Source organism: Chelonobacter oris (assembly GCF_000772535.1).
GTDB lineage: Bacteria > Pseudomonadota > Gammaproteobacteria > Enterobacterales > Pasteurellaceae > Chelonobacter > Chelonobacter oris.
Window position 1 is genome coordinate 1 of the sequence record NZ_JSUM01000005.1, and the last position, 57671, is coordinate 57671.

51 protein-coding genes and 1 riboswitch (1 of these 52 running past the window's edge) are annotated in these 57671 nt (G+C 47.7%); of the genes, 16 read left to right on the plus strand and 35 right to left on the minus strand.

Going from position 1 to position 57671, the window contains the following annotated elements; genetic code table 11:
- The 8 genes from OA57_RS03675 to OA57_RS03710 form a co-directional block, all read right to left on the minus strand.
- A partial coding sequence (locus tag OA57_RS03675) for a hypothetical protein (protein ID WP_034613740.1) occupies nucleotides 1–243 on the minus strand: 243 nt, incomplete at its 3' end.
- Nucleotides 244–440: 197 nt separating this feature from the next.
- Nucleotides 441–2270, minus strand: a complete 1830-nt coding sequence (gene uvrC / locus OA57_RS03680; protein WP_034613743.1) for an excinuclease ABC subunit UvrC — start codon at nucleotides 2268–2270, stop codon at nucleotides 441–443.
- Between the two features lie 85 nt (nucleotides 2271–2355).
- A complete protein-coding gene (locus OA57_RS03685; protein ID WP_034613746.1) occupies nucleotides 2356–2772 on the minus strand; it encodes a YidB family protein in 417 nt (138 codons plus the stop codon).
- A gap of 15 nt (nucleotides 2773–2787) precedes the next feature.
- On the minus strand, nucleotides 2788–3567 hold the full coding sequence (gene kdsB, locus OA57_RS03690; RefSeq protein WP_034613748.1) for a 3-deoxy-manno-octulosonate cytidylyltransferase: 780 nt from the start codon (nucleotides 3565–3567) through the stop codon (nucleotides 2788–2790).
- A gap of 2 nt (nucleotides 3568–3569) precedes the next feature.
- Nucleotides 3570–3752 (minus strand): Trm112 family protein, encoded by a 183-nt coding sequence (locus OA57_RS03695; RefSeq protein ID WP_034613751.1) that lies wholly within the window; start codon nucleotides 3750–3752, stop codon nucleotides 3570–3572.
- The gene (gene lpxK, locus OA57_RS03700; RefSeq protein ID WP_034613753.1) at nucleotides 3742–4734 is read right to left on the minus strand and encodes a tetraacyldisaccharide 4'-kinase; all 993 of its coding nucleotides are present in this window, start codon (nucleotides 4732–4734) and stop codon (nucleotides 3742–3744) included. The genes OA57_RS03695 and lpxK overlap by 11 nt, the downstream gene beginning before the upstream one ends.
- 19 nt (nucleotides 4735–4753) lie before the next feature.
- Complete coding sequence (msbA, locus tag OA57_RS03705) at nucleotides 4754–6502, minus strand: lipid A ABC transporter ATP-binding protein/permease MsbA (RefSeq protein ID WP_034613755.1); 1749 nt, start codon at nucleotides 6500–6502, stop codon at nucleotides 4754–4756.
- 50 nt (nucleotides 6503–6552) lie between these two features.
- Nucleotides 6553–9000 carry a DNA internalization-related competence protein ComEC/Rec2 gene (locus OA57_RS03710; protein ID WP_052122359.1) on the minus strand — a complete coding sequence of 816 codons (2448 nt, stop codon included), beginning with the start codon at nucleotides 8998–9000 and terminating at the stop codon, nucleotides 6553–6555.
- Between the two features lie 236 nt (nucleotides 9001–9236).
- Between OA57_RS03710 and dksA the strand changes: the two genes are divergently transcribed.
- Nucleotides 9237–9686 carry an RNA polymerase-binding protein DksA gene (gene dksA / locus OA57_RS03715; RefSeq protein WP_034613756.1) on the plus strand — a complete coding sequence of 150 codons (450 nt, stop codon included), beginning with the start codon at nucleotides 9237–9239 and terminating at the stop codon, nucleotides 9684–9686.
- 298 nt (nucleotides 9687–9984) lie between these two features.
- Here dksA and OA57_RS03720 read toward each other — a convergent pair whose 3' ends face one another.
- Nucleotides 9985–11271 carry a citrate synthase gene (locus OA57_RS03720; RefSeq protein WP_034613759.1) on the minus strand — a complete coding sequence of 429 codons (1287 nt, stop codon included), beginning with the start codon at nucleotides 11269–11271 and terminating at the stop codon, nucleotides 9985–9987.
- A 380-nt stretch (nucleotides 11272–11651) separates the two neighbouring features.
- Between OA57_RS03720 and sucA the strand changes: the two genes are divergently transcribed.
- The 4 genes from sucA to sucD all read left to right on the plus strand — a co-directional run bounded on the left by sucA (nucleotide 11652) and on the right by sucD (nucleotide 17855).
- On the plus strand, nucleotides 11652–14462 hold the full coding sequence (gene sucA, locus OA57_RS03725) for a 2-oxoglutarate dehydrogenase E1 component (protein ID WP_034613761.1): 2811 nt from the start codon (nucleotides 11652–11654) through the stop codon (nucleotides 14460–14462).
- 63 nt (nucleotides 14463–14525) lie between these two features.
- The gene (gene odhB / locus OA57_RS03730; protein WP_034613765.1) at nucleotides 14526–15743 is read left to right on the plus strand and encodes a 2-oxoglutarate dehydrogenase complex dihydrolipoyllysine-residue succinyltransferase; all 1218 of its coding nucleotides are present in this window, start codon (nucleotides 14526–14528) and stop codon (nucleotides 15741–15743) included.
- Between the two features lie 76 nt (nucleotides 15744–15819).
- A complete protein-coding gene (sucC, locus tag OA57_RS03735) occupies nucleotides 15820–16986 on the plus strand; it encodes an ADP-forming succinate--CoA ligase subunit beta (RefSeq protein WP_034613767.1) in 1167 nt (388 codons plus the stop codon).
- Nucleotides 16986–17855: a succinate--CoA ligase subunit alpha gene (sucD, locus tag OA57_RS03740; RefSeq protein WP_034613768.1), complete on the plus strand. Its 870-nt coding sequence runs from the start codon at nucleotides 16986–16988 to the stop codon at nucleotides 17853–17855. The genes sucC and sucD overlap by 1 nt, the downstream gene beginning before the upstream one ends.
- Before the next feature lie 114 nt (nucleotides 17856–17969).
- On the opposite strand, the gene OA57_RS03745 is transcribed toward sucD, so the two are convergent.
- From OA57_RS03745 to serC, 6 genes are all read right to left on the minus strand, one after another.
- Nucleotides 17970–19898: an ABC transporter ATP-binding protein gene (locus OA57_RS03745; RefSeq protein WP_034613771.1), complete on the minus strand. Its 1929-nt coding sequence runs from the start codon at nucleotides 19896–19898 to the stop codon at nucleotides 17970–17972.
- A gap of 140 nt (nucleotides 19899–20038) precedes the next feature.
- Nucleotides 20039–21376, minus strand: a complete 1338-nt coding sequence (gene argG, locus OA57_RS03750) for an argininosuccinate synthase (protein WP_034613772.1) — start codon at nucleotides 21374–21376, stop codon at nucleotides 20039–20041.
- A 166-nt stretch (nucleotides 21377–21542) separates the two neighbouring features.
- Complete coding sequence (locus OA57_RS03755) at nucleotides 21543–22904, minus strand: patatin-like phospholipase family protein (protein WP_034613773.1); 1362 nt, start codon at nucleotides 22902–22904, stop codon at nucleotides 21543–21545.
- 57 nt (nucleotides 22905–22961) lie between these two features.
- The gene (aroA, locus tag OA57_RS03760) at nucleotides 22962–24269 is read right to left on the minus strand and encodes a 3-phosphoshikimate 1-carboxyvinyltransferase (protein WP_034613775.1); all 1308 of its coding nucleotides are present in this window, start codon (nucleotides 24267–24269) and stop codon (nucleotides 22962–22964) included.
- A 138-nt stretch (nucleotides 24270–24407) separates the two neighbouring features.
- The gene (gene hisC / locus OA57_RS03765; RefSeq protein ID WP_034613777.1) at nucleotides 24408–25505 is read right to left on the minus strand and encodes a histidinol-phosphate transaminase; all 1098 of its coding nucleotides are present in this window, start codon (nucleotides 25503–25505) and stop codon (nucleotides 24408–24410) included.
- Between the two features lie 187 nt (nucleotides 25506–25692).
- Entirely contained in the window at nucleotides 25693–26775 is a 1083-nt protein-coding gene (gene serC / locus OA57_RS03770) for a 3-phosphoserine/phosphohydroxythreonine transaminase (RefSeq protein WP_034613778.1), read from the minus strand.
- 198 nt (nucleotides 26776–26973) lie between these two features.
- Here serC and OA57_RS03775 point away from each other — a divergent pair, with 198 nt between their 5' ends.
- The gene (locus OA57_RS03775; protein ID WP_034613780.1) at nucleotides 26974–27303 is read left to right on the plus strand and encodes a DUF496 family protein; all 330 of its coding nucleotides are present in this window, start codon (nucleotides 26974–26976) and stop codon (nucleotides 27301–27303) included.
- A 111-nt stretch (nucleotides 27304–27414) separates the two neighbouring features.
- Here the strand turns inward: OA57_RS03775 and OA57_RS03780 are convergent, their stop codons facing one another.
- A complete protein-coding gene (locus tag OA57_RS03780; protein ID WP_034613782.1) occupies nucleotides 27415–28314 on the minus strand; it encodes a mechanosensitive ion channel family protein in 900 nt (299 codons plus the stop codon).
- 175 nt (nucleotides 28315–28489) lie between these two features.
- Between OA57_RS03780 and tehB the strand changes: the two genes are divergently transcribed.
- On the plus strand, nucleotides 28490–29353 hold the full coding sequence (gene tehB, locus OA57_RS03785; RefSeq protein ID WP_034613783.1) for an SAM-dependent methyltransferase TehB: 864 nt from the start codon (nucleotides 28490–28492) through the stop codon (nucleotides 29351–29353).
- Between the two features lie 54 nt (nucleotides 29354–29407).
- On the opposite strand, the gene pyrD is transcribed toward tehB, so the two are convergent.
- Together pyrD and pepN are read right to left on the minus strand one after the other, a co-directional pair.
- Nucleotides 29408–30427: a quinone-dependent dihydroorotate dehydrogenase gene (gene pyrD, locus OA57_RS03790; protein WP_034613785.1), complete on the minus strand. Its 1020-nt coding sequence runs from the start codon at nucleotides 30425–30427 to the stop codon at nucleotides 29408–29410.
- Nucleotides 30428–30535: 108 nt separating this feature from the next.
- Nucleotides 30536–33145, minus strand: coding sequence for an aminopeptidase N (gene pepN, locus OA57_RS03795; protein ID WP_034613786.1), 2610 nt, complete (start codon nucleotides 33143–33145; stop codon nucleotides 30536–30538).
- Nucleotides 33146–33351: 206 nt separating this feature from the next.
- Between pepN and purE the strand changes: the two genes are divergently transcribed.
- From purE to OA57_RS03835, 8 genes are all read left to right on the plus strand, one after another.
- A complete protein-coding gene (gene purE, locus OA57_RS03800) occupies nucleotides 33352–33843 on the plus strand; it encodes a 5-(carboxyamino)imidazole ribonucleotide mutase (RefSeq protein WP_034613788.1) in 492 nt (163 codons plus the stop codon).
- 25 nt (nucleotides 33844–33868) lie between these two features.
- Nucleotides 33869–34951 (plus strand): 5-(carboxyamino)imidazole ribonucleotide synthase, encoded by a 1083-nt coding sequence (gene purK / locus OA57_RS03805; RefSeq protein ID WP_034613790.1) that lies wholly within the window; start codon nucleotides 33869–33871, stop codon nucleotides 34949–34951.
- A 97-nt stretch (nucleotides 34952–35048) separates the two neighbouring features.
- Nucleotides 35049–36239, plus strand: a complete 1191-nt coding sequence (locus OA57_RS03810; RefSeq protein ID WP_034613791.1) for an amino acid aminotransferase — start codon at nucleotides 35049–35051, stop codon at nucleotides 36237–36239.
- Nucleotides 36240–36426: 187 nt separating this feature from the next.
- The gene (cls, locus tag OA57_RS03815) at nucleotides 36427–37854 is read left to right on the plus strand and encodes a cardiolipin synthase (protein WP_034613792.1); all 1428 of its coding nucleotides are present in this window, start codon (nucleotides 36427–36429) and stop codon (nucleotides 37852–37854) included.
- A 115-nt stretch (nucleotides 37855–37969) separates the two neighbouring features.
- Nucleotides 37970–38734: an ABC transporter ATP-binding protein gene (locus OA57_RS03820; protein WP_034613795.1), complete on the plus strand. Its 765-nt coding sequence runs from the start codon at nucleotides 37970–37972 to the stop codon at nucleotides 38732–38734.
- A 7-nt stretch (nucleotides 38735–38741) separates the two neighbouring features.
- A complete protein-coding gene (locus OA57_RS03825) occupies nucleotides 38742–39626 on the plus strand; it encodes an iron-siderophore ABC transporter substrate-binding protein (protein WP_034613797.1) in 885 nt (294 codons plus the stop codon).
- Nucleotides 39620–41584 carry a Fe(3+)-hydroxamate ABC transporter permease FhuB gene (gene fhuB / locus OA57_RS03830; protein ID WP_034613799.1) on the plus strand — a complete coding sequence of 655 codons (1965 nt, stop codon included), beginning with the start codon at nucleotides 39620–39622 and terminating at the stop codon, nucleotides 41582–41584. The genes OA57_RS03825 and fhuB overlap by 7 nt, the downstream gene beginning before the upstream one ends.
- 36 nt (nucleotides 41585–41620) lie before the next feature.
- Complete coding sequence (locus tag OA57_RS03835; RefSeq protein ID WP_034613802.1) at nucleotides 41621–43651, plus strand: TonB-dependent siderophore receptor; 2031 nt, start codon at nucleotides 41621–41623, stop codon at nucleotides 43649–43651.
- Between the two features lie 84 nt (nucleotides 43652–43735).
- Here the strand turns inward: OA57_RS03835 and OA57_RS03840 are convergent, their stop codons facing one another.
- From OA57_RS03840 to moaA, 8 genes are all read right to left on the minus strand, one after another.
- A complete protein-coding gene (locus OA57_RS03840) occupies nucleotides 43736–44887 on the minus strand; it encodes a Gfo/Idh/MocA family protein (RefSeq protein ID WP_034613804.1) in 1152 nt (383 codons plus the stop codon).
- A 10-nt stretch (nucleotides 44888–44897) separates the two neighbouring features.
- Nucleotides 44898–46007: a sugar phosphate isomerase/epimerase family protein gene (locus tag OA57_RS03845; RefSeq protein ID WP_235424625.1), complete on the minus strand. Its 1110-nt coding sequence runs from the start codon at nucleotides 46005–46007 to the stop codon at nucleotides 44898–44900.
- Entirely contained in the window at nucleotides 45955–47181 is a 1227-nt protein-coding gene (locus OA57_RS03850; RefSeq protein ID WP_034613809.1) for an MFS transporter, read from the minus strand. Before OA57_RS03850 ends, OA57_RS03845 begins: the two co-directional genes overlap by 53 nt.
- 114 nt (nucleotides 47182–47295) lie before the next feature.
- A complete protein-coding gene (locus OA57_RS03855) occupies nucleotides 47296–48279 on the minus strand; it encodes a LacI family DNA-binding transcriptional regulator (protein ID WP_034613812.1) in 984 nt (327 codons plus the stop codon).
- Between the two features lie 74 nt (nucleotides 48280–48353).
- On the minus strand, nucleotides 48354–48809 hold the full coding sequence (gene moaE / locus OA57_RS03860) for a molybdopterin synthase catalytic subunit MoaE (protein WP_034613816.1): 456 nt from the start codon (nucleotides 48807–48809) through the stop codon (nucleotides 48354–48356).
- Nucleotides 48810–49055, minus strand: a complete 246-nt coding sequence (moaD, locus tag OA57_RS03865; protein ID WP_034613920.1) for a molybdopterin synthase sulfur carrier subunit — start codon at nucleotides 49053–49055, stop codon at nucleotides 48810–48812.
- Nucleotides 49055–49540, minus strand: coding sequence for a cyclic pyranopterin monophosphate synthase MoaC (gene moaC, locus OA57_RS03870; RefSeq protein ID WP_034613819.1), 486 nt, complete (start codon nucleotides 49538–49540; stop codon nucleotides 49055–49057). The genes moaD and moaC overlap by 1 nt, the downstream gene beginning before the upstream one ends.
- 14 nt (nucleotides 49541–49554) lie before the next feature.
- The gene (moaA, locus tag OA57_RS03875) at nucleotides 49555–50574 is read right to left on the minus strand and encodes a GTP 3',8-cyclase MoaA (RefSeq protein ID WP_034613821.1); all 1020 of its coding nucleotides are present in this window, start codon (nucleotides 50572–50574) and stop codon (nucleotides 49555–49557) included.
- A riboswitch (molybdenum cofactor riboswitch) is annotated at nucleotides 50563–50709 on the minus strand. It overlaps the preceding gene by 12 nt.
- 165 nt (nucleotides 50710–50874) lie before the next feature.
- Between moaA and OA57_RS03880 the strand changes: the two genes are divergently transcribed.
- Complete coding sequence (locus tag OA57_RS03880; RefSeq protein ID WP_034613823.1) at nucleotides 50875–51795, plus strand: gluconeogenesis factor YvcK family protein; 921 nt, start codon at nucleotides 50875–50877, stop codon at nucleotides 51793–51795.
- Between the two features lie 93 nt (nucleotides 51796–51888).
- Here the strand turns inward: OA57_RS03880 and iscX are convergent, their stop codons facing one another.
- The 9 genes from iscX to trmJ all read right to left on the minus strand — a co-directional run.
- Complete coding sequence (gene iscX, locus OA57_RS03885; protein ID WP_034613824.1) at nucleotides 51889–52086, minus strand: Fe-S cluster assembly protein IscX; 198 nt, start codon at nucleotides 52084–52086, stop codon at nucleotides 51889–51891.
- A 22-nt stretch (nucleotides 52087–52108) separates the two neighbouring features.
- Nucleotides 52109–52447 (minus strand): ISC system 2Fe-2S type ferredoxin, encoded by a 339-nt coding sequence (gene fdx, locus OA57_RS03890; RefSeq protein ID WP_034613826.1) that lies wholly within the window; start codon nucleotides 52445–52447, stop codon nucleotides 52109–52111.
- Between the two features lie 22 nt (nucleotides 52448–52469).
- Complete coding sequence (gene hscA, locus OA57_RS03895; RefSeq protein WP_034613827.1) at nucleotides 52470–54329, minus strand: Fe-S protein assembly chaperone HscA; 1860 nt, start codon at nucleotides 54327–54329, stop codon at nucleotides 52470–52472.
- An 88-nt stretch (nucleotides 54330–54417) separates the two neighbouring features.
- On the minus strand, nucleotides 54418–54933 hold the full coding sequence (gene hscB / locus OA57_RS03900) for a Fe-S protein assembly co-chaperone HscB (protein WP_034613829.1): 516 nt from the start codon (nucleotides 54931–54933) through the stop codon (nucleotides 54418–54420).
- A gap of 24 nt (nucleotides 54934–54957) precedes the next feature.
- A complete protein-coding gene (iscA, locus tag OA57_RS03905) occupies nucleotides 54958–55281 on the minus strand; it encodes an iron-sulfur cluster assembly protein IscA (RefSeq protein WP_034613830.1) in 324 nt (107 codons plus the stop codon).
- A gap of 91 nt (nucleotides 55282–55372) precedes the next feature.
- Nucleotides 55373–55756, minus strand: a complete 384-nt coding sequence (gene iscU / locus OA57_RS03910) for a Fe-S cluster assembly scaffold IscU (RefSeq protein WP_034613831.1) — start codon at nucleotides 55754–55756, stop codon at nucleotides 55373–55375.
- A 21-nt stretch (nucleotides 55757–55777) separates the two neighbouring features.
- Nucleotides 55778–56992, minus strand: a complete 1215-nt coding sequence (locus OA57_RS03915; RefSeq protein WP_034613833.1) for an IscS subfamily cysteine desulfurase — start codon at nucleotides 56990–56992, stop codon at nucleotides 55778–55780.
- 46 nt (nucleotides 56993–57038) lie between these two features.
- Nucleotides 57039–57515 (minus strand): Fe-S cluster assembly transcriptional regulator IscR, encoded by a 477-nt coding sequence (gene iscR, locus OA57_RS03920; RefSeq protein WP_034613835.1) that lies wholly within the window; start codon nucleotides 57513–57515, stop codon nucleotides 57039–57041.
- A gap of 125 nt (nucleotides 57516–57640) precedes the next feature.
- Nucleotides 57641–57671, minus strand: partial view of a tRNA (cytosine(32)/uridine(32)-2'-O)-methyltransferase TrmJ gene (gene trmJ / locus OA57_RS03925; protein WP_034613837.1) — the 3' portion only. The gene runs 692 nt beyond the window's last position; 31 of the gene's 723 nt are visible here — the last part of the coding sequence; its start codon lies beyond the right edge, outside the window; its stop codon occupies nucleotides 57641–57643.

Consider the following 57671-nt stretch of genomic DNA (forward strand, 5'->3'; position numbering starts at 1 on the left):
GGTGGTGTCAAACCGCACTTCCGGCGTATTCACCTGTTGCTGTCGTATCGCCGAAACCCGCTCCGTTTGACGTTTTTGCTGCCGTGCATCCGTTGCGATTTGCGCTTGGTTTTGCGCCGCCTGTTGCGGGGGCGCCGCCTGAGAGATTAACGGTAATGCATAATATCCTAACCCCAATGCAATAAAAGAAAAACGCATTAATCGGAACATAATCGCCTGCTTGTCGAACAATGAAAATTTCATTGCGATTCTACGCTTATTGCAAACTGTGTAAAGCTTCTGTCATTTGAAAAATGACAATATTTTGAAGCAGATCAAATAAAATACCGCACTTTACTATCAAACCGGCACATTGCTATACAATCTCGTCGCATAGTAATGTCACACAACACAGCTTTCGGAATTCTCCGCTTGTATATTTTGCCGGCGCTATTATTCTCTCAAGAGAATTTCAGCCGCTCGAATACCGTTTCCGCCATTTTGCGCGAGATACCGGGGACGGTTGCCAGCTCTTCGACGGTTGCGGATTTTACGCCCTGCATACCGCCCAGATATTTCAACAACGCTTGGCGGCGCTTACTGCCGATACCTTCGATCGATTCCAACCCGCTTCGGGCAAAGGCTTTTTGCCGCTTTTTACGGTGGCCGCCGATGGCATGGCGGTGGGATTCGTCACGGATATGTTGGATTAAATGCAGCGCCGGACTATCCGCCGGCAAATGCAGCTCGCGATCCTGTTTGCTGATAATCAACGTTTCCAAGCCGGCTTTTCGCTCCACACCTTTGGCAACGCCGATCAATAACGGCTGTGTTTTATCCCACTCCACATTCAAGCCGGCAAAGACCGCCAAGGCTCGGTTCAGCTGCCCTTTACCGCCGTCAATAAAAATAATATCAGGGATTTTGTCGGCTTCCAGCGGTTTGTTATAGCGTTTCAGCAGGGCTTTCTCCATTGCCGCATAGTCATCGCCCGGTGTAATGCCGTCAATATTGAAACGACGATAATCGGCTTTATACGGCCCGTCCCGATTGAAAACGACACAAGAAGCCACAGTTTGTTCGCCCATTGTGTGGCTGATGTCGAAACACTCCATGCGCCGAATCGACGTCAGCCCCAGCAATTCGCTCAACGCCTGATAGCGTTTTTTGATTCTGCCGCTTTGCTTCAGCTGATCGGTCAGGGCAATATCGGCATTGATTTGCGCCAGCTGCAAAAATTTGGACTGTTTGCCTTTTGCGTTGTCCTGAATCGTGACATGACAGCCCGCCTGTTCGCCCAACAGGGTTTCAAGTGCGGTTTTTTGTTGCAGTTGACGATTGGTGATGATTTTTTTCGGCATAGTGCGTCCTTGTCCGGCTTGCAGGTAAAATTGACCGAAAAAGGTTTCACTGACTTCGTCAAGTGCGGTATGGCTCGGTATTTTCGGAAAATAGCTACGACTGCCGAGCACTTTGCCTTGCCGGATAAACATCACATGAATACAGGCGATGCCGTGTTGGTAGGCAATGGCGATAATATCCAGATCTTCGGTGTCTTGATTGGAGATCATTTGCTTTTCGGTCACGGCACGCACCGCCTGAATTTGATCACGGTATGCCGCCGCTTTTTCAAAATCCCATTGGGCGCTTGCCTGTTCCATTTGTGTAACCAAGTGCTGCAACACTTGCTGATCCTTGCCCTGCAAAAACAGACGCACATAACCCACTTGCCGTTGATATTCCTCGTCGCTGACATAGCCGCTGACACAAGGTGCGCAACAACGCCCGATTTGATATTGCAGGCAAGGGCGAGAGCGGTTGCGGTATGTCGTATCTTCACATTGCCGTACCGGAAAAAGCTTTTGGATCAGCGACAAGGTTTCGCGCACAGCACCGGCATTGGGATAAGGGCCGAAATAATCGCCTGTAATTTTGTGGCTGCCGCGAAAAGCCGTCAGGCGCGGATGCCGTTCTTTCGTCAGCAAAATAAACGGATAAGACTTGTCGTCCCGTAGTAAGACATTGTATTTCGGCTGATATTTTTTGATGTAGTTGTGTTCGAGCAACAGCGCTTCAGTTTCCGAACGAGTAACGGTGACGTCAATTTGTGCAATCTGCGCCACCAGCGCTTCCGTTTTTTTGCCGGACACGTTTTTACGAAAATAACTGGAAAGACGCTTTTTCAGATCTTTCGCCTTACCGACATAGATGACGGTGTTTTTATCATCATACATTCGGTACACCCCTGGTTCAGAGGTCACTTCGGCAAGAAATCGTTTGGCATCGAACATCGGACGGCGCTCTATCTTAGAAAGGAATCGACGGGAAAAATCGGTGGGTTACGCAGGGCTTCGCCCACCTTAATAGAAAAATCAATTATTTCAAAAAGCTGTTCAGTACCGACTGAATGCCTTTCGACAATAAATCCCCGTCGGCATTGTTATCCAGTGCGCCGTTCGGGCTTAATTTGTCTACAATTTGTGGCAAAAATTGGGAAAGCAGATCCGACGCTTCCGCTTCGTCTTTAACACCGGCTTGCTGTGCCGCTTGCTGCAACTCCTGTTTACCGAACACATCTTCGACCTGTGTCGGCGAAATACTTTTGTTTTCTCCCGTTCCCAGCCAAGACTGCAACAAATCGTCCAGCCCGCCTTGTTGGAATTTTGCCAAAATGCCCTGAATCCCGCCTTGGGAAGACAGCAATGCATTAATTATCGCCATCGCCTGACTTTGTTTGCCGGCTTCCCCGCCCAACACACCTGAAACCACCGAACCTAAAATTTTATCTAACATAGTTTGTTCCTGAAATTACTGAGTTAAAATTTGACGAACTTTTTCCAGATCATCAAACGTATCCACACCGACCGCCGGCACTTCTTTTGCCAACGCCAGATGAATTTTCTCGCCGTACCACAACACCCGCAATTGTTCCAGTGATTCAACCTGTTCAAGTGCGGTCGGCTGCCATTCGACATATTGTTGAATAAAGCCGGCACGATAAGCATATAAGCCGATATGGCGCAAATAACCGATTTTTGCCAAATCCAGTTCCGTTTCACGGATGTCGCCTTTTTTCAGCGCTGCAAATTGATCGCGATCCCAAGGGATCGCCGCTCTTGAGAAATACAGTACAAATCCTTGCCGATCGGTCAACACTTTGACGACATTCGGGTTGAATAGTTCGTCCGCTTCTTCGATTTTCACCGCCAATGTTGCCATTTTGACCGGGTTGTTTGCCAGATTTTCCGCAACCTGACGAATAATCGCAGGCGGAATCAACGGTTCGTCGCCCTGTACGTTCACGATAATTTCATCGTCCGCCATGCCTGTTTTGGCGACGACTTCCGCCAAACGTTCGGTTCCCGAATTATGCTCGGCCGCCGTCATGCACACCTCTGCGCCAAACGCTTGGGCAACGGCGGCCACTTCATCATGATCGGTGGCGACGATAATCCGTTTTGCCCCTGATTTTTTCGCTTGTTCCCAAACATGCCGAATCATCGGTTTTCCGGCGATATCCGCCAACGGCTTGCCCGGCAAACGGGAAGATGCATAACGGGCGGGAATAATCACGCTGAATGTTACCATATTTATGACTCCTTCTGATTGTCGTTCAACGCGACACCGCTCTCCGGCAGCAACACCGGAATACCGTTTCGGATCGGATATGACAAATGCTCATATTCGCAAATTAAACGCTGATTTTCTTTGTCATACTGTAACTTGGCATGACAGCGGGGACAGGCGATAACCTGTAAAATCTTATTGTTCACCGTTCACCTCTTGCATAATTTTTTCGATTAACCCGTTGATTGTCGGCTGAAGTTGCGCTTCTACCGGCACATACCACCAGTTTGCCCGCGCAAAGCGGCTGCATTTTACCGCATCTTTTTCAGTCATAAACAACGGTTGCCGTGCGGTTGCCAGCGCCGCCAGTTTTTCTTCGGAAAACTGAGCATGATCGACAAACGCTTTCTGTTTGACCACGTTAAACTGCTTTTTTTTCAACATATTAAAAAAGCGCTGCGGATTCCCGATGGCTGCCATCGCTACAATCGGTTGTGCAATAAATTCGCTTAACGGGCGTTCTTCCTGAGTTAACAGATTTACCGCTACTTCCGCTTGCAGGCGCATTTCAATTTCCCCTGCCTGTGCGTTATCACCGTTGCAAACCACCGCGTCTACCCCTTTCAAACGGTTCGGCAATTCACGCAGCGGCCCTGCCGGCAGTAAAAAACCGTTGCCGAAGCGCCGCTGCCCGTCGATCACCGCCACTTCAATATCACGCTGTAATGCATAATGCTGCAAGCCGTCGTCACTGAGGATCACATCAATATGATAGGCCTTATTCAACAATGAGATGCTCTGGCGGCGATCGGGAGAGATGGCAATCCCGGCACCGGTGCGGCGTGCGATTAGTACCGGCTCGTCACCGACTTCCGCCGGATCGGAATCGGCACTGACCAGCAGCGGATACTGCTTTGCCCGATCGCTGCCGGGTGCGTAACCACGGGAAATAATCCCGACTTTCAGCCCGCGTTGCTGTAATTGGCGCGCCAACCAAATGGTAAACGGCGTTTTACCGTTGCCGCCGACCGACAAATTCCCGATAACCACTACCGGCACGGGCGCTTTCCAAGATTTAAACAGCCCGATACGGTAAGCGAAACGGCGAAGTGCGGTTACGCCCCAAAACAGTAATGCCAGTGGGGAAAGCAACCAAGCCGGAATACCTTTTTGATACCAAAAATTCATCTTTGCGTCCTTTCGCTGCTTATTGGCTGAACTGCAATTTGTGCAATTGCGAATAGGCATTACCGTCCGCCAATAATTGGTTATGCGTACCTCGTTCGATAACCTGCCCGTGATCAACCACCAAAATTTCATCGGCATTTTCAATGGTGGATAAACGGTGGGCAATCACAATAATGGTGCGATTGTTGCGCAACTCGTCAATTGCCGCTTGAATGGCACGCTCCGACTCGGTATCCAGTGCCGACGTCGCCTCATCGAGGATCAATACCGTCGCATTGCGTAACAGTGCTCTGGCAATGGCCAAACGCTGCCGTTGTCCGCCCGACAACATCACACCGTTTTCGCCGATTTCAGTATCCATGCCTTGCGGCAGACTTTCGATAAACTCCAGTGCGTGCGCCGCCCTTGCCGCTTCGACAATCTGTTCGCGGCTGTATTTTTCGGTTGCCGCATAGGCAATATTATTGGCAACGGTATCATTAAACAGATGCACCTGCTGCGACACCACGGCACAGTGAGTGCGCAAATTCGCTAAGGTATAATGTTTGATATTCACATTGTCCAACAAAATCTCGCCTTGCTCGACATCATAAAAACGGGTTAACAGATTGGCAATCGTCGATTTACCCGAACCCGAACGCCCGACCAGCGCCACCGTGCTGCCGGCCTTGACCTCAAACGAAACGTCTTGCAATACATTTTGTTCTTTGCCCTGATAATGGAAAGAGACATTGTTAAAACACACATTGCCGTCCACTTTATCTTTTTCCAATGTACCTTGATCGTTTTCCGTCGGTAAATCCATAATCGAAAACAGGGTTTGACAGGCGGCCATTCCCCGTTGAAATTGGGCATTGACATTGGTCAGCGATTTTAGCGGTTTCATCATCGCCAACATGGAAGAGAACACCACCGTAAATGCCCCCGCCGTCAAGTTTTGGCTCATAATGCTCGGCATGGTCGCCAAATACAGCACGATTGCCAAGGCAAACGAGGCGATAATCTGCACCACCGGATCGGAAATCGCCGATGCCATCATCATTTTCATACCTTTGCGGCGCATATCGTTACTGACATGGTTAAAGCGCTGTTCTTCCACTTTTTGCCCGCCGAACGACAACACGACTTTATGCCCCTTCAGCATTTGTTCGGCTGATGAAGTCAGTTCCCCCATTGAGGTTTGCATATTTTTGCTTAGACGGCGGAAATGTTTGGAAACGATTCGAATCAACACCGCAATGATCGGGCCGATAACAAACAGCACGACCGACAGCTGCCAACTGGTATAAATCATCACGCCCAACAACGAAAGCAGATACGCACCTTCACGCACAATGGTCACCAACGCACCGGACGCCGAAGACGCCACCTGTTCGGAATCATATGTGATCCGAGACAGCAGTTTGCCGGAAGAATTATTGTCGAAAAACGTCACCGGCATATACATCATGTGCTTAAATAAACGGCGGCGCATCGTCATGATGACTTTGCCCGAAACCCACGCCAAACAATAAGTTGACACAAAATTGCTCAAGCCGCGGAAGAAAATCAGCACGACCACCAACACCGCCATCAGCTTCAAGAAATCGGTATCGGCTTTTCCGAAACCGTCATCCAGTAACGGCTTCAACATTGAAATCAGACCCGCATCGGTCAACGCATTGATAATCAGGGCAATCGCCGCCACAATTAATCCGGATTTGAACGGCAAAATCATCGGCCAAAGGCGTTTAAATGTTTTGGCTGTTGAGAAATCTTTATCTTCCATTAATCATAGTCCATCGCTCTGTCGAACGGTAATGAAAACGCTAAATGGGCTTATTCTAACTGTATTTCCTTTTCTAAGCCAATAATTATCTGATACCAAGGGCTTAAGCGGTTTCGCGCCGTTGAAATTCGCCAACGGCCGTTGCGCACATCAATACTGATTTGCCCGTCAAGTGCGGTATTGTAGACCGCACTTGATGTCTGTTTCAGCCGTTGGATCACCTCGTTATGCGGAAATCCCCATTGATTATGCAGACTGCTGGAAATCAGTGCCGCCGTCGGCTGCAATTTTGCCAGCCAAAGCCAACCGGTCGAACCGTTACTGCCGTGATGGCCGACTTGCAACCAGTCTATTTTGCCGATATCCGCCGCAATCCGGTTCTCTACGTGAATATCAATATCACCGCTCAATACAAAGCGGAGATGATCCCGACTGACCAGTAAAACACAGGAATCTCGATTTTTTGCCACATCGGAAATCGTCTGCGGTGCCAATGCCCGAAACTGAAATCCTTGCCATTGCCAATATTCGCCCTGTCGGCAATATCGGGAATGTGTCGCACCGTATCCACGATTCGAGGCGCGCACCAACAGCGCATTTGGAAACGCACGGCGTAAATCCGCAACACCGCCGGCATGATCGTTGTCATCGTGGCTGACAATCAATTGCTCGAGCTGTAATCCGTTGCGCCGCAAATAGGGTAAAATTTCTGCTTCCGCCATACTGCCGCCCTGCCACGACTGCCCGCTGTCGAACAAGACCGCTTTATTTCCACGGATAATCAGGGTCGCCAGCCCTTGTCCGACATCCAACATCACCAGCCGCCAGTCCGGTTTCTGCCGCGTTTGCGCTACCGACAATATCAAACCGACACTCAAGATCAGTCCGCATAATGCCGTACGATAGCCGTTGCTTTGTGTCGTCGACACTTTTTCTTTATCTCGTCGTAAAGTGCGGTACGCCGATAATAACAATAATACCGCCGCACAACCGCCCGACACGATCCACTGCTGTTGATATGACAGCGCTAAATAGTGATTCGGCAACCATTGCAAAACGGTAAAACTCTGCACAAGGATAAAATCAATCGGCTCCCAGCCAAAACCGATCCCAAACAGCTGTAACAAAATTAACGGCACCAAAACCATACCGAAAAGCGGGACTAAAACCAAATTACTGAGAAATGTACCGAGCGGAACCGCCTGAAAAATCAGCACTTGTAACGGGGTAAATAGCAACAGCAAGCCGAATTGCAAATGAACCAATGCCGCCAAGCGATAAACGAAAGCAGGTAAGACCTGTTTTAATGAACGCCCCTGCCACTGTAAACGAGTGAGCGGGAAAAAACGATAATAAAAACAAAGCACGGCAACCGCTCCACACGACAGCCAAAAACTTTCATTTAAAACACTTAACGGATCAAGCCAACTTAGCCAAGCAACCAGCAGCAACAGCAATTTCCACGGCGGCAGGTAAATACGGCAAAACATCAGCAGCAACCAAAAACCATAACCCCACAATGCCCGTTGGGTCGGAATTAAAAAATCAGCCAGATACGCATAGAAAACTGCCGCCGCCAGCGCCGCCAAGTGCGGTAAATGATAAGAGAGGTAACGAGACGGCAGCACGATCTGACAAAGGCGAACCAGCCCCCATGCTAATCCTGCGACCAAACCGATATGTAAGCCGGAAATAGCGATTAAATGCGCAGTGCCGCTTTCACGGAAATCTCGCCAGTCCTCATCGTTAAGCCACGCCCGTTCGCCGAAAGCCAGCGCCAAAATCACGCCCTGATAACGCAGCTTGTCCGTTTGGGCAATCACCTGTTGCAGTTTTTGTTGCCGCCAATCCGACTTCCGCTGTTGCCACTCCCCTTGCTTAAGGGTTGCCGAGGCCAAAACCGATTGCGACAATAACCAGCGCTGGCGGTTAAAGCCGCCTTCGTTCAGGCGTGAACTGAGAGGGCGCAACGACAGCTTCACCCGCCAAATATCACCCAAGTGCGGTTCTTGCGGCAATTGCCAATTCAGCTGAATTTTTACCCTGCCTAACTGATATTCGGTTAAATCGACCCTAGCCACGACTTGTGGATTCTCTTTTATCCGCCGCAGCCCGATAACCTCAAGCTCAGTATCAATAACAGTCCGGCGCAACTCGGCTATTTTTTCCGCATCGCGTAATACTGCGACGAGCTGCCCTTGCAAATAACCGCTAAACAGCAGCAAACTACACAACCACCATAACCAAGTGCGGTATCGGCGGGAAAAAACGGTTGTCGCCAATACAAATACTGAAGCGCCCATCAATACCGGCTGGTAATCAAGCCAATCTGCCGGCATAAAGAAGATTTGACTCAGGCTTAACAGCCAGCAAATAGCCAGATGGTTCAATTTCATCAATCCGCTCGCCTCAAGTGGAATACCGGAAATGATTGTGAAACAAACATTGCCGCCACCATAACCCGCCTGATTATTTTTGCGATCCGGATCGCAAAACATGGATTTTTTTTACCTTTTTAACCATTTGTTTTTTAATGTCTTTATTCGAATGGCTAAAAATCATACCGCCGCAACCTGCTTTTTATTTGCCAAAAGAATTAACATCTGCTATTTATATCGCCTTTAAAATCGTCTCAATTTTTAACAATCTAACTTTTTTACTTTTTCGACTAAAACAATCGGGTAATTTTCACGTTGTTGATGCAGTATGAAATTATCTTGTAGGGGAGAACATCATGAGTGCAGTAGCTCCAAAAACATCTTTGAGTCTGTTGGCTTTGGCCGGTGTCGATGCTTATCAGGAGCAGGACGGTGAAGAATATATGAATGAAAAACAACTTCTTCATTTCAGAAAAATCTTGACCGCATGGCGTGAACAAATTGTCAACGAAGCCGGTAAAACCGTGGCGCAAATGCAAGACGAAGCGGCAAATTTCCCTGATCCGGCCGACCGCGCCACACAAGAAGAAGAGTTCAGTCTGGTATTGAGAAACCGCGATCGCGAGCGTAAATTGCTGAAAAAAATCGATCACACGCTGGCGAAACTGGACACCGGCGATTTCGGCTATTGTGAATCCTGCGGTGTGGAAATCGGTATCCGCCGTCTGGAAGCACGACCGACAGCCGATTTGTGCATCGATTGTAAAACCTTGGCTGAAATCCGCGAGAAACAAACCTCAAAATAATACATGACAGACTACTTATTCTGAATCATCAGAAAAGCCTGTAAAACCGGAGTGGCGCTTGTTTTATCGATATTCAAGCGCCGTTTTTCAATTGTTTTCTCTGTTGAATGTCCAACTATCTCCCTATCCCCGATAATAATAATTCCAGTCTTATGACCGTGAATAAAATCGAAAATCAAACAATAGCCGCATAAAAAAACCGCACTTGTCGGTTCAAATCCTAAAGTGCGGTTGTGTTTTTTCTCAATGCCGTCTACGTATCAGGTCAATCCGTTAACAGCCATGCCGAGCATAGCAATTATGATTTGTCCATTGCCTCAAAATCACGTTGCGGATGGCCGACATACAACTGGCGAGGACGAACGATTTTAATTGCCCCTTGATTGTACATCTCTTTCCAGTGAGCTATCCAGCCGACGGTTCTTGCCAAAGCGAACATAACGGTAAACATAGAAACCGGAATCCCGATCGCTTTCAGAATAATGCCGGAATAAAAATCCACATTCGGGTACAATTTGTGATCGACAAAATACGGATCGCTCAACGCAATGCGCTCCAACTCCAGCGCCACATCCAATAACGGATTTTGAACATCCAGCTCTTTCAGCACCTCATGGCAGGTTTGGCGCATCACTTTGGCGCGCGGATCATAATTTTTATAGACCCGATGTCCAAAGCCCATCAAGCGGAACGGATCGTCTTTATCTTTGGCTTTCTCGATATATTCAGGAATGCGATCAACGCTGCCGATCTCTTCCAACATATTGATACAGGCCTCATTGGCGCCGCCATGCGCCGGCCCCCATAAAGAAGCGATACCCGCCGCAATGCAGGCAAACGGATTCGCACCGGAAGATGCCGCGGTACGGACTGTTGATGTCGAGGCGTTTTGCTCGTGATCGGCATGTAAAATAAAGATCTTATCCATCGCTTTTTCCAGCACCGGATTGACCATATAAGGCTCACACGGCGTGGCGAACATCATGTATAGGAAGTTGCCTGAAAATGATAAATGACGCTGAGGATACATAAACGGTTGACCGATTGAGTATTTATAGCACATTGCAGCCAATGTCGGCATTTTGGCCAATAGCCGATAGGCAGTCAATTCACGGTGATAAATATTGTTGACATCGATAGAGTCGTGATAAAACGCCGCCAACGCCCCGCTGACACCGCACATTATCGCCATCGGATGGGAATCTCGGCGAAAGCCGTGGAAGAAACGGGAAATCTGTTCATGTACCAACGTATGTTTTTTCACCCGTGCTTCAAAAGCTTTGTATTGCTCTTTATTCGGGCGCTCGCCGAACAGCAACAAATAAGAGACTTCCAGATAATCGGCATTTTCCGCCAGTTGCTCGATCGGATACCCACGGTGTAACAAAACACCTTCGTCACCGTCAATATAGGTAATTGCAGATTGGCACGATGCGGTCGACATGAAGCCCGGATCATAGGTAAACAGATGATTTTTCACCAATGACTGAACATCGATCGCATCATACCCCAAGACGGCACGGTGCACGTCCACTTCAAGCTCGCGCCCGTCACTTATCGATAATGTTGCTTTTAACTCTGTCATGCTCACTCCCTTTTCATGTTAAAAATTTGTTAATATTAAATATCTTTTTATACCCGGAACTACTGAGACGATGCTCTTTTATTAGCACAAATAAAAGGCTAATGTAAAATGGATTTTCAACAATTTAGTCTTTTCGCCGCCAAATTTAAAGCAGCTTTCGCACAAAATGTTATTTTTTTGTAAAAAATTCTAGGCAGGTCACATTATGGGAAAAAAATATTCAGTATAATTGACCAAGTAAATATAAATCGTCGGTTGATTGCGCTAACAATATTTTTTATTTGGTTATTCGCAATAACATGTTAAATTTATTCATAAAATCCATTATTAATCTTACTGAACATTTAATTTTATCGTTATCTTAAAAAGGTCAGGTAGTTATGCGACAAAACGGTAGTATGCAGGATTGGCTGGACTCCAGCGCACTAGGCGGATCCAACCAGACATATGTAGAACAAGTCTATGAAGACTATCTTAAAGATCCGCAACGTGTTGATGCCAGCTGGAAACAAATTTTCGACCATTGGCCGAAAGCGGTCGCTGCCGAGCAGGCGCATACGCCGGTTCGGGAATATTTTCGTGAGCTAGCCAAGGAAAACACCAACAAAACCGGTACGCATACCATTATCGATCCCAGCGCCAGCCGCCGCTTAGTGCGCGCGCTGCAATATATCAATGCTTTCCGCTATCGCGGACACCTGCGTGCGGATCTGGATCCGCTGAAAATGTGGAACCGTCTTTCAGTGCCGAATCTGGACTATCAGTTCTACGGGCTGGAAGATAAAAATTTAGATGAAGAGTTCAATATCGGTAAATACGTTTACGATCGGGAAAACATTACCCTGCGCGAACTGTCCGAAAAATTGCATGAAACCTATTGCAGCACTATCGGACTTGAATTTATGCATATCCATAATGTTGAAGTGCGCGACTGGCTGCAACAAAAAATGGAAGCGCGCCTGAACAAACCGCTCTTTAGTGCCGAAGAAAAGAAAACCTATCTGCAAGAGTTGACCGCAGCCGAAGGGCTTGAACGTTATCTGGGCGCAAAATTTCCGGGCGCCAAACGCTTTTCGCTGGAAGGCAGTGATGCCTTTATCCCGTTAATGAAAGAAATCATTCGCCATGCCGGTAAATTCGGCGCCAAAGATATTGTCATGGGCATGGCACACCGCGGCCGCCTGAACATGCTGGTGAATGTCTTAGGGAAAAAACCGGCGGAGCTGTTCGATGAGTTTGCCGGAAAACACAGTCAGGACAGAACCGGCGATGTGAAATACCATCAAGGATTTTCCTCCAATTTTATGACGGAAAACGGCTCGGTTCATTTATCACTGGCATTCAATCCGTCACATTTGGAAATCGTCAGTCCGGTGGTGATCGGTTCGGTGCGCTCGCGGCAAACCCGATTGCAGGATCATGAGCGCATCAAGGTGCTGGGCATTACCGTCCACGGCGATTCTGCGGTCACCGGACAGGGCATTATCCAAGAAACGTTAAATATGTCTGCAACCCGCGGATATACCATTGGCGGCACCATTCGGGTCGTGATCAATAACCGTATCGGTTTCACTACTTCCTACACCGGCGATACCCGTTCCACAGAATATTGTACCGATATTGCCAAAATGATTGATGCGCCGGTCATTCACGTTAACGGTGACGATCCGGAGGCGGTTGTCTATGCCGCCCGCATGGCGGTGGAATATCGCGCCAAATTCAAAAACGATATCTTTATCGATTTGGTTTCCTATCGCCGCCACGGTCATAATGAAGCCGACGAACCGTCGGCAACCCAGCCGATGATGTATAAACAGATCAAAAAACACCCGACACCACGTAAAGTTTATGCCGATCGGCTGATTGCCGAAGAAGTGTTAAGCGATGATCTGACATTCGAAATGATGAATAATTATCGTGATGCGCTCGATAACGGCGAACGGGTCGTCAAAGAGTGGCGTGAGCTGGACCGCACTTCACTGGAATGGATCAACTACCTTGATCATGACTGGACGACCCATTACGAAAGCCAGTTCCCGCAAGAGCGGTTTGTTGCGTTGGCTAAAAAAGTCTGCCTCTATCCCGAATCACACAAACTGCATAACCGTGTCAAAAAAATCTATCAGGATCGCGAATTGATGGCGAACGGGGAAAAACCGTTTGATTGGGGAATGGCTGAAATCATGGCATACGCCACATTGTTGGATGACGGCAATGCAATCCGCCTTTCCGGTGAGGATTCGGGGCGCGGTACTTTTTTCCACCGCCATGCCGTACTACACAACCAAGAAGACGGAACCTATTATATCCCATTGGCAAATCTACATAATCAGCAAGGGCGGTTGGAAATTTGGGATTCGGTCTTGTCGGAAGAAGCCGTTTTGGCTTATGAATACGGTTACGCCACATCCGATCCGAAAACACTGGTAATCTGGGAAGCGCAATTCGGCGATTTCGCCAACGTTGCCCAAGTGGTTATCGATCAATTTATCAGCTCCGGCGAACAAAAATGGGGCAGAATGTGCGGGCTGACAATGTTGTTGCCGCACGGTTATGAAGGTCAAGGCCCCGAACACTCCTCTGCCCGTTTGGAGCGTTATTTACAGCTCTGTGCCGAACAAAATATTCAGGTCTGCGTACCGTCGACCCCGGCACAGGTTTACCATATGCTGCGCCGCCAAATGATTCGCCCGATGCGCCGTCCGTTAATCGCACTGACGCCGAAATCGCTGCTTCGCCATCCGTTGGCCATATCCGATATGTCCGAATTACTGGACGGCACTTTCCAACCGGTGCTGCCTGAGTTCGATACGCTGGATCCGACGGCGGTAGAGCGTGTCGTACTCTGTTCCGGAAAGGTTTACTACGATCTCTTGGAAAGACGCCGTGAAAAACAACAAACTAATGTCGCGCTAATCCGTATCGAACAGCTGTATCCGTATCCGAGCGAAGACATGCTGAGCGTACTGGAACCGTATCGGCATGTAAAAGATTTCGTCTGGTGTCAGGAAGAGCCGTTAAACCAAGGCGCATGGTATTGCAGCCAGCATAATTTCCGAACTTCACTGCCGACCGGCGCAACCTTAAATTATGTCGGCAGACCGGCTTCGGCTTCACCGGCGACCGGTTTTGCTTCACTGCACAACACACAACAAAAAGCCTTAGTGGAAGATGCGTTATTGGTTGAATAGTGGAATAAATGACAGCCAACAGAATTTCATCGTATAAAATTGACTAATTGAAAGGATCTAAACATGAGCAGTATTGATATTTTAACCCCTGTTTTACCCGAATCCGTTGCAGATGCGACTGTTGCGACTTGGCATAAAAAAGTCGGCGACAGCGTTGCCCGTGATGAAGTTATCGTCGAAATTGAAACCGATAAAGTGGTTCTGGAAGTGCCGGCTTCCGCAGACGGTGTTTTAGAATCGATCCTGCAAGAAGAAGGCGCTACCGTGGTCAGTAATGACTTATTGGGCAAATTGCAGCCGGCCTCTGCCGCCGGCACCATAACCAAAGACACGGTGAATGAACCGGCAGCAACCCCCGCTGAACGTCAAAGTGCGGTTTTAAGCACCGAAGAAAACCACTCCAATGACAATCTAAGCCCGTCGGTACGCCGTTTATTAGCCGAAAACAACATCGACTCTTCCGATATTCAAGGTTCAGGCGTCGGCGGCCGAATTACCCGTGAAGATATTGATGCCTATCTTGCCAAACAAGCCGCCGAAATCCATAAAGAAGGCACCGACAGTTCGGTGGCATTGGCAAACCGCAGTGAAAAACGCGTACCAATGACCCGCTTGCGCAAACGTGTTGCCGAGCGCCTGCTGGAAGCCAAAAACAGTACCGCCATGTTAACCACTTTTAACGAAGTCGATATGTCGCCGATTATGCAACTGCGCAAAACCTACGGTGAGAAATTTGAAAAACGCAACAATGTACGCCTAGGTTTTATGTCCTTTTATATCAAAGCCGTGGTCGAAGCCCTGAAACGCTATCCCGAAGTCAATGCCTCCATTGACGGCGAAGACATTGTTTACCATAACTATTTTGACATCAGTATTGCAGTTTCCACCCCGCGCGGCCTAGTCACGCCGGTATTAAAAGACTGCGACAAACTGACCATGGCCGAAATCGAGCAACAAATCAAAGAATTGGCTGAAAAAGGGCGAGACGGAAAATTAACCGTTGACGATTTGACCGGTGGGAATTTCACCATTACCAACGGCGGTGTATTCGGTTCACTCATGTCCACCCCGATTATCAACCCGCCGCAAAGTGCGATTTTAGGTATGCACGCAATTAAAGAACGCCCGATTGCCTTAGACGGACAAGTGGTGATTCGCCCGATGATGTATCTTGCCCTCTCGTATGATCACCGCTTGATTGACGGGCGGGAATCCGTCGGTTTCTTGGTCACTATCAAAGAACTGCTGGAAGATCCGACACGAATCTTATTGGAAATCTAGACTGTTTCTGATTTATAAAGCGGACGGGCGATACAACCGCCCCTCCAATATTCGACTGCGCTGACAAGGATAAAAAATGAATCTGCATGAATACCAAAGCAAACAAATCTTTGCCGACTACCATATTCCCGTTCCGCTCGGCTACGCCTGCCAAAATACACAGCAGTTGCTTGAAGCGGCAAAAAAACTCGAGGGCGACACTTGGGTAGCCAAATGCCAGGTTCACGCCGGCGGCCGCGGCAAAGCCGGTGGGGTAAAACTGGTAAAAAGTGAAGCGGAAATCAATGCCTTTGCCGATCAATGGTTCGGCAAGCGCCTGATCACCTTCCAAACCGACAAAAACGGACAACCGGTCAATACGATTTATCTGGAACAATGTTCTGCGATCAAAAAAGAGCTCTACTTAAGTGCGGTACTGGATCGCAGTTCGCAAACCATTGTCGTGATGGCGTCCACCGAAGGCGGCATGAATATTGAAGAAGTCGCCGAACAAACACCTGAGCTGCTGCACAAAATCAGCCTTGATCCATTATTGGGCGGGATGCCGTATCAAGGGCGCCAACTTGCGTTTAAACTGGGATTAAAAGCGGCACAAATCAAACAGTTCAGCCATATTTTCACGCAGCTGGCAAAATTGTTTATTGAAAAAGATTTAGCTTTAGTCGAAATCAATCCATTGGTCATTTTAGACAATGATCAACTGCTCTGTCTCGATGCAAAAATCGTTACCGACAGTAACGCCACTTATCGCCACCCCGATTTACAGGCCATGCACGATGCCAGTCAGGAAGATCCGCGCGAAGCGTTGGCGGAAAAGTGGCAGCTGAACTATGTTGCGCTCGACGGCAATATCGGCTGTATGGTCAACGGCGCCGGTCTGGCAATGGGCACGATGGATATCATCAAACTGCACGGCGGACAACCGGCCAACTTTCTGGATGTCGGCGGCGGCGCAACCAAAGAGCGGGTTGCCGAAGCCTTTAAAATTATTCTGTCCGACACGGCGGTCAAAGCCGTACTGGTGAATATTTTCGGCGGTATCGTGCGTTGCGATTTAATTGCCAACGGGATTATCGACGCCGTCAACGAAGTCGGCGTAACCATTCCGGTGGTGGTGCGTCTGGAAGGCAACAATGCCCCATTAGGTCGTGAAATTTTAGCGGATAGCGGTTTGAATATCATCGCCGCCGATAGTTTGACCGATGCGGCTAAATCAGTGGTTAGTGCTGCGGAGGAGAAATAATGTCTATTTTAATTGATAAAAACACCAAAGTCATTTGTCAAGGCTTCACCGGCGGACAAGGTACTTTCCACTCCGAACAAGCGTTAGCCTACGGCACACAATTGGTCGGCGGTACTTCACCGGGCAAAGGCGGCAGCGTACATTTGGGCTTGCCTGTGTTTGATACCGTTGCCGATGCCGTACAAGCCACCGGCGCCACAGCCAGTGTCATTTACGTGCCTGCGCCGGGCTGCAAAGATGCGATTCTCGAAGCCATTGATGCCGGTATCGACTTGATCATCTGTATTACCGAAGGCATTCCGACACTGGATATGCTGGCGGTCAAACAAAAATTGAATCAAACCGGCGTTCGTATGATAGGGCCTAACTGCCCCGGCGTCATTACACCGGACGAATGCAAAATCGGCATTATGCCGGGTAATATTCACCAAAAAGGCAAAATCGGTATCGTTTCCCGTTCCGGTACGCTCACTTATGAAGCGGTCAAACAAACGACCGATTGCGGTCTGGGGCAATCCAGTTGTGTCGGCATCGGCGGCGATCCGATTCCCGGCTCCAGTTTTATCGATATTCTCGCCCTGTTCGAACAAGATCCGGAAACCGAAGCGATTGTGATGATTGGTGAAATCGGCGGTTCGGCGGAGGAAGAAGCGGCAGCCTATATCAAACGCCATGTCAGCAAACCCGTGGTCTCCTATATTGCCGGCGTTACCGCCCCGAAAGGCAAGCGCATGGGGCATGCCGGCGCTATCATCAGCGGCGGCAAAGGCACGGCAGATGAAAAATTCGCCGCACTCGAAGCCGCCGGCGTCACCACCGTGCGCAGCTTGGCGGAGATCGGTGAAGCGTTGCTGAGAGTGATAAAATAAGGTTGCGGATCAAGCGGTTTTAGCAAAATAAAACCGCTCTTTAATCAGAAGTCATCATCAGTGCGGCAAAATTCTGCGACATCGTAGACAAAGTGCGGTTTAACCGCACTTTGTCTAAACATTGCCGTTACTCCTCTTTTCCAACGTTTCCCAACGTTCCAGATGTTGTTCCAATTCCAGTTCTTTCTCCGCCAAACGTTGCAGGGTTTCACTGGTGTATTGGTGATCTTTTTGGAAAAATTCAGCGCTGCCGACTTCGGTTTGTAACGCCTCGATTTCCGCTTCCAGCGCCTCCAACAGTTGAGGCATTTGCTCCAACTCACGTTGTTCTTTAAAGCTTAATTTGACTTTACGTTCCGCGGTTTTCGACTTTATTTTTTTTTCGTCTTCCGCCTGAACCGCACTTTGCGCCGCTTCAGCCGTTTTCTGCCGTAACGTCGCAAAGTAATTTTGCTGTTGCTGTTTCGCATCGCTATAGCCGCCGACATAATGGTTCAACACGCCGTTACCCTCAAAGAAATAACATTCGGTGGCGGTATTGTCAATAAACTGGCGGTCATGGCTGACGATAATCAGTGTGCCTTGATATTCACTTAAAATATCTTCCAGCAGCTCCAACGTTTCCACGTCTAAATCATTGGTCGGTTCGTCCAGAATCAGTAAGTTATTCGGTTTCAATAGCAATTTTGCCAACAGCAAACGGTTGCGTTCGCCGCCCGACAACGCTTTCACCGGACTCATCGCCCGTTTCGGCGGGAACAGAAAATCTTGCAGATAACCCAATACATGGCGCTTATGCCCGTTGACTTCCACATCTTGCTTACCGTCCGCCACGTTATCCATCACGCTTTTTTCCGGATCGAGATCGGCTCGGTATTGATCAAAATAGGCAATATCCAGCTTGGTTCCCGACCGTACTTTGCCGGCTGTCGGTTGTAATTGCTGCAATAACAGTTTAATAAACGTGGTTTTTCCGCAGCCGTTCGGGCCGACCAGTGCAATCTTATCACCACGCATAATATTATCGCTAAACTGTTGTAACAACATTTTGTCGCCAATCCGATAGCCCAGATTCTCAATCTCAAAGACGATTTTGCCGGAACGATTCGACTGATCAAGCTGAATTTTTGCCGTTCCCAACACCTCATGTCGCTGACGGCGCTCTTCACGCAAGGCTTTCAATGCGCGCACCCTGCCTTCATTACGGGTACGGCGTGCTTTAATCCCCTGACGAATCCACACTTCTTCCTGCGCTAATTTTTTATCAAATAATGCGTTTTGCAACTCTTCTACCCGCAGGTTTTCTTCTTTGGCGGTCAAATACAGATCGTAATTGCCCGGATAAGAGACCAGTTTTCCGCGATCCAAATCAACAATTCGGGTTGCCATTTTGCGGATAAAAGCACGGTCATGGGAAATAAATACAATACTGCCGGTAAATTCCAACAAAAAATCTTCCAGCCAGTCGATTGCATCAATATCCAGATGGTTGGTCGGCTCGTCCAGTAACAAAATGGTCGGGTTACTGACCAGTGCGCGCGCCAATGCCGCCTTGCGTTGCCAACCGCCCGATAATGCCGACAACAAGGTGTCAGGCTCCAGTTCCAACCGTTTCAATACGTCCTGAATTCGGGTTTCCACTTGCCAACCGTCGGCGTGATCCAATTCATTTTGTACTTCCGCCAATTGCTGTAACAATTCATCGGAATAATCAACCGTCAGTTGATGCGACAAACGGTGATACTGCTTGAGCAAATCCGCCAAATCGGCAATCCCTTCGGCAACGTAATCAAACACGTTATCTTCAATATGGCGCGGCGGATCTTGCTCCAATCGGGAAATCACCACGCCGCTTTCCAGCTGTAACGTACCGTCATCAAGGGTTTGTTCACCTGCCAAGATCTTCATCAAGGTCGATTTGCCGGCGCCGTTGCGCCCGACCAGACAAACCCGCTCGCCGGGTTCAATATGCAAATCCGCATGATCCAATAACGGATGATCGCTAAACGATAAATAAGCATTGGTTAAATTCAGTAATGCCAAAACAGATCCTTAATTATAAGTCAGAAATTGTGAGGGATTTTAACAGCTTTATGCCTGATTTTATATAACGGCAATAAAAACGACAAACCGCACTTTGATCACTCAAAAGTGCGGTCGGAACAGATCGATCGAGGAATCAATTACTCTTTTTTACTCAATTGCGGCAATACCGAATCTTTACCCGCAAGCAGTAAGCCGGTTTGCGTATAAATGCCCAATTTTTCACGAGTATCCACGATATCCAGATTACGCATCGTTAACTGTCCGATACGATCCGCCGGACTAAACGGCGCATTCTCGACTTTCTCCATGCTCAGGCGCTCCGCTTGGTAAGTCAGATTCGGCGAAACGGTGTTTAAAATCGAGTAATCGTTGCCGCGGCGTAATTCCAATGTAACCTCACCGCTGATCGCACGCGCCACCCAACGTTGTGCGGTTTCACGCAGCATCAGTGCCTGCGGATCAAACCAGCGGCCTTGGTACAACAAACGCCCCAAACGCAGGCCGTTGATACGGTATTGCTCGATGGTGTCTTCATTGTGAATACCGGTAAGCAAACGCTCGTAAGCGATATGCAACAATGCCATGCCCGGTGCTTCATAAATACCACGGCTTTTCGCTTCGATGATACGGTTTTCAATTTGATCGCTCATGCCTAACCCGTGGCGACCGCCGATACGGTTGGCTTCTAAAAACAGTTCGACAGGATCGGTAAATTCTTTGCCGTTCAGCGCAACCGGCACGCCCTCTTCAAAACGAACCGTCACCTCTTCCGCTTTGACGTCGACATTTTCATCCCAAAACGCCACGCCCATAATCGGTTTGACGATACGAATTCCGGTATTCAGGAATTCCAAATCTTTTGCCTCGTGGGTCGCCCCCAGCATGTTGGAATCGGTGGAATAGGCTTTTTCAACCGACATTTTGTAGTTAAAGCCGTTGGCAATCAGGAATTCGGACATTTCGTGACGACCGCCTAATTCATCAATAAACTGCTGATCCAACCACGGTTTATAAATTTTCAAGTTCGGATTGGTCAGCAAACCGTAACGGTAAAAACGCTCAATATCATTTCCCTTAAAGGTGCTGCCGTCGCCCCAAATATTCACATCGTCTTCTTTCATCGCCGCAACCAGCATCGTGCCGGTCACCGCACGTCCCAACGGTGTGGTGTTGAAATAGGTGACGCCGCCGGTAGAAATATGGAATGCACCGCACTGAATTGCGGCAATTCCTTCATGGGCAAGCTGGGTGCGGCAATCGATCAAGCGTGCGTCTTCGGCCCCGTACTCTTTGGCTTTACGCGGAATCGCATTGTAATCCTCTTCATCAGGCTGCCCCAAATTGGCGGTATAGGCATAAGGAACGGCGCCTTTTTGGCGCATCCATAGCAAAGCGGCGCTGGTATCCAAACCGCCGGAAAAAGCAATACCGACTTTTTGACCGGACGGAAGCGTTTCAAGAATTGTCGCAGACATAATAATTCCTATTATTGAGAGAGATCGAATTGAACGTATAAAATCTATTTTGCGGTTGAATATTATGCGTCAAATCATTTTTAAAGTCTATATTTAAATAAAAACTCACTTTTATGAATAAAAATTCACTTACTGCCGTAAAAACCACACGTTGGGAAAATGCCGTCTAATTTGCCAACACTTGTAAAGCCTGTCGATACTCTTCCGATTGTTGCAGCAGCATCTTTGCCGCCTGCTTCAACTGATTGACATTTTTCGGCGGCAGATAGAAAGACGTGCTGATATTCAGCACCTCGTCGCGCAGTGCCGACTGCGGCAGATCTTTCAGATTCAGGCTGACAAAATGCAATGTCACCCGTTTATCATGGTTGCGCTTGCCCAATTTTTCGTTCCAATCGTCGGTAAATATGCGAAAACGGCGTAATGATTCCAGCGAATATTGATCTATCGGCACATTGATGACCGCATTGACCACATCACCAATCCCCGGCACATCCGCTGTTTTATCGATATCACTGCTGATTTGATTCTGTGCGTTGACGTTAATCACGACAATATTGCGAATATCGCCCTCCGTCACTTTTTTATACAACAGATCCTGTCCGTAAATATCCCCCATATCCAGCAAACTGCGTAAGCCCAGATTGTCGGTTAAACCACCGTCAATCAAATGGACAAACGGACGTTCCCGACTGTTCTGATAATCGGAAATCATCTGCTTGTACTCTTCACGGGTTTTGTCGCGCATTCCCGCCCCCGATTCCTGCTCCATTGCTTGACGCATATCCGGCGGCATTTGGAAATGGCAATTGCCGCCATTGTTATTCAGTGTCAGCGGTGCAAAAACCAGCGGAACCGCACTTGACGCCGCCACCGCTCTTGCAATCTGCAAATTCCCCAGATCCAAACACATGATGTCAAAAAATTCTTGCGTAAAATTCAGCCGTTGCCCAATCGTCATATCGGTGGCGCTGATCACCGCAAAAGGCCCTTTCCGCCGCTTTTCCAGATCGGAAAACGTGGCTTCCTTAAACAAGGTCTGATTCAACTGCTCTTGCAATAAATCCCCACGCCCGAATTGGGGCGAAGTCAAGCGCGGGAGATTGGAGAATGAAAAAACCTGTTTGATGATTTGGTTTTGGAAGTCCAGACGTAAAAATTTCCTTTCAAAGTCAGGAATCGTCTGTTTACCGTACAGCGCAAAATATGCCGCCAATACCGAACCACCGGAAACCCCGTAAACCATATCAATGTTATCCAGCAAGCTTTCGCCGCGATCATCGCCTTTGATTTTGGTTTGCGCCAGCTGTTCCAACACGCCGTACCCCAACGCCGCAGCACGCGTGCCGCCGCCGGAGAGCATTAAAATAATAAAATTTTCACTGCCGCTCGGGCGACTAATCTGTTGCAGCATTCGATAACCTTGTTCGGGTTTCACTTGCCCGATCGTTTTGACCGGTTGGTAATTCACCAGACTGCAAGCACTCAGCAGGCAAACGGAAAAGAGAGAAAGAGAACGCATGATCATTCGGCTATCCTTTTTATAAAAAAGGCATATCACCATGATATGCCTGTTGCCCCTGCATTAAGCGGCTATTGCCAAAAATTCATTGAAAAAGGTCGGAAATGTTTTGGCGGTACAATTCGGATCTAAAATTGTTACGGCGCTATCCGACAGCGCAATCAAAGCAAAACACATTGCCATACGATGATCATTATACGTTTCAATTTCCGCATGTTTGAATTGCGCGGCTTTCAGCGGTTGAATCCGAATATAATCTTCGCCCTCCTCCACATCGGCGCCGACTTTGCGCAATTCTGTCGCCATTGCGCTTAAACGATCCGTCTCTTTCACCCGCCAGTTATAAATATTGCGGATCACCGTTTCACCCTCGGCAAAAAGTGCGGTGGTGGCAATTGTCATCGCCGCATCGGGGATATGGTTCATATCCATATCAATACCGTGCAATTCCCCTTTTTCCGCTTCGACAAACGTTTCGCCCCAAGTGATTTTCGCCCCCATTTTTGCCAGCACATCGGCAAACAGACGATCGCCCTGAATGCTGTTTTTGCCGATTCCGCTCACCCGCACTTTTCCTTTAATCGCACCCGCCGCCAGAAAATAAGATGCCGATGAGGCATCGCCTTCTACCAGATAATTCCCCGGTGACTGATATTGTTGGGGCGCTTTGATATGGAAGCGGCGGTAATCCTGATTCTCCACCCGCACCCCGAAAACCGCCATCATGTTCAACGTAATATCAATATAAGGTTTGGAAACCAGCTCACCGATAATTTCAATTTCAATATCCGACTCCGCCAACGGTGCCGCCATTAAAAGTGCGGTCAAAAACTGACTGGAAACCGAGCCGTCGATCCGCACGTTGCCGCCTTTCAAACCACGGTTGCGAATCGCAATCGGCGGATAGCCGTCGTTTTCCAAATAGTCAATTTCAGCGCCGGCTTGACGCAGCGCATCGACCAAATGCCGAATCGGGCGTTCTTTCATGCGCGGCTCGCCGGTCAGTACGATTTCACCGGTTTCTGCATTGGTATTACGCAAACACAACGCCGCTGCCAACGGGCGCATTGCAGTGCCGGCATTACCCAAAAATAGTGACAATCCCGATTGCCATTGAAAAGCCTTTCCCAACCCTGTCACATTACATTCTGTTTTATCTTCAGACAAGTAATAGCTGACACCAAGCTGCTTCAATGCATTTAACATGTGACGCACATCATCACTGTCTAATAGATTTGTGACATGGGTTGTGCCGTTTGCCAACGCCGCCAACAATAAAGCACGATTGGACAAACTTTTCGAACCGGGCAGATTAATCGTGCCTTCCATATGAGAAATCGGGTTCAGCGTAATTGAGGTGGGCTGCATAATATGTTCCGTAAAACCGCACGTTATCTGTCAAAACGTAAAGTGCGGTGCAATGATTGATGAAAAACCCCTTCGCCTGCGTTCGGAAAAGCGTGCTTACCGCTTAAGTAAAAACGGTATTAAGGGGAAGACGACCTTAAATTATAAATCCAAAATCAAACTCAGCGCATCCATAAAGCGCTGATTTTCTTCCGGCAAACCGATACTGATCCGTAAATGATTCGGCAGACCGTAACCGGCAATCGGGCGGACTATCACACCGTTTTCCAACAATTTTTGATAAATCGGTGCCGCCGGCCGTTTTAAATCTAAGGTAATAAAATTGCCTTTGGAAGGAATATAATCCAGCCCTTTTGCGTTAAAAAACATTTCTAGCTGTAATAATCCTTGACGGTTATTGTCAGCCACTTTTTCAATAAACGCATCATCATTCACCACTGCCACGGCGGCGCTTAATGCCAAACTGTTGCAGTTAAACGGTTGCCGCACTCGATTGCACAAATCCGCAATTTCCGGTGAAGAAACCATATACCCGATTCGCAGTCCCGCCAGTCCATAAGCTTTGGATAATGTGCGACAAACCACCAGATTCGGATATTTTTGCAGCAACACAAATGACGGAACCCGTTCGCTGACGGTGGTAAACTCGGTATAGGCTTCGTCCAGAACCACCAAAATATGCGGCGGCACTTCCGCCAAAAAAGCATCGATTTGTTCGGCGGTTAAAAATGTGCCGGTCGGGTTGTTCGGGTTGGCAAGATAAATCACTTTGGTTTTGTCGGTGATTGCCGCCAGAAAGCCATTCAGATCATGCCCGTAATCTTTGGCGGGCACGACGACGGCTTTGGCGTTAATTGCTTGTGAAACCAACGGATAAACGATAAAGGTATATTGCGAGAAAATCACTTCGTCATCACGGTTTAAAAAAGTATGCGCAGTAATTTCCAACAGATCGTTAGAACCGTTGCCTAATGTGATCTGTTCCGGTTGCAATCCGAATTTTTGTGAAATCGCCTGTTTTAGTTCGAAACCGTTGGCATCGGGATAACGGGTCAACTCGTTGAGCTGCTTGCTAATCGCCTCTTTGGCACTTTGCGGAAACCCGAACGGGTTTTCATTCGAAGCCAGTTTGACAATATTGGAAATCCCCAATTCCCGCTCCAATTCCTCAATCGGCTTTCCCGCCTGATAAGGGGACAATCGGCGTACACCCGGGTTGGCAATGTCGATAAATTTCATGTTTTTCTCTCTTATTTTTACTCAATCGTATGGTCAATACGCTACCAATTTTCATCAATAATATTCAGGGTTCGCAGCATGAATAGTGAAAATGTTTGACCGCACTTTCATCAAGCGTTTTATTTTCTTTAATCAAATCAAATAAATAATAAATCGCACCTTGATGGTTCAACATATCCATAGTGAATCAGCCATTTTCCCGCTCAAATTTTTGCATAAACGCAATTAACGCCTGTACGCCGTCAATCGGCATGGCATTGTAAATCGAAGCGCGCATACCGCCCAACACTTTATGCCCTTTTAAGGCTTGTAAGCCGTTTTCCAGCGCTTCCGCCACAAATTTAGCATTAAGCCCTTCATCACCGGTGGTGAAAGTCACATTCATCAAAGAGCGGTTTTGTTTCGCTACCGTATTGCGATACAGTTTGCTTTGATCCAGATAATCATACAGCAGCGCCGCTTTTTCACGGTTGCGCCGTTCCATTGCCTGAATGCCGCCTTGTGCCAATAAATGCTTGAACACCAACGAACAGAGATACCAGGCAAACGTCGGCGGGGTGTTAATCATCGAATCGCTTTTGCTTTGTACTTCGTAATTCCAGATTGACGGTGTTTCCTTACGGGCATGACCGATCAGATCTTCCCGCACTATTACGATGGTAATCCCCGCCGGCCCGAGATTTTTCTGGGCGCCGGCGTAAATCAAGCCGAATTTACTGACGTCAATTTCACGCGAGAGGATATTTGACGACATATCCGCCACCAAAACCGCATTACCGACATTCGGTAAGTCAAAGATTTCTACGCCGCTGATGGTTTCGTTCGGGCAATAATGTACATAATCGTACTGATCGGCAATCTCGCTAAAATCCAGTTTGCCGACACGCGATTCATCACTTTGCTCCAGAATATTGATTTCATCGATTTCGGCAAACAGCCGCGCCTCTTTCGCAGCGGTAGCCGACCAATGACCGCCGGTCAAATAAAGGGCTTTGCCCTTTTCGCCGATTAAATTCATCGGAATCGCTGCAAATTGACCACGCGCACCGCCTTGTAAAAACAGGATTTGGTAGTTTGCCGGAATACGGTACAATTCGCGAAAATCCGCCACTGATTCCCCGACCAACTGCATAAATAATTTACCACGATGGCTGACTTCCATCACGGAGGTTTGTTGGTCTTGCCAGTTCACGAATTCTTGTTGGGCTTGTTCCAGCACCGCCTTCGGCATCATCGCCGGACCGGCGCTGAAATTGAACACTTGTGACATTTTCAATCCTTAACTAAAAAAATAACAACCCGAATAGTTTTATCACTCTGCCTTGCGCTTATCAATCTATTTTTATCTGTTCCGGCTTGATATTTCGCAATTTTTATTGATAAAAACGTGATCGAATACTTTGACGAACAAGATTAAACAGGATAAATTAAAGTCATTGTGTCAAATCAAAAAAGTGAGTGTTAAAAAATGGAACCGGTAAACAAACAATGCTTTCAAGATGTATTGGAGTACGTGAGTATGCATCGTCTGAAAAACAAACTTAAACGCGATATGATTGATATCGAACGCAAAATCCGTGATAACCAAAAGCGTGTTTTGTTGTTGGATAATCTGAACCAATACATCACCGATGAAATGAGCGTTGCCGATATTCGCACGATTATCGCCACAATGCGTGACGATTATGAAGATCGGATCGATGATTATGTGATCCGCAATGCGGAACATTCCAAACAACGCCGCGAAATCAGCAAAAAAATGGCGGAACAAAGCAAAGCCCGCCAAGCCAAAAAATAATTTTTTGCCAACTTGATCTTAACGTGCGGTTACCATTTAAAACCGCACTTTGAGGATAAAAAATAGCGACGGATATCAAATCCGCCGTTGTCGTATTGCTCTGCACCCACGCTATTTTTCTACATTATCCGCATCAAAATGTACACTCAGCTGATTAAACGGAATTTCAATCCCTTCACGATCAAACGCCAATTTCACATCTTCGGTAATCGCATAATAAACGCCCCAATAATCGGCGGTTTTCACCCACGGTCGCACAACCAGCTGTACGCTACTGGCTTCCAGCGATCCCACGGCAATAGTCGGTGCGGGATTACTCAGCACCCTAGATTCCTGTGTCAGGCAATCCGCCACTATCTGTTTGGCCTTGGCAATATCGCTGTTATAAGCAATATCAAAGATAAAATCTACTCGACGGGTCTCATTGGCGGAATAATTGGTGATACTGTCGCCGAACACTTTGCCGTTCGGCACCAATACGGTTTTATTATCGCCGGTACGCAACTCGACCACCAATAATCCGATTTGCGTAACCGAACCGCTCACGCCGCCCGCTTCAACAAAATCCCCTTTTTTAAACGGTTTGAAAATCAAAATCATCACGCCGGCAGCAAAATTTTGTAGTGAATTCTGCAATGCCAGACCGATTGCCAAACCGGCAGCCCCGATTAATGCAACCAATGACGTGGTGTTGATGCCCAGTTGCGACAATGCAGCAATCACCACGATCAATAAAAAGAGAAAATAGCTGATCGAGGTGACAAAGCCCTGCAACATTTCGTCTTTGCCGGAACGCAATGCCGCCTTGCCCAATATACCGCTTAACAATTTGGCAATGGATTTCCCGATAACATAAATCGCAATCGCCAATAGTATCTTGCTGCCATACGGAATAATCCATTGGCTTAACACAGTATCAAAATCCATTTTCTGCACTTTATCGATAAATTCTACTGTCTGTGCCTGCACATCGAATGTGGAAGGTTCGGCAGCGGCCGTTTCTGTCGTCATACAAACTCCTGTTTATAACATGTTAATATTACGACTATTCTAGCATAAGATACATCGGCAATGTGATCAGCCTGTATAAACTTGACTAAATCTGTCGGAAATAATTGCCTCACAGGCAAATTTTCTTTAAAATTCATAAAATAATATTTTAAATATATCTTTAAGGACACGCTCTATGTATTCACAATTAATTTGCTACAAAAAAATGCCGATCTGGACCAAAGACACCTTACCGCAAATGTTTCAGGAAATGCACAATACTAAAATCGGCACTTGGGCAAAAGTGACTGTACTTGCCGGCTCGCTGAAATATTTTGAACTGGACGAATTCGGTAATGTATTGAACACGCACATTTTTGATGTGGAAAACCAAGCGCCTTTTGTCGAACCACAGCAATGGCATCGTGTTTTGCCGTTGTCCGACGATTTGCAATGCTATCTGGAATTTTATTGCCGTCCGCAAGATTATGTCGCCAAGAAATACAATATGACCGCCACTCACTCCGAAGTGATCAACGCCATACAATACCTCAAGCCCGGCAAAGCATTGGATCTCGGCTGCGGACAAGGCAGAAACAGCGTCTTTTTAGGCGTTCAAGGGTTCGAAGTCGATGCTTGGGATCAGAATGAAAACAGTATCGCTTTTTTAAATTCCGTGATTGACAAAGAAAAGCTCGACAAGGTGAAAACCGCACTTTATGACATTAATCAGGCGGCAATTCAGGATAATTATGATCTGATTCTCTCCACTGTGGTGTTGATGTTCCTACAACGGGATCGCATTCCCGCCATTATCGCCAATATGCAGCAGCATACCAATGTCGGCGGTTATAATCTGATCGTTGCCGCCATGTCGACCGATGATATGCCTTGCCCAATGCCGTTCTCTTTCACCTTTGCCGAAAATGAACTGAAAAATTACTATGCCGGTTGGGAATTGCTCAAATACTGCGAAGAGCCGGGCGAATTGCATAAAACCGATGCCGACGGTAATCGGATCAAACTGAAATTTGTGACAATGTTGGCGAAGAAAATATAATATTTGTCAATAAAATCGGGCTTCTCATCAAATTAAGAAGCCCGATTCTCCGACTTAACGAATCCCTGCCACCAGCGCTTTTACCAATTGTGGGCCGTGGTAGATCAAGCCTGAATAAAGTTGCAACAGTTCTGCACCGGCGGCAATTTTGCACTGCCCGTCGGTCAGCGAATCAATGCCGCCGCTGCCGATAATCGGAATATCACCTTTCAGCTCCTGATGTAAGCGGCGAATAATTTGCGTACTGAGCGGCTGCAAAGGCTTGCCGCTTAACCCCCCCTGCTGCTCCGCATTCGGCAAGCCGCTAACGCTGTCACGGGATATTGTAGTATTGGTCGCTATCACACCGTCCATTTTATGCCGGCGCAAGGTGTCGGCGATTTGTACCAATTCCGCTTCGGTTTGATCCGGTGCGATCTTGACCGTAATCGGTACATATTTATTGTAGTAATCCGCCAGCTCCGTTTGACGGGCTTTGAGCGCTTGCAATAAATCGTCCAATGCTTCCCCATATTGCAGGCTACGCAAGCCCGGCGAATTCGGTGAAGAAATATTAATCGTGATATAACCGGCATGGTTATACACTTTGTTAAGGCAATAAATATAATCGGCTTTACCGTTTTCTACCGATGTCGTCGTATTTTTGCCGATATTAATTCCGATAACCCCGTCATAGCGGGCTTTTTTAACATTTTCAACCAGATAATCGACACCGAAATTGTTAAAACCGTTACGGTTGATAATGCCTTCCGCCGCTTGCAAGCGGAATTGACGCGGTTTAGGGTTGCCGTCCTGTGCCAGCGGCGTCACCGTGCCGACTTCAATAAAACCGAATCCCAAAGCGCCAAATCCGTCAATCGCATCTCCGTTTTTATCCGCGCCGGCAGCCAAACCGATTGGATTTTTAAAACGAATGCCCATGCAAACTTTCTCTGTCCCCGGCGGGCAGCAAAGTGCGGTTTGCAGCACGTATTTAGCCGGCGTTTTCCCGATAATCCCCAGTGTTTTTACCGTAAAATCATGCGCCCGCTCGGCGTCCAGTGAAAATAACCCTTTTTTAACGAATGAATACATATGCCCAGCCTATTATTACGCTATATGGTGTAACGAAAAATCCCTTTCACACTGCCGACAAACAAAAAGGAAATCCGAAGATTTCCTCAATTGTACCCTTTATTATGATTAATCCAACGCTTTCTCAATTTTTTCGAAAAGATCTTTCGATAAGTTTTCTATTTTTGCCAAGCGCTCAAGTCCCCGTTTCATCAATGTTTGACGTTGGGCATCGTAACGCCCCAAACGGATCAACGGTTCGATTAAGCGTGATGCGATTTGCGGATTGCTGCTGTTGACCTTGATCAACACCTCTACCAAGAAGCGGTAGCCTGATCCGTCCACGGCATGGAACGCATTCGGATTCTGGTTGACAAAACTGCCGACCAGCGCCCGTAAGCGGTTCGGGTTGTTGAAAGCAAAACTCGGATGATCCATCAGTTTAATCACATTTTGCAGCACATCTTCGTCCGGACGGGTCGCCTGCAAGGCAAACCATTTGTCCATCACCAGTCCGTCATGCGCCCATTTTTGCTCAAAATCCGCCAGCAAAGCGTCACGGCAAGGCAATGCCGCCAACGTTGCCGCCGATAACGCAGCCAACGTATCGGTCATATTGTTGGCATGCAGATAGTGGGTATTGACCAGCGCATTACCAAACTCCGTGACCGCCAAATAGCTCAGGCACACATTACGCAAACTGCGCTGGGCAATATCCTGCCGCTCCGGTCGGTACTGCGGCAAATCGATACGATGATAAACTTTCAGCAGCATGGTTTTTAAATATTCGGCGATATTTTTTTGCAAGAATTGACGCACCGCATGAATTCCGCTCGGATCAATCACGTTGAACCGTTCGGCAAATTCCGTCTCTTTCGGCAACGTCAACATCAGCGCTGTCAGTTCGATATCCTGCTGATAGTCTTCCAGAATAGCGCCGAATGTATCCAGCAATAATGGGCTGATCAGCATCTCTTCGCCGTTTTGCTGACGTTGTAAATTGCGGCGCAATTCGTTTGCCAATAACGTTTGTGCCGCATCCCAGCGCACAAAATCGTTTTCAGCATGTTTTAACAACAACAATAATTGCTCATCGCTGTAGTCATAATCCAGTTTCACCGGTGCGGAAAAATCGCACAATAGTGCCGGAATCGGACGAGCATACACATGATGGAATTCAAATACTTGATTATCTTGCAAAATATTCAACACATTGCTGACCGGGCCGTGTTCATCTTGTAAATCCAATTGATGCCCCTGCCCGTCATATAATTCAATTTTCAACGGAATGTGCAGATTGATTTTATCCAATTGATCATGTGTCGGCGGTGTAGCTTGCGACACGCTTAACCGGTAAATCTTGTTGCGTTCGTCATATTCGTCATTCACCGTTAATTCCGGCGTCCCCGACTGACTGTACCAGCGCCGAAAAACCGTCAAATCGACAGCGGAAGCCCGTTCCATTGCGGAAATAAAGTCTTCACAGGTCGCCGCTTTGCCGTCATTTTCAGCAATATACAATTGCATGCCCTGTTGAAACCGCACTTCGCCCAATAACGTGTGCAGCATTCGAATCACTTCCGCTCCTTTTTCATAAACGGTAACCGTATAGAAATTGTTCATTTCGATCACCTTTTCCGGACGGATCGGATGCGCCATCGGGCCGGCGTCTTCGGCAAACTGTACCGTTCTGAGCAGCTTCACATTGTTAATCCGCTGTACCGCACGCGAGCCGGTATCCGATGAAAACTCCTGATCCCGAAACACCGTCAAGCCCTCTTTCAGGCTCAATTGGAACCAATCACGACACGTTACCCGATTGCCCGTCCAGTTATGGAAATATTCATGTGCAATCACCGCTTCCACATTGTGATAATCCTCATCGGTTGCGGTAGCCGGATTGGCAAGCACAAATTTGGAGTTGAACACGTTCAAGCCCTTGTTTTCCATCGCACCCATGTTGAAGAAATCCACAGCAACGATCATATAAATATCCAGATCGTATTCCAGCCCGAACCGCTCTTCGTCCCATTTCATCGATTTTTTCAGGCTTTGCATTGCCCAATCGGCACGATCAAGACTGCCTTTATCAACATACAATTCCAAAGCCACTTCCCGACCGCTCTTGGTCACAAAACGGTCTTGCAGCAAATCAAAATCACCGGCGACCAGTGCAAACAAATAGCTCGGTTTCGGGAACGGATCCTGCCATTCCACCCAATGCCGCCCGTTGTCCAGCTCACCGCCGGCAATGCGGTTGCCGTTCGACAACAAATACGGATATGCGCTTTTATCCGCCGTAATCCGAGTGGTATAACGCGCCAACACGTCCGGACGATCGAGCATATAGGTAATTTGACGGAAGCCTTCCGCCTCACACTGTGTACAAAACGCACTGCCCGATTGATACAGCCCTTGCAATGAGGTATTTTCCGCCGGTTTGAGCAGCGTAACGATTTCCAATTCGAACCGCTCCTGATTCAGCCCGCTCAAATCCAGCGACAATGATTCCGCATCTTGCCGATACGCGCTAAAAGGCTCGCCGTTTACCTCAATCGAGGCAAATTGAAAACCGTGTCCGTCCAGCCGCAGCTGCTGCGCCTCAGGATTCAGGCGTTGAACGGCGGTTTTAGCGGTGACTTGCGTCTGTTGCGGATCAAGTTGAAAATCAAGAAAAATATCCGTCACGGTATAATCCGGTTTCTTGTAATCCTTCCTGTATTTGGCTTTCGCTGGCATTCTCTGCTCCATCTTATTCTCATGCTTATTCAACCGATAAGCATAGAATTTTCTCCGTAAACTTGCAATCAAATCACCGTTATCCGGCTAAAAAATATAAAATATTTTCACAAGCACGACCACAGAGATTAATTTCTTATAAAATCATGTTATCCTAACCGCACTTTTGATTTATTCATTTAACATTAAAGGGAACCGCTGAATTTATGTCTGCAAAAATCGCCATTGTGATGGGATCGCAAAGTGACTGGCCGACCATGATCGAAGCCGCCAATGTGCTGGATCAACTACAAGTGCCTTACCATGTCGAAATCGTTTCCGCCCACCGTACTCCGGATAAATTATTCAGCTTTGCCGAAACCGCACTTGAGTGCGGGTTTGAAGTGATTATCGCCGGCGCAGGCGGCGCAGCGCATTTGCCCGGCATGATCGCCGCCAAAACCGTGGTTCCGGTACTGGGCGTACCGGTAAAAAGTTCGATTCTAAGCGGGATCGACAGCCTGTATTCCATCGTACAAATGCCGAAAGGCATTCCGGTCGGCACACTGGCGATCGGTGCCGCCGGTGCGGCAAATGCCGGTTTGTTGGCCGCACAAATGCTGGCAAGCCGTGATCCGCACTTGCTGACGCGTTTATTGCAATTCAGAGCGGAACAAACCCAAACCGTCTTGGATAACCCCGATCCTCGCCTGCTTTAACATTGCTTTAAATAAGGACTTAACCATGCCAAAAAGTGCCATTTATCCCCCGGTTTATGTCTTGGGCAACGGACAATTGGGGCGAATGCTGCGCTATGCCGGCGCTCCGTTGGACATCGATGTCCAACCGCTCGATTTCGATGCTCCGCTGCTTGACATTGAAAGTAACGCCGTGATTACCGCCGAAATCGAACGTTGGCCGACAACCGAACTCACCACCGCACTTTCCGCCCATCCGAATTTTATCAATCGCAATGTCTTTGGCTTACTGGCCGATCGTTATTCACAAAAATCGCTGCTAGACGAACTGAATTTACCCACTTCGCCTTGGCAACGCTTGGATTGTGCGCAACAATGGCGGCAACTCTTTCTAGATATCGGCAACAAAGTGGTGGTCAAACGCCGTACCGGCGGTTATGACGGACGCGGGCAATGGATTGTCGATTCGAGTAATCATGGCATCATCACTGCCGATTTATTCGGTGAGGTAATTGCCGAAGCCTTTATTCCGTTTGACGGGGAAATATCCCTTGTCGGCGCCCGTTTTCAAGACGGCAGTACCCGTTTTTACCCGATTACCCATAATTTGCAGCAAAACGGCATTTTGCGCTACAGTGTCCAGCCTGCAATACCGAACCGCACTTTACAAACACAGGCGGAACAGATGCTGAGTGCGATTATGCACAAGCTCGATTATGTCGGCGTGATGGCAATGGAATGTTTTGTAATCGGCGACAACCTGCTGATCAACGAACTGGCGCCGCGTGTTCACAACAGCGGACACTGGACGCAACTCGGGTGTAACGTCAGCCAGTTTGAACTTCATTTGCGTGCATTGCTGAATCTGCCGACACCGCTATTGCAAACGCTGATGCCGAGCGTAATGGTCAATCTAATCGGCACCGAACATCAACCGCAATGGCTCGGCATTCCGTTCAGCCAGCTGCACTGGTACGGCAAGGAAGTGCGGTCGGGGCGTAAAGTCGGGCATATCAATTTATCACACCCTGATAAAGCGGTACTTATCGAGAGTTTGCGCAGATTGGCGCCGTTATTGCCGGCTGATTACCTTTCCGGTCTGAGCTGGGCAGTCGGCAAATTATCATGATTTTTGCGTTTTGGGATTGTTATCCGAGCCGGAAATCAGTATAAATGAGAAAGCTATTTTTAAAACACAACATCATATGCTAAAAAGGTAACTCACTATGTTTGAAAAAATCCAAGCCGCTCCCGCCGATCCGATTCTGGGGTTGGGCGAAGCCTTTAAATCCGAAACTCGTGAAAACAAAATCAATCTGGGTATCGGGGTCTATAAAGATGCCGACGGGCAAACCCCGATTGTCAAAGCCGTGAAAACCGCAGAAAAACGCTTGTTGGAAACCGAAAACAGCAAAAACTACCTGACGATTGACGGCGTGGCGGCATACAACCAATTTACCCAAGCATTATTATTCGGCGCCGACAGCGAGATTGTAACAAGCAAACGCGCTAAAACCGCACAAAGTTTAGGCGGAACCGGCGCCTTACGCGTGGCGGCGGAATTTATCAAACGCCAAACCCATGCACAAAACGTCTGGATCAGTTCACCGACTTGGCCGAATCACAATGCAATTTTCAATGCGGTCGGCATCACAATCCGTAACTACCGTTACTACAATGAAGACACACATGCGCTGGATTGGGACAATATGTTGGCCGACTTGAGCCATGCCGGCGAAGGCGATGTCGTATTACTGCACGGCTGCTGCCACAACCCGACCGGAATCGATCCGACTCCGTCACAATGGCAACAATTGGCGGACTTATCGCTGCAAAACGGCTGGCTGCCGCTGTTTGACTTTGCCTATCAAGGCTTGGCAAACGGTTTGGAAGAAGATGCGCAGGGTCTGCGCGCTTTTGCCGCCAACCATAAAGAACTGCTGGTTGCCAGCTCCTATTCCAAAAATTTCGGTTTGTATAATGAACGTGTCGGCGCATTTACCTTGGTTGCTGCCGATCAACAAACTGCCGAAACCGCGTTTAGTCAAGTCAAATCGATTATCCGCACGCTGTATTCCAACCCGTCCTCACATGGCGCCAATGCGGTTGCGCTGGTGCTGGCGGATACCGGACTGAAAGCGGATTGGATCGCCGAATTGGCAGGTATGCGTGACCGCATCAAACAGATGCGTCAAAAATTCGTTGAATTGTTAAAAGAATATGGCGCACAACAAGATTTCTCATTTATTATCGAACAAAACGGCATGTTTTCGTTCAGCGGTCTGACACCGGAACAAGTGGATCGCTTGAAAGACGAATTTGCGATTTATGCCGTCCGCTCCGGCCGAATCAACGTTGCCGGCATCACTGAAGCCAATATCCGCTATCTATGCGAGAGTATTGTTAAAGTGCTTTAATACGTCATTAAAGGGAGCGAAAGCTCCCTTATTTATGTGTTGAATATTGAAAAGATAAGCCTCATACTTTATGTGACAATACGTTATTGAAACTCAAGACGGAGGAAAACTCGGTTCTTACTCATATTTTCACCGCCGGCATACTGTTGCACGCCACAGGAATCATGTTACCGATTACGGAATCACTATGTTACTACTTATCTTACATATCGCTCTGGTTACAGTTTTTTCAATCCGAATTCTGGTGCGCAATGATTTGGAAGCTAGCGGGCGGCTGGCATGGTTGGTGATTTTGTTGCTTTTCCCCTATTTGGGCGTTGTGATTTATTGGCTATTCGGTGAAAACAATATCGGTCGGCAGACAACGGCGAAGTATCAGACGATTTTTACCCAAATGCGCCATGATTATCCGCAACTGATCAGCCACGGACAACAAAACGAACAGCAAATAGAATTACCCTACCGCCCGGCTTTTGCGTATGCGGCTTCAATCAACGGCTTCCATACCCAATCCAATAATCAGGCGGAATTGATGGCAAGTGCCGCACAAGCCCGCGAACGTTTACTCGCCGATCTTGAACGGGCACAACATTGTATCAATATTCTGTATTATATCTGGTTGGCGGATCACACCGGTATCAATGTTGCAAAAGCGCTTATTCGTGCGGCACAACGTGGCGTTACCTGTCGGGTACTGGTCGACGGATTGGGATCGCGCCGGTTTGTCAATTCCGACTATTGGCAACGGATGAAAAGTGCAGGCGTACAATTGGCGGTTACCTTCCCGATTAACCGCCCGATAAAAACGATCCTCACCAGCCGGCTGGATTTGCGCAATCATCGCAAAATCACACTGATTGATAACAACGTGCTTTACTGCGGCAGCCAAAACTGTGCCGATCCCGAATTCAGAATTAAAGCGCGATTTGCTCCTTGGGTAGATATTCTGCTGCGTTTCGAAGGGGCTGTCGTTTCGCAAATGCAGCTTCTCTTTGCCAGTGACTGGCTGATTGCCGGTGGTCAACCGATCAATGAAAATCTTCCCTCACAGCCTGTCACATTATCCGGATTTGCCGCACAAGTCGTCGCAGACGGACCGACCGAACGCAAAGATTCCAGTCCGCAACTTTTTGTGAGCCTTTTCAATTGCGCTCGGCGAAGTATTACCCTTTCAACGCCTTATTTTGTACCTGATCATACAACAATTGAGGCATTGTGTGCGGCTGCTTGGCGCGGAATAAAAGTCACACTGATTTTCCCGCAACGAAATGATTCTTGGATTGTATCCGCAGCCAGTCGTAGCCACTACGCCAATCTGCTCAAGGCCGGGGTACAAATTTATGAGTTCCGCCATGGCCTATTACATGCCAAAACCCTGACTATTGATGAAAAAATCAGTTATATCGGTTCAACAAATTTGGATCTGCGCAGTTTTAACCTGAATTATGAAAATAATATTTTACTTCAGGACAGCGACACAACCGCAGCCATTTACCAACGTCAACAAGATTATATTTCACAATCAAAGCCGATCGATTTGGAACACATCACGCACTGGTCTTTATTGCGCCGCATCTGGCAGAATGTTATCGCCACTATAGGCCCTATTCTGTGATGTTCCCTCTCAAAAAAGGGCGATAGATACATATCTGCCGCCATCTATTGAAATAAAAATAGTTTTCAATTAAAATTCTGCCCTATTTTAATTTACGCTAGATTACAGGCAGGTTATGTTTCAACTTGAACAAGTATGTTACCGGATTCCGAACCGCACTTTACTGCACCCGATTGATTTGACATTTGAAGTCGGTAAAGTTTACGGATTGATCGGACATAATGGTTCGGGTAAATCGACATTAATCAAACTCCTTGCCAACCAGCAAGCTTGCAGCAGCGGCAAAGTGCGGTTAAAACAGCGTGAACTCAGCACATGGGGCAGTCGGGAATTTGCCCGTGAGGTTGCCTACCTGCCGCAACATTTGCCCAATGCGACCAACCTGAATGCGCGTGAATTGATTCAAATGGGGCGTTATGCCTGGAACGGTTTATTCGGCCGCAACAAACAACAAGACCAACAGGCGGTGGAAAAAGCCTTGTCCTTAACCCAGACGGAACCCTTCGCCGATCAACCGGTTGACACGCTGTCCGGCGGCGAACGTTCCCGCATTTGGCTGGCAATGCTCTTAGCGCAGCAAAGCGGTTTCTTGCTGCTGGACGAACCGTTGGCGGCACTGGATATTGCGCACCAAGTTGAAGTGATGCAGCTGATTCAACAGCTTTCTCGCCAATTGCATATCGGCGTGATCATCGTGATTCACGACGTCAACCTCGCCGCCCGTTTTTGCGATCAGCTGATTGCCCTGCACAGCGGCAAGCTGTTAATGCAGGGTTCGCCGCATGAATTGATGACACAAACCAATCTGAATGCTATTTACGGCATTACGCTACAAGTCATTCCGCACCCGAATTCCGGGGTGCCGGTCGCTTTTTATTAGGCTGATTATGTTGCGCTATTTTTTCTTATTATTGATTTGCTTGAGCTGTAACGTGCAAGCTATCGATTTAACCGATCAAAAATCCACAGTGAAAATTGCCACGCTGGATTGGACGGTCGCCGAAACCCTGTTGGCACTCGGGCAGCCGCCTGTTGCCATTGGCGATGCCGAAAGCTACCGCACTTGGGTTGCCGTGCCGCAATTACCGAAAAATACCCTTGATCTCGGCTCACGTCTGCAACCGAACGCTGAACGTTTAGCGCAAATACAGCCCGATCTTTTTATCAACAGTGCTATGTTCCGTAATCTGGAACCACTGTTACAGCGTTATGTCGCCGATCCGCAACAGATCAAAAGCGTTAATTTCTATCAAGCGGGCAATCTCTGGCAGAATCAGCTGGCGGCAACACGCCGACTGGCACAATGGATCGGAAAACCGCAAGCGGCAGAAGCCCTGATTCAGCAAAGCGAACAACTGTTTGCCGATTTAAATACCGAATTACAGCCTTTTCAATCCCGTCCGCTGCTGCTGGTACAATTTATTGATAGTCGCCATCTTCGGGTTTATGGTGAAAACAGCCTGTTTGGCGAAACCATCCGGCAAATGGGCTTTCGCAATGCTTGGACGCATGAAGTCACCGTTTGGGGGGCTGCCAATATCAGCATCAATCAACTGGCGGATTTTCACGACAATCCACGGTTGGTTGTCATTAAACCCTATCCGCTCAACGTGCCGACCGCACTTCAGCATAATACCTTATGGCAGCATTTGTCGCTGTCGCAAGATCCGCTCGTCCTGCCCGCCATCTGGACCTTCGGTGCTTTGCCGTCGGCACAACGTTTTGCCTTGGCATTACGCAATGCGCTGCAACAAGGAGGGGAAGCATGGTAAATCGTGCCGTCTTCACGCTGAATTTACTGCTGATGACAGCAAGTGCGGTTTTAATCGGCTGGTTACTCAAGCTGCAATTGCCTGAAAGCTATTCATGGCTTGACCTGTTCACAGCCCGCCCGGACAACTTGGATTTACTGCTGGTACAAAACTATACGCTGCCGCGCCTCAGCATGGCGATTCTCGCCGGTACCGCACTTGGGCTTGCAAGCCTGCTGTTACAACAGGTGGTCAGCAATCCGTTGGCGTCAGATAATACCTTGGCTGTCAGCAGCGGCGCACAATTTTTATTGTTCACCGCCACGCTGTTCTTTCCGTCAATTCTGAATGCCGGCACCACACTTATCGCTTTTCTGGGCGCACTCGGCGCACTGGCGTTGGTTTTCCTGTTGGCATGGCGCAAAGCGCTGTCGCCGTTAATTATGATTCTGGCCGGATTGGTGGTAAATCTCTATCTCGGCTCCCTCTCCGCCACTCTGATGCTGTTCTATCCAGAGGAGTCTCGCGGCTTAATGATTTGGGGAGCCGGTTCGCTGGTACAGGAAAGCTGGTTCGACGGCATACAGCTGTTCTGGCTGTTGTTGCCTGCGTTGTGTCTGTTAATTGTATTGCAGCGCCCGTTTACCATTCTGGCGCTGAACGACAACAACGCCAAAAGCTTGGGCGTGCCGGTGCAATGGATTCGTCTTGCCGGTTTGCTGCTGTCGGCTTATTTGGTTGCCATCGTCATCAGCCGCGTCGGTATGCTCGGTTTTATCGGACTCGCCGCCGCCACAATCAGCCGTCAATTGGGGATCCGCCGTTTCAAAGCACAACTGCTGCAAACCGCACTTTTAGCCGCCGCAATGTTATTGATTACCGATTTAGCGCTGCAATTGTTAACCCATTATTACCGCCTGCAACTGCCGACCGGCGCCGTTACCGCCGTCTTGGGTACACCGTTATTATTATGGCTGATGTTTAAAAATCTCCCGCAAAGCGGTCGGCTGCAAAGCCAAAGCGGCTTTTTGACGCATGGCAAATCATACGGCAACCGCACTTGGCTGCTGCTGGTGCTGCTGTTTCTCCTGACCGCACTTTGCGCCTTGCTTATCGGTAAGGGGGCTGACGGCTGGTCATCAGGTTTCGATCGGATATTGCTTGAATTACGCTATCCCCGCCTGCTTTATGCGCTGGCTGCCGGCATCATGCTGGCCGTCGCAGGCACTTTGCTGCAACGCCTTAGTTTTAATCCGATGGCCAGTCCGGAATTATTGGGAATCACCTCCGGCGTCAGCTTTGGCGTCTTGCTGGTTATTTTCGGTTTGACGCAGGTTTCCACACAAAATTTCTGGCTTGCCGGCGTATTGGGCGCATGCAGTGTCTTATTGATTATCATGGCGATTAACCATCGCAGCGGTATGTTGCCGGAACGGATTTTGCTGACCGGCATCAGTCTCGCTGCGCTGTTTGATGCAGTACAGCGTATTTTGATGGCAAGCGGCGATTTTCGTATGCAGCAACTGCTGAGTTGGACGGCAGGTTCAACCTATTATGCTGAAAATCAGGTGGCAATCCTGCTGACTCTGACCGCACTCGGCTTGTTGGCGCTCAGTCTGCTGTTCAGCCGCTGGCTGGACTTACTCAGTCTGCAAGCGGTTATGGCAAAAGCACTGGGCTTAAATTTAACCCAAGTCCGCTGGCTGTTGATTCTGTTAAGTGCGGTATTGACTGCTTGCGCCACTCTGGTGGTCGGCCCGCTCAGTTTTATCGGGCTACTTGCACCGCACTTGGCACACTATCTCGGTTTTCACAAACCAAAATCACAACTGATCGCCGCCGCCTTACTCGGCGCCACCGTGATGATCGCCGCCGACTGGCTTGGTCGGCAAATCCTGTTTCCGTATGAAATCCCTGCCGGCCTGGTCGCTACGCTACTCGGCGGCAGCTATTTCTTATTAATTATGCGCAGAGTGTAATGCTCTGCTTTTATGACGATAACTTAAGGACATATTATGCAAAAAACCTTTCAATACTCCGCACTGGCAACCGCACTTTTGCTTTGCTTCAATCCTGCCATCGCCGAAACGGACAGCGAAGAACTGGACGTAATCGATGTGGTCGGTTCGGTCGCAAAAATTGGTACGCTTTCCTATGATCAACCGCAATCGTCTGTTGTCGTCAGCGCGCAGCAAATTGCCGAAAGCGGTGCGAAAAAGATCGATCAAGCCCTGAATTATCAAGCCGGTATTCAGGGGGCGTCATTCGGGAACGACAATAAATCCGAATGGTTTAAAATTCGCGGATTTGATGCGTCTACCACACTGGACGGAACCCAAACGTCCCCGAATGGATTCTTCGTCTGGTTGCCGGAAATCTACGGTGTTGAAAATATTGAAGTGGTCAAAGGCGCCAACTCCCTACTTTACGGCGCCTCCCAAGCCGGCGGTGTAATCAATTTGGTCAGCAAACGTCCGACGGCAACCCCAAAAGGGGAAGTTAACGTTGGCTTCGGCAACAATCACCAACGCACCGTTAACGGCGATTACAGCGGTTATGCCAATGAATCCGGCAGTGTGCGTTATCGTTTAGTAGCACAATTTCGCAAAGAAGACGGCACGCAAGATTACACCGGCATGAAGCACTATTATTTTGCCCCGAGTCTGACTTGGGATATCAGCGACAAAACCCGCTTGACGCTGCTTGCCGGCTATCAGCGCGAACACGGCCGTCCGACCAACGGTTTTCTGCCCGCTTACGCTTCGCTGCTGCCGTCTACCTTTGGCAACATTGCCCGTAATACCTATTTCGGTGAGCCGGATCGCGATAATATGGAGCGTGAACAACTTTCCGCCGGTTATGAATTTCAGCACGAATTCAATAACGGCTGGATTTTCTCACAAAACTACCGTTTCAACCATTTGGATATGGATTTGTTAGGCGTATTTGCCTGGTCTGCGGACAATAACCGTACGGCTTATCGCGGCTACAGCTACAGCAAAGGCACATCGGCAACTCATAGCGTCGATAACCGTATCAGCAAAACATGGACCTTTGATAACGGCATTGAAAATACCTTATTGTTAGGCAGTGATTATTTGCATGCCAAAACCAAAGGCAATAATAACGGTTTCGGCTTTGTACCGGGCATTGATCTGTTCGCGCCGGTTTACGGCGCACCATTCAGCGTAACGTCGACACCATACCACATCAAAAACAGTCAATGGGGCTTCTACGTACAAGACCAATTACGGATTAACAATGACTGGATTTTTGATTTAGGCCTCCGCCACGATAAAGCAAAAAGCAACAGTTTTGTCGACAATACCGACACCTCTTACAATATTAGTCATAACACGGTTTCAGGCGGTGCGATGTATGTGTTTGAAAACGGTTTGGCCCCTTATCTCAGCTATGCCGAATCATTCCGTCCGACCACCGGTGTCGACGGTTACGGGCGCGTATATAAGCCTTATGAAAGTAAACAATATGAGGCCGGCATCAAATATGCGCCAAGCTTTATCGATGGCACCGTCTCTATTGCTTATTTTGATTTAACTGAGAAAAATGCGTTGGTTTCCGACAGTTCCAATATTTCCGTACAAGCCGGTGAACGCCGCAACAAAGGGATCGAAGTACAGGCGGATTTGAATTTGACGGATAATTGGTCAATGAGTGCGGCTTATACGCATAACCATTCACGTCAGGATCTGTCCACAACGACAACCATTCGCACCCCAATGGTCGCAAAACATACGGCATCATTGTGGACTTCATATCGTTTGCAGGGCATTTTGGACGGTTTAACGGTCGGCACCGGCGTTCGCTATGTCGGCTCGACAACAGACGATCAATACTATGCCGGTTATAACGTCCCGTCTTATACCGTGTGGGATGCCATGGCACAATATCAATTTGATTCCAACTGGCAATTGCAAGTCAACGCTACCAATTTGACCAATAAAAAATACCTGAGCGGTTGTAGTTTCTACTGCTACTATGGTGCGGAACGTTTGGTCAACGCCACACTTTCCTACAAATGGTAAATATGCGTTTATCCGATAAAAAAGGCTGCCGAACGGCAGCCTTTTTAACAATATTATGTTCTATTATGCCAAACAAGATTATGCCTATTTCAGCGTGATCCATTTCCCTTGTTCAAAACTGGTCATAATGGCATCTACAATATGTACAATTTGTGCGCCGTCGCTGAATGTAGCAAATTTTACCGGCGTATTTTCGGGTGCTTTATTCTCTAAAATAAACGAATAAAATGCCAACATCATATTTTTAAAAGCATCCGGCCAGCCTTCAATATGTCCTCCGGGGAAATGGTTATATGCAGAGACGGATTTATTGACTAACGTTGGATCATCACACAATATTTGGTTTGGTTTTTGGCGATAACCGATTGTTAAATACTGCGGCGTTTCCTGCTCCCAATGCAATGATTTCAGACTGCCGCTGATATCAAACATCAAATCGTTCTTATGTCCGGCACTGACTTGAGATACGGTAAACGAGCCTTTGGAGCCGTCTTCAAAGCGAATTAATACCGATGCATAATCTTCCGTTTCGACCGACTTGGATTCATACTCCGCCCCTGCCGAATCCGAGCCGAAGGTTTCTTCGTTTTTACCGGCCTTACGAATAGAATGAACAATACTCACATCAGCAAAAACCGCTTTAATTTTTTTACCGGTTACGAACTGCACAGTATCGCACCAATGCGACCCTATATCCGCTACCGTGCGGGATTTTCCGCCTATTGCAGGATCAACACGCCAGTTATAATCCGTATCCCACAGCATCCAATCTTGTAAATAATGTCCGTTTACTGCAAAAACCCGCCCGATATCTTGCGACTTAACCATTTCAGCCGCTTGTTGAACCATCGCAAAATTACGGTAAACAAACCCCACACCGGTGATAACCCGATGTTTTATTGCCAACGCCACAAGTTCATCCGCTTGCGGTGAGGTTAAACAAAGCGGCTTTTCCGAAAACACATGTTTACCGGCCAAAATAATTTTTTTATTTACATCAAAATGAATATGATTCGGCGTGCAATTATGCACAACTTGAATATCTTTATTCGACAGTAATTCGTCTATGGAATCATAAGCTATGGGAATATTCAACGCCGCTGCCTTTTCCTTCGCAAGTTGTTGATTATTTTCCGCCAATGCAATGATATTGACAAAGCCCAATCGACGAATCGCTTCAATATGCGCAACGCCGATAAATCCGGTTCCTATAATGCCGACATTAATTTTTTTCATACCGATAACCTTATGTTAAACCCAACATCAATTTCGCTTGCACACTATCGTCACCCGTATCGGCAAAGTTATCGAACGGTTTTGAAGAAACGGGAATAATCTGTTTTTGAATAAATTCAGCGCCCTCTTTCGCACCAATAATCGAATCTTTCATGCAGCATTCCCATTCTAAAACTGCCCAGCCGTCATAGTCATATTGGGTTAATTTAGAAAAAATACGATTAAAATCAATCATACCGTCTCCCAAAGAACGAAATCTTCCGGCTCTCTCCGGCCAACGTTGATATCCGCCGTAGCAGCCGGATTTTCCCGAGCTGATAAATTCGGCATCTTTGACATGAAAAGCTTTAATCCGGTCATGATAAAAATCAATAAATTGCAAATAGTCCATCTGTTGTAAAAGCATATGGCTAGGATCGTACAGAATATTACAGCGCGAATGATTTCCTACTTTTTTTAAAAAGCGTTCAAAGGTAATCCCGTCATGTAAATCTTCTCCGGGATGCAATTCATAGCAGAGATCGACACCTTGCTCATCAAAGTGATCCAAAATCGGTTTCCAACATTTTGCGAGTTCGTTAAAAGCGGTGTCAATCAATTGCGCTTTATGAGGCGGCCAAGGATAGAAATACGGCCATGCCAGTGCCCCCGAAAAGGAAGCGTGGGCATTTAAACCCAATCGTCTTGATGCTACCGCGGCTTGTTTAATGACATTTATAGCCCATTCTTGACGAGCCTGACGGTTACCACGTACTTGTTCCGGTGCGAAACCGTCAAAGGCCGCATCATAAGCCGGATGAACAGCGACCAACTGCCCTTCTAAGTGAGTCGATAATTCACTGATCACTAATCCGTATTGTGCCAACAGTCCGTTGATCTCATCACAGTAAGTCTGACTTTGACTTGCCAGCGCCACATCAAAGATATGCCTGTGGTTGCAAGGAATTTGCAAGGCTTTAAATCCTAAGTCGGCCGCCCATTCGGCAAGTGTTTCCAGTTTATTGAAAGGCGCTTGTTGTTCAATAAATTGCGCCAAGAAAATACCGGGACCTTTTATTGTTTTCATCTTATTCTCCTTCTTTGTCTTTATAGTTAAAGAACACGAAGAAAATAACGGCAATTACAACCGCACTTATTGCCGGAATCCACCAGAAAGTGCGCCAAATAGACATTTCCGTCACCGCTTGATTAGCAAACATACGGTTAAACAAACCGCCCGAAATTTGAGATCCCAACAGCATACCTATGCCGTAGGTAAACAAAACCACCAAACTTTGAGCCTGAGCACGCACTCTTTCGTTTGCAACTTTATCCGTATAAATAAAGCCGACGACAAAGAAGAAGTCATAACATATACCGTGCAATAGAATGCCTAAATAAATCGCCCAACGCATATCTTCATTGACACCCAATGCAAATAAAACATAACGCAAGAACCAAGCCAGCATACCCGCCAGCAGCATATATTTCACGCCAAGACGTTTAAAGAAAAACGGGATAAGCAGCATGAAAACAATTTCAGACATTTGTCCCATCGACATTAAACTACCAATTTTTTCGAAACCGACCGCATCCAAAAATGGCGCCGCATACGCATAGTAAGTGCCGAGAGGAATCGAAATCAACGTTGCACAAATTGCAAAGATCAAGAAATGGCGAATTTTAAACAATGCAAACGCATCAACACACATTAAATCACGCATTGAGAACGGCTGACCCTTTGCCGGTGCCGGCGTATTTGGCAGAGTAAGGCTATAAATTCCCAATAGTAAAGAACAAATTGCAGCCACTTGAAAAATAAGCGGACTGCCGGAAAGATCCGCTTGGCCGATGAATAATCCGGCGACAATCCAGCCGATAGTGCCGAAAACCCGAATAATAGGGAAAGATTTTTCGCTATTTACCAAATTGTGGAAAGCAATATTATTGGTTAGAGCCACTGTCGGCATATAACAAAGCATATAGGCCAATAATGCGCTAACTAACGCGCTCCCTTGACCGGCAACAAGTAAATCCGGGATAAACCATAAAATAGCGGCACCGATTAAGTGTAAAATCGCAAGCACTTTTTCCGACGGGAAAAATCTATCGACCAACATGCCTAAAATGAATGGGGAAATAATGGAGGCGATAGGCCCCATCGAAAATGCATCGCCGATTAATGTACTGAGGTCATATTTCGTCATGACTATACCTAACGTCACAGACCATGAGCCCCAGATAAAGAACTCCATAAACATCATCAACGATAATCTAGGCACAATAAATGCCGGCAGTTTTACGCTGTTATTCATACCATCCTCCAAAAAAGTAATCGATTACAATTAAGTAAAAACCTAAAGTAATCGATTACTTTTAATCTAAAAAGTGCTTTTTCTGTGATTTGAGATATCCATCACAAAAATTGTCTAGCTAGACTGACGTTGAATGAATTGCCAAGGCAGTAAATAATGGACAACGTCTAAGGCATTATCCGATTCGATCTGTGATAACAAAAGGGACACGGCTTTCCTGCCGATGTCTTCATTGGGTTGTTGGATAGTTGTCAGAGGTGGGACGGTTATTTGGCTGATATCAACACCGTCAAATCCGATCAAGGCAATATCTTGAGGAATTGAAAATCCGGATTCGGTGACGGCATTGACGGCACCCGCCGCCAACACATCAGAAATAGCAAAAATAGCATCGGGTCGTTCTGCATTTTTCAATAGCGATAATGCCGCTTTTTTACCGGATAAATAGCTGAGCGTATCGGCATAAACAATTGTACGATAAGATAAACCGTGATGAGCCAATCGGTTAAGATAACCTTGTTCGCGATGTTGGGAATATTGATAAGCCAAATCATGATTGATAAGCGCAATGCGTTTTTTCCCTGACTCAACCAGTTTATCGATAACAAATTCTGCGGCTGCCGTATCATCAATACTCACTGAAAAAACAGATGATTCGGGATCATATTCGGCACACTGTACCCAAGGAAATGCGCCGATAATCTTTTGCAATTCGGGTAATTCCGAAACGGCGTCCATCGTAATCACACCGTCAACCATTTTGCCCGATAGCAATTGTAAACATGAACGAGAGCGAGCAAAATCGGATTCCGTATTACATAATAAAATACGATAGCCGTTCTTCTCGGCTTCTTTCTCCACCCCTTTTACAACGGCGGCACAAAACGGATTTGCAATATTGGATACCATCACTAAAAGCATACCGGTTCGCGCCGTCCGCAATTGTCGAGCCAATAGGTTCGGCTGATAGTTTAGCGCTGCAATTGCCGCCAATACTTTCTCTTTATTTTGCGCTTTTACTGAGGGTAAATCATTGAGGACTCTTGAAACGGTCGCAACAGAAACGCCGGCCAACTTTGCTATTCTTTGAACGGACATGATTTTCTCATTATGATATAAGTATTCGAATTCAATCGGGTAGGCACGATTCTATAGAATTTTTTCACTTGTATCTACCACTTCCCTGCCGCCTGTTTATCGCTGTCCCGTTCTTCAATCCAGCGTTCCCCTCTGTCGGTGAGTTCTTTTTTCCAGAATGGCGCTCGGGTTTTCAAATAGTCCATAATAAATTCGTTGGCTTGGTAAGCATTGCCTCGGTGCGCCGAACTGACGCCGACCAACACAATTTCATCACCGGTTTGCAGCTTGCCGACACGATGAATCAATTCCACCCGTTGCAATTCCCAACGTCGGCACGCCTCTGCGACTATTTCATGCAAGGCTTTTTCCGTCATCGCCGGATAATGTTCCAGATATAAGGTTTGTACACTGTCGCCCAAATTCATTTCCCGCACCTTGCCGATAAACAACACCACGGCGCCACTGGATTTAGGCTCGGAAAGCCATTGATAAACCGCACTTTGATCAAACGCTTCGGTTTGTACCGCAATTCGGATCTCGCTTTCCATTTAACCTCCGGTTACCGGCGGAAAAAAGGCCACTTCATCACCATCGTGAATCGGGCTGTCTAACGGCACTAAGCTTTGGTTAATCGCCACCAACAATTTACCGCGTTGTAACGCCAACGCCCACTTTTCCCCCTTCGCCGCTAAATGTCGGCGCAAGGCTTCTGCGCTGGCAAATTCCGCTTCAAGCTGTAATTCGTCGGTATCAATCAGTTCTCTGACTTGCGCAAAAAACAAAACGTTAATCATCATTGATTCCCCTCGATCGAGAAGTCGCCCGATTTGCCGCCGCTTTTGCTCAATAACCGCACTTGCTCGATCACGATATCTTTTTGCACCGCTTTACACATATCGTAAATCGTCAACGCCGCAACCGATGCGGCGGTCAACGCTTCCATTTCAACGCCGGTTTTCCCGCTTAAACGGCACAGGCTTTCGATCCGCACTTGGCCGGTTTGCACAAGTGCGGTCAGCTTGACTTCCACTTTCGTCAGCAATAACGGGTGACACAATGGGATTAACTCCCATGTGCGTTTTGCCGCCTGAATACCGGCAATTCGTGCGGTGGCAAAAACATCGCCTTTATGATGTTCACCGGATAAAATCATGTTCAACGTCTGCGCCGACATGCTCACTAAGGCTTCCGCCCTGGCTTCACGCACGGTTTCAGCCTTGTTGCCGACATCCACCATATTGGCTTCGCCGTTACTGTTGATATGGGTAAATTGCTGCATAAAATCCCTTTAAATTAACCGCCGATAGACGCCAAGTGCGGTCGCACACCGCTGTCGCCCTGATGTAAATAATGATGTTCACGCTTTTGCTGCAAGGCGGAGAACAGCCGTGTCTGTAGCGGCGCCTGTTGCCAATCGTGCTGTAACAAATCACGAATATCCGTTCCCTCTTCCCCGAACAGGCAGAGGTGCAATTGCCCTTTTGCCGACACCCGCAAACGGTTGCAATCGGCACAAAAATCTTTCGAATACGGCATAATCAGCCCGATAGCGCCTTGATAATCCGGGTGTTTAAAAACATTGGCAGGGCCGTCGGTTTTTGCTCTGGCTTGCAAACGCCAACCGTTTTGCAACAGCTTCTCCATCAACACCGAACCGGGCAAATGATGGCGCCGGAAGAAATGATCCATTTCACCGGTTTGCATTAATTCGATAAAGCGCATTTCAATCGGTCGATCTTTAATCCACGTTAAAAATGCGGTGAAATCCTGATCGTTCAACCCTTTCATCAATACTGAATTAACCTTAATCCGTTGATAACCGATTTCAAACGCCTTATCAATTCCCGCCATCACTTGATGGAACAGATTTTCACCGGTGATTTGCCGAAACATCTTCGGATCAAGGCTGTCCACGCTGACATTGATCGCATCCAGTCCTGCGGCTTGCCAGTCCGCCACCGATTTTGCCATTCGATAGCCGTTTGTAGTCAGCGCAATCTGTTGGATTTTATCGTTCGCCCGTACCGTTTCGATAATTCGGGTAAAATCTTTGCGCAATGTCGGCTCGCCGCCGGTCAAACGCACTTTTTGCGTTCCCATTGCGGCAAATGCATTGATCAAACGGCGAATTTCACTCAAGGTTAAAAATGACGGTTTATCCGCCTCGGGACGATAACCGTCAGGCAGACAATAGTTACATTTGAAATTGCAAACATCGGTTACGGATAATCGTAAATAGTGATATTTGCGCCGGAAACGATCGATCAACACTTGCGGTTCATCGATCAAATGAATCGGAATAGTTTGCTGCATTCTGACACCTTTCTAAGCACGAGCGGATAAACCGTTTCCAGTGTATCCGGCGTAGCACGAATCATTCATGCTAACAGGCTTGCCGCCATATTAAAAATTAACGTAGGCGCAACAAGCTCGGAGTAATATGCGTTTGTGAATAAATCAGCGTAATTCTAGCATTATCATTAACAAGCGCAATCCCTCGGACAGCGTAATTGCGGCTATTTTCTACATTTGTGATCTCATCACGTTTCCAAGTGCGGTTATTTAGCGGATAATGCCTAAACAACGCTAAAAAATCAATCATCCGGGCACTGCATGAATTATCATATCAATCACCTGCCTTATCTGGCGCAATTACAGCACGTGGTTGCGCTTGGCGGCGGTCATGGTTTGGGACGTTTAATGTCCTCGCTGGGCTTTTTGAAAGCACGCCTAACCGGCATTGTCACCACCACCGACAACGGCGGCTCCACCGGGCGAATCCGCTTGCAGCACGGCGGCATCGCATGGGGGGATTTACGTAACTGCATCAATCAAATGATCACTGAACCCAGCACTGCATCCGCCCTGTTTGAATATCGTTTCAGCGGACAAGGCGACTTAGCCGGACACAATCTCGGTAATTTGATGCTGAAAGCATTGGAGGATATGAAAATCCGTCCACTGGAAGGCGTCAACCTAATCCGCTCTTTATTACGGGTAACTTCCCATTTAATCCCGATGTCGGAAACGCCGGTTCATCTCGGGGCAAAACTGCACTCCGGCGCCACCGTTGTCGGAGAAGTCAATATAGACAAGCTCAACGAATTGCCAAAACGCCTGTTTCTGATTCCACAGGTCAGCGCCACGCCGGAAGCAGTCAAAGCGTTGCAACAGGCCGAACTGATTTTACTGGGGCCGGGCAGTTTCTTGACCAGCATTATGCCGCCGCTGCTGTTGCCGGAAGTCACCGAGGCGTTGGCGCATTCCCGTGCCAAAATCCTCTTTATCGACAATCTCGGGGTGGAACACAGCCCGGCGGCCGCTTTATCCTTGGCGAATCGCATCGACTGGATTGAGCAACGTATCGGCACAAGTGCGGTTGACGGTATCATCACCTATCCTGATGCGGATTATTACAGCCTTGGCGAGAAAAAAATTCTGGCACAAAAACTCAATGATGATGATATTACCTACCGCCACAATCGCACACTGCTGTGCCAAAGCATTGATCGGATACTGGCGCAATTTTGCTAGCAAACGCCGACTAAAAAACCGAATTCTGTCGAAACAAAATTCGGTTTTTAACTATCTCAAGCATCGTGACCGCACTTTATCGATTGTTATCCTCTAGTCGTCATACTCGTCAAGCCAGTGTAATAAAATCGCTTCGAGGATTTTTTCGTTTGATTTTTGCGGATCATCATCAAACGCCTCTAAATTGCAAATCCAGCCGTGCATATCGGTAAAGCGGACAGTTTTCGGATCGGTATCCGGATACTGATCATATAATGCCCAAGCGATTTCTTGCGAATCCTGCCATTTCATACTGCCGCCCCCACTTATTCAATTAGTGCTCTTCACGCGCATGATTAATGGTATAACGCGGAATATCGATCACCAAATCATCGTTGCCGACCACCGCCTGACAGCTCAAACGGCTTTCCATTTCCAGCCCCCACGCCTTATCCAGCAAGTCTTCTTCCAAATCGGAACTGTCGTTTAATGAATCAAACCCTTCACGCACCACCACATGGCAGGTGGTACAGGCACATGATTTTTCACAAGCATGTTCGATTTCAATCCCGGCATTCAGCGCCGCATCCAGAATACTCTCTCCGGTTTGCGCCTCGACCACCATTCCCTCCGGACATAAACTCTCATGGGGAAGAAAAATTAATTTTGGCATTTTTTATCCTTTTTTCTCATTTCTAACGATTTTCAATTTCACTGATACTGTGCCCTTGCAACACACTGCGAACCGATTTGTCCATTCGGCGGGCGGCAAACTCACGGGTAACGGTATCCAGCTGTTTAATTCCCTGTTTGATTACATCACTGTCTTGTTCACGAATAGCGTGCTGCAACGCCTCAATTTGTACTCGGATCACAGCCTGTTCTTCGTCTGACAGCAAATCACCGTCCAACTTCAACGCCTCTTCCACGCCCTCAATCACTCGTGCGGCTTCCACACGCTGTTCCGCCAAACGACGCGCCCGAATATCCCGATCCGCATTCTCGATCGAGGCATGGATCATATCGCGGATCTCGCCGTCGCTCAGTCCGTAAGACGGTTTAACCTGAATAGACGCCTGCACTTTGCTGGATTTTTCCATGGCGGTAACGCTCAATAAGCCGTCGGCATCAACTTGATAAGTCACCCGAATATGTGCCGCACCGGCCACCATCGGCGGAATACCGCGCAAGGTAAAACGGGCAAGTGACCGGCAATCGGCAACCATTTCCCGTTCGCCTTGTACAATATGCACCGTCATCGCCGTTTGTCCGTCTTTAAACGTGGTAAACTCTTGCGCTCTGGCCGCCGGAATCGTAGTGTTGCGAGGAATGATTTTTTCAACCAGTCCGCCCATGGTTTCGATTCCGAGCGATAATGGGGTGACATCAAGCAACAACATATCGGAATCGGATTTATTTCCTACCAAAATATCGGCCTGAATCGCCGCGCCCAGCGCCACCACCTTATCAGGGTCAATAGAGGTCAACGGTGTTCTGCCGAAAAACGCCCCGACCTGCCGCCGAATCAGCGGCACTCGGGTCGATCCGCCGACCATCACCACTTGAAGCACTTCATCCGAACCGACCTGAGCATCTTTTAGCGCACGACGGCAGGCAATCAATGAGCGTTTCACCAAGGGTTGAATCAGTTGTTCAAACTGCTCGCGGTGAATTTCACCCCGCCACTGTTTAAATTCAATACCGACAACAGATTGTCCACTTAATTTTACTTTAGTTGCAATCGCGGTTTCCAATAGTTGCCGACGCTCAATGTTATCGGCGACAACAATGCCTGATTGCCGTGCAATCCATTCTGCCAGCAGATGATCAAAATCATCACCGCCAAGTGCGGTATCACCGCCGGTCGCCAATACTTCAAACACCCCTTTCGACAAGCGAAGAATGGATATATCAAAGGTTCCGCCGCCCAAATCATAAACTGCAATCACGCCTTCCTGACCGGAATCCAGCCCATAGGCAATGGCGGCGGCAGTCGGTTCGTTCAGTAAGCGCAACACCTGCAAGCCTGCCAAGCGGGCGGCGTCTTTAGTCGATTGTCGCTGGGCATCGTCAAAATAAGCGGGAACGGTAATCACCGCTCCGGACAATTCTCCCCCTAAACGTGCTTCTGCCAAGTGGTTTAATTTTTTTAGGATCTCGGCTGAAATCTGTACCGGGCTAAAATTACCCTGCACGGTTTCAATAAGCGGCAAACCGTTATCACTCGTCTGAAAACCGTAAGGCAGATTGGGATACCGCTGCCGCACATCCGCCAAACTGCGGCCGATAAGACGCTTGACCGAAATCACGGTCTGCTGTGGTTCGGCGGCGGCTTGTGCCAGAGCGTCATCACCCACCAACACTGCACCAACGGACGGATAATGGACAACGGAAGGAATCAGCTCGCTGCCGTTTACGTCCGATAAAATTTCACTGCTTCCGTTGCGCACGGTCGCCAGTAAAGAATTGGTCGTTCCCAAATCGATTCCCACGGCTAATCGGTGCTGATGCGGGGCTGCCGTTTGTCCCGGTTCGGCAATTTGTAATAATGCCATTTTTATCTTCCGTTCAAGTAAATTCGTATTAAAACAAAAAGCCAATAGACGGGTTAGGGTATATCCCGTTTATCGGCATTCTAACGCGCTAGGCAAACAACCGATCTTCGATTTGTTCGACTTCCTGCAAAAATTTTTCAACAAATTTCAAGCGATCAATATGCAGTTTTAAACTGCACCAGTCCGCCTGCCGAATTGCAGTTTCAATCGCCTGCAATTGTTGTTTGTGCAAGTCGTCGGCTTTATCCCGCAATGTCGAAATTTCGTCTTCCTGTCCGCCGCAAGCCGCTGCTTCCAAATCTTCACGCAACAGTAACTGTTGCATTAAAAACTCGGTGTCATGCACGGTTTCTTCCGGATTCAAATTCTCGCTCAGCTGTAATTGTAAAATCGCTTCCGCACGCCGCCGAGGATTTTTTAATATTTGATAGGCATCATTGATCTGCGCCGCTTTTTGCACGGCTTCCCGCTGTTGCTGCGCCGATTGAGCGGCAAAATTATCCGGATGATACTGTTTTTGCAGCGCTAAATAACGGCTCGATAAAAGTGCGGTATCCAATGTAAACTCAGTGTCCAAACCGAACAACGCAAATGGGTTTTGCATGATGATATCCTTACTCGACCGCACTTATACGGTAAAACTTTCGCCGCAGCCGCACTCGTCTTTTTTATTCGGATTGTGGAATTTAAATCCTTCGTTCAATCCTTCCTTAACAAAATCCAGTTCGGTACCTTGCAGATAAACCAGACTTTTGCTGTCGACAATCACGTTGACGCCGTGCTGCTCGAACACCTGATCGTCTTCGTTCATCTCATCAACAAACTCTAATACATAGGCTAATCCCGAACAGCCCGATGTTTTGACGCCCAAACGCAAGCCCAAGCCTTTACCGCGGTTTTGCAGAAAAGTCCGCACACGGTTGGCCGCACTTTCGGTTAAACTGACACCCATGACGAGCTCCTTATATTTTTAACATTAAACCAAATCGACACTCAAAAAGAGAAAATCCCCGCTTCGAATCCGATTCGAAACAGGGGGAATATTATTTGTTATTTTTTGCTTTATAGTCGGCAATGGCGGCTTTAATCGCATCTTCCGCCAAAATGGAACAGTGAACCTTAACCGGCGGCAGCTCCAATTCTTCCGCAATCTGACTGTTTTTAATCGATCCCGCTTCGTCCAGAGATTTGCCTTTCACCCATTCGGTGATAAGCGAGCTGGATGCAATGGCAGAGCCGCAACCGTAGGTTTTAAAACGGGCGTCTTCGATAATGCCGTTGTCGTCAACTTTGATTTGCAGCTGCATCACATCGCCGCAGGCCGGTGCGCCCACCATGCCGCTGCCTACATTTTGCTCTTTCTTGTCGAAAGCGCCTACATTACGAGGATTCTCATAATGATCAATTACTTTTTCGCTATATGCCATGTTATTTCTCCTATTGCGCGATTAGTGGGCAGTCCACTGCACGGTGTTCAAATCAATTCCTTCTTTAAACATATCCCATAACGGGGACAGTTCACGCAGTTTACCGACTGCTTTTTTCACTAATTCAATAGTGTAGTCCACTTCTTCTTCGGTGGTGTAACGACCGATAGAGAAACGAATCGAACTGTGCGCCAATTCATCGTTCAATCCTAACGCACGCAAGACATAAGACGGTTCCAAGCTGGCGGAAGTACAAGCCGAACCGGAAGAAACCGCAATATCGCTCAGCGCCATCATCAACGATTCCCCTTCAACATAGTTGAAGCTGATATTCAGGTTGCCGGCGACACGCTGCTGCAACGAGCCGTTGACATGCACTTCTTCAATACCTTTCAAACCGTTATACAATCTGTCACGCAACGCTTGAATGCGTGGAATTTCTGTCGCCATCTCTTCCTTGCAAATACGGTAAGCTTCGCCCATACCAACGATTTGATGCACCGGCAATGTACCGGAACGCATACCGCGCTCATGACCGCCTCCGTGTACCATCGCTTCGATCCGCACGCGCGGTTTACGGCGTACATACAAGCCGCCGATGCCTTTCGGTCCGTAGAGTTTATGGCCGGAAAACGACATCAAATCCACTTTTAATCGGCTTAAATCAATTTCAACTTTGCCGACGCTTTGGGTGGCATCGGTGTGGAACAATACTTTCTTGGCACGACACAGTTCGCCGATTTTTTCAATATCCTGAATCACGCCGATTTCGTTGTTGACGTGCATGATGGAAACCAGAATAGTATCGTCCCGCATGGCCGCTTCCAGTTTAGCCAAGTCAATCAATCCGTCCGCTTCCGGTTCAAGATAAGTCACTTCAAATCCTTCACGCTCTAATTGACGACAGGTATCGAGCACCGCTTTATGTTCGGTTTTACAAGTGATAATGTGTTTACCTTTGGTTTGGTAAAAATGTGCCGCCCCTTTAATCGCCAAATTATCGGATTCCGTCGCCCCGGAGGTAAACACAATCTCTCTGGAATCCGCCCCGATTAAATCGGCGATATGATTACGGGCGATATCCACCGCCTCTTCCGCCTGCCAGCCGAAACGGTGCGAACGGGAGGCCGGATTGCCGAAAATGCCGTCATAGGTCATAAATTCCATCATTTTTTTAGCCACTCGTTCGTCCACCGGACAAGTTGCCGCGTAATCCAAATAAATTGGTAATTTCATTTTCACTCCTGAAAAATTAACAATATCAACCGCACTTTGTTTTTCATTAGGCACGATTAATGACTTGAAAGGCTTGTTGCTCCAAATGCTTTTTTAAAGCGCTGCGCTGCGTCTGCTTGTTGACCAAATCGGCAATCGTAATGCCGTTCAAAAACTCCTCGATTTCCTCACTTAACTGCTCCCACAAAGAGTGAGTTAAACAGGTAATTCCGCCCTGGCAATTGCCTTTTCCCTTACATTTGGTCGCCGAGATGTTTTCATTCACCGCCGCAATAATCATACCGATCGCAATTTTCTCAATCGGCATACCTAATAAATAACCACCGCCGGGGCCTCGTACACTTTTCACCAAACCGAAACGACGCAATTTGGCAAACAATTGCTCCAAATAAGACAGTGAAATTTGCTGACGCTCTGAAATTTCAGCCAACGTAATCGGCATCTCAATTTCACCGCGTTGCGAATTGAGCGCGATGTCCAACATTGCCGTCACGGCGTACCGCCCTTTTGATGTCAATTTCATGTCTGTTCCTCAACGATAACCTGATAGGGTGAATTTTTTCATACCAGACTATTTTAGTCAACTTTAAACCCGACTATTTTTGTATGTTTTTGTCTATCATAGCAACAAGTCAGATCATTATTCGGCTAACCGCACTTTTTCTTAACGGCACTCAAC

Bases quoted from the DNA above. Each gene is read 5' to 3' on its own strand.
- OA57_RS03850 (WP_034613809.1), bottom strand. From the start codon at position 47,181: ATGAATAACAGCGTAAAACTGCCGGCATTTATTGTGCCTAGATTATCG.
- OA57_RS03810 (WP_034613791.1), top strand. From the start codon at position 35,049: ATGTTTGAAAAAATCCAAGCCGCTCCCGCCGATCCGATTCTGGGGTTG.
- dksA (WP_034613756.1), top strand. From the start codon at position 9,237: ATGAGTGCAGTAGCTCCAAAAACATCTTTGAGTCTGTTGGCTTTGGCC.
- purK (WP_034613790.1), top strand. From the start codon at position 33,869: ATGCCAAAAAGTGCCATTTATCCCCCGGTTTATGTCTTGGGCAACGGA.
- cls (WP_034613792.1), top strand. From the start codon at position 36,427: ATGTTACTACTTATCTTACATATCGCTCTGGTTACAGTTTTTTCAATC.
- OA57_RS03710 (WP_052122359.1), bottom strand. From the start codon at position 9,000: ATGTTTTGCGATCCGGATCGCAAAAATAATCAGGCGGGTTATGGTGGC.
- OA57_RS03915 (WP_034613833.1), bottom strand. From the start codon at position 56,992: ATGAAATTACCAATTTATTTGGATTACGCGGCAACTTGTCCGGTGGAC.
- moaE (WP_034613816.1), bottom strand. From the start codon at position 48,809: ATGGAAAGCGAGATCCGAATTGCGGTACAAACCGAAGCGTTTGATCAA.
- iscR (WP_034613835.1), bottom strand. From the start codon at position 57,515: ATGAAATTGACATCAAAAGGGCGGTACGCCGTGACGGCAATGTTGGAC.
- purE (WP_034613788.1), top strand. From the start codon at position 33,352: ATGTCTGCAAAAATCGCCATTGTGATGGGATCGCAAAGTGACTGGCCG.
- lpxK (WP_034613753.1), bottom strand. From the start codon at position 4,734: ATGAATTTTTGGTATCAAAAAGGTATTCCGGCTTGGTTGCTTTCCCCA.
- sucA (WP_034613761.1), top strand. From the start codon at position 11,652: ATGCGACAAAACGGTAGTATGCAGGATTGGCTGGACTCCAGCGCACTA.
- moaA (WP_034613821.1), bottom strand. From the start codon at position 50,574: ATGCAGCAAACTATTCCGATTCATTTGATCGATGAACCGCAAGTGTTG.
- hscA (WP_034613827.1), bottom strand. From the start codon at position 54,329: ATGGCATTATTACAAATTGCCGAACCGGGACAAACGGCAGCCCCGCAT.
- OA57_RS03755 (WP_034613773.1), bottom strand. From the start codon at position 22,904: ATGATCATGCGTTCTCTTTCTCTCTTTTCCGTTTGCCTGCTGAGTGCT.
- OA57_RS03825 (WP_034613797.1), top strand. From the start codon at position 38,742: ATGTTGCGCTATTTTTTCTTATTATTGATTTGCTTGAGCTGTAACGTG.
- serC (WP_034613778.1), bottom strand. From the start codon at position 26,775: ATGTCACAAGTGTTCAATTTCAGCGCCGGTCCGGCGATGATGCCGAAG.
- OA57_RS03775 (WP_034613780.1), top strand. From the start codon at position 26,974: ATGGAACCGGTAAACAAACAATGCTTTCAAGATGTATTGGAGTACGTG.
- kdsB (WP_034613748.1), bottom strand. From the start codon at position 3,567: ATGGTAACATTCAGCGTGATTATTCCCGCCCGTTATGCATCTTCCCGT.
- sucD (WP_034613768.1), top strand. From the start codon at position 16,986: ATGTCTATTTTAATTGATAAAAACACCAAAGTCATTTGTCAAGGCTTC.
- sucC (WP_034613767.1), top strand. From the start codon at position 15,820: ATGAATCTGCATGAATACCAAAGCAAACAAATCTTTGCCGACTACCAT.
- hscB (WP_034613829.1), bottom strand. From the start codon at position 54,933: ATGCAAAACCCATTTGCGTTGTTCGGTTTGGACACTGAGTTTACATTG.
- OA57_RS03685 (WP_034613746.1), bottom strand. From the start codon at position 2,772: ATGTTAGATAAAATTTTAGGTTCGGTGGTTTCAGGTGTGTTGGGCGGG.
- moaD (WP_034613920.1), bottom strand. From the start codon at position 49,055: ATGATTAACGTTTTGTTTTTTGCGCAAGTCAGAGAACTGATTGATACC.
- OA57_RS03835 (WP_034613802.1), top strand. From the start codon at position 41,621: ATGCAAAAAACCTTTCAATACTCCGCACTGGCAACCGCACTTTTGCTT.
- iscX (WP_034613824.1), bottom strand. From the start codon at position 52,086: ATGAAATGGCAGGATTCGCAAGAAATCGCTTGGGCATTATATGATCAG.
- iscU (WP_034613831.1), bottom strand. From the start codon at position 55,756: ATGGCATATAGCGAAAAAGTAATTGATCATTATGAGAATCCTCGTAAT.
- OA57_RS03880 (WP_034613823.1), top strand. From the start codon at position 50,875: ATGAATTATCATATCAATCACCTGCCTTATCTGGCGCAATTACAGCAC.
- iscA (WP_034613830.1), bottom strand. From the start codon at position 55,281: ATGGGTGTCAGTTTAACCGAAAGTGCGGCCAACCGTGTGCGGACTTTT.
- pyrD (WP_034613785.1), bottom strand. From the start codon at position 30,427: ATGTATTCATTCGTTAAAAAAGGGTTATTTTCACTGGACGCCGAGCGG.
- msbA (WP_034613755.1), bottom strand. From the start codon at position 6,502: ATGGAAGATAAAGATTTCTCAACAGCCAAAACATTTAAACGCCTTTGG.
- moaC (WP_034613819.1), bottom strand. From the start codon at position 49,540: ATGCAGCAATTTACCCATATCAACAGTAACGGCGAAGCCAATATGGTG.
- tehB (WP_034613783.1), top strand. From the start codon at position 28,490: ATGTATTCACAATTAATTTGCTACAAAAAAATGCCGATCTGGACCAAA.
- uvrC (WP_034613743.1), bottom strand. From the start codon at position 2,270: ATGTTCGATGCCAAACGATTTCTTGCCGAAGTGACCTCTGAACCAGGG.
- OA57_RS03720 (WP_034613759.1), bottom strand. From the start codon at position 11,271: ATGACAGAGTTAAAAGCAACATTATCGATAAGTGACGGGCGCGAGCTT.
- odhB (WP_034613765.1), top strand. From the start codon at position 14,526: ATGAGCAGTATTGATATTTTAACCCCTGTTTTACCCGAATCCGTTGCA.
- pepN (WP_034613786.1), bottom strand. From the start codon at position 33,145: ATGCCAGCGAAAGCCAAATACAGGAAGGATTACAAGAAACCGGATTAT.
- OA57_RS03820 (WP_034613795.1), top strand. From the start codon at position 37,970: ATGTTTCAACTTGAACAAGTATGTTACCGGATTCCGAACCGCACTTTA.
- argG (WP_034613772.1), bottom strand. From the start codon at position 21,376: ATGTCTGCGACAATTCTTGAAACGCTTCCGTCCGGTCAAAAAGTCGGT.
- hisC (WP_034613777.1), bottom strand. From the start codon at position 25,505: ATGAAATTTATCGACATTGCCAACCCGGGTGTACGCCGATTGTCCCCT.
- OA57_RS03855 (WP_034613812.1), bottom strand. From the start codon at position 48,279: ATGTCCGTTCAAAGAATAGCAAAGTTGGCCGGCGTTTCTGTTGCGACC.
- OA57_RS03780 (WP_034613782.1), bottom strand. From the start codon at position 28,314: ATGACGACAGAAACGGCCGCTGCCGAACCTTCCACATTCGATGTGCAG.
- fhuB (WP_034613799.1), top strand. From the start codon at position 39,620: ATGGTAAATCGTGCCGTCTTCACGCTGAATTTACTGCTGATGACAGCA.
- OA57_RS03840 (WP_034613804.1), bottom strand. From the start codon at position 44,887: ATGAAAAAAATTAATGTCGGCATTATAGGAACCGGATTTATCGGCGTT.
- fdx (WP_034613826.1), bottom strand. From the start codon at position 52,447: ATGCCAAAATTAATTTTTCTTCCCCATGAGAGTTTATGTCCGGAGGGA.